58 protein-coding genes and 1 riboswitch (1 of these 59 running past the window's edge) are annotated in these 57671 nt (G+C 47.1%); of the genes, 26 read left to right on the top strand and 32 right to left on the bottom strand.

Features of this window, described 5'->3' with window-relative positions; translation table 11 throughout:
- The 11 genes from DXB58_RS28125 to DXB58_RS09440 all read left to right on the top strand — a co-directional run.
- The coding region (locus DXB58_RS28125) for a hypothetical protein (protein ID WP_233527268.1) at window positions 1–207 on the top strand (207 nt) is incomplete at its 5' end.
- Complete coding sequence (locus DXB58_RS09395; protein ID WP_233527269.1) at window positions 155–1828, top strand: RHS repeat protein; 1674 nt, start codon at window positions 155–157, stop codon at window positions 1826–1828. The genes DXB58_RS28125 and DXB58_RS09395, both read left to right, overlap by 53 nt.
- Before the next feature lie 75 nt (window positions 1829–1903).
- Entirely contained in the window at window positions 1904–2521 is a 618-nt protein-coding gene (locus DXB58_RS09400; protein ID WP_004295710.1) for a superoxide dismutase, read from the top strand.
- 150 nt (window positions 2522–2671) lie between these two features.
- A complete protein-coding gene (locus DXB58_RS09405) occupies window positions 2672–4654 on the top strand; it encodes a HAMP domain-containing sensor histidine kinase (RefSeq protein ID WP_183042735.1) in 1983 nt (660 codons plus the stop codon).
- 55 nt (window positions 4655–4709) lie between these two features.
- A riboswitch (TPP riboswitch) is annotated at window positions 4710–4803 on the top strand.
- Window positions 4804–4863: 60 nt separating this feature from the next.
- Window positions 4864–5064: a sulfur carrier protein ThiS gene (gene thiS / locus DXB58_RS09410; protein ID WP_004303537.1), complete on the top strand. Its 201-nt coding sequence runs from the start codon at window positions 4864–4866 to the stop codon at window positions 5062–5064.
- Between the two features lie 4 nt (window positions 5065–5068).
- Window positions 5069–5686, top strand: coding sequence for a thiamine phosphate synthase (locus tag DXB58_RS09415; protein ID WP_117935691.1), 618 nt, complete (start codon window positions 5069–5071; stop codon window positions 5684–5686).
- Between the two features lie 159 nt (window positions 5687–5845).
- Entirely contained in the window at window positions 5846–6619 is a 774-nt protein-coding gene (locus DXB58_RS09420) for a thiazole synthase (RefSeq protein ID WP_004295706.1), read from the top strand.
- Between the two features lie 13 nt (window positions 6620–6632).
- Window positions 6633–8330, top strand: a complete 1698-nt coding sequence (thiC, locus tag DXB58_RS09425) for a phosphomethylpyrimidine synthase ThiC (protein ID WP_122136654.1) — start codon at window positions 6633–6635, stop codon at window positions 8328–8330.
- A 97-nt stretch (window positions 8331–8427) separates the two neighbouring features.
- Window positions 8428–9552 carry a 2-iminoacetate synthase ThiH gene (gene thiH / locus DXB58_RS09430; RefSeq protein WP_122136655.1) on the top strand — a complete coding sequence of 375 codons (1125 nt, stop codon included), beginning with the start codon at window positions 8428–8430 and terminating at the stop codon, window positions 9550–9552.
- Between the two features lie 4 nt (window positions 9553–9556).
- A complete protein-coding gene (locus tag DXB58_RS09435; RefSeq protein WP_122136656.1) occupies window positions 9557–10249 on the top strand; it encodes a HesA/MoeB/ThiF family protein in 693 nt (230 codons plus the stop codon).
- Window positions 10250–10311: 62 nt separating this feature from the next.
- Window positions 10312–10920 (top strand): thiamine phosphate synthase, encoded by a 609-nt coding sequence (locus DXB58_RS09440; protein WP_004295702.1) that lies wholly within the window; start codon window positions 10312–10314, stop codon window positions 10918–10920.
- A 136-nt stretch (window positions 10921–11056) separates the two neighbouring features.
- Here DXB58_RS09440 and DXB58_RS09445 read toward each other — a convergent pair whose 3' ends face one another.
- The 3 genes from DXB58_RS09445 to ppdK all read right to left on the bottom strand — a co-directional run bounded on the left by DXB58_RS09445 (window position 11057) and on the right by ppdK (window position 15304).
- Window positions 11057–11629 (bottom strand): porin family protein, encoded by a 573-nt coding sequence (locus DXB58_RS09445; RefSeq protein ID WP_004295701.1) that lies wholly within the window; start codon window positions 11627–11629, stop codon window positions 11057–11059.
- Between the two features lie 194 nt (window positions 11630–11823).
- Complete coding sequence (locus DXB58_RS09450) at window positions 11824–12339, bottom strand: outer membrane beta-barrel protein (protein ID WP_074557033.1); 516 nt, start codon at window positions 12337–12339, stop codon at window positions 11824–11826.
- A gap of 244 nt (window positions 12340–12583) precedes the next feature.
- The gene (gene ppdK, locus DXB58_RS09455) at window positions 12584–15304 is read right to left on the bottom strand and encodes a pyruvate, phosphate dikinase (protein ID WP_122136657.1); all 2721 of its coding nucleotides are present in this window, start codon (window positions 15302–15304) and stop codon (window positions 12584–12586) included.
- 247 nt (window positions 15305–15551) lie between these two features.
- Between ppdK and rlmD the strand changes: the two genes are divergently transcribed.
- A complete protein-coding gene (gene rlmD / locus DXB58_RS09465; RefSeq protein WP_255421153.1) occupies window positions 15552–16922 on the top strand; it encodes a 23S rRNA (uracil(1939)-C(5))-methyltransferase RlmD in 1371 nt (456 codons plus the stop codon).
- A gap of 36 nt (window positions 16923–16958) precedes the next feature.
- Window positions 16959–17879, top strand: a complete 921-nt coding sequence (locus DXB58_RS09470) for an RluA family pseudouridine synthase (protein WP_122136658.1) — start codon at window positions 16959–16961, stop codon at window positions 17877–17879.
- A gap of 70 nt (window positions 17880–17949) precedes the next feature.
- On the opposite strand, the gene DXB58_RS09475 is transcribed toward DXB58_RS09470, so the two are convergent.
- Window positions 17950–18363 (bottom strand): hypothetical protein, encoded by a 414-nt coding sequence (locus DXB58_RS09475; RefSeq protein ID WP_004295611.1) that lies wholly within the window; start codon window positions 18361–18363, stop codon window positions 17950–17952.
- A 212-nt stretch (window positions 18364–18575) separates the two neighbouring features.
- Complete coding sequence (locus DXB58_RS28415) at window positions 18576–18788, bottom strand: hypothetical protein (protein WP_007567577.1); 213 nt, start codon at window positions 18786–18788, stop codon at window positions 18576–18578.
- Between the two features lie 106 nt (window positions 18789–18894).
- Here DXB58_RS28415 and DXB58_RS28420 point away from each other — a divergent pair, with 106 nt between their 5' ends.
- The 9 genes from DXB58_RS28420 (at window position 18895) to DXB58_RS09530 (ending at window position 22812) form a co-directional block, all read left to right on the top strand.
- The gene (locus DXB58_RS28420) at window positions 18895–19305 is read left to right on the top strand and encodes a hypothetical protein (protein ID WP_004291538.1); all 411 of its coding nucleotides are present in this window, start codon (window positions 18895–18897) and stop codon (window positions 19303–19305) included.
- 161 nt (window positions 19306–19466) lie between these two features.
- Complete coding sequence (locus tag DXB58_RS09495; RefSeq protein WP_004291535.1) at window positions 19467–19682, top strand: hypothetical protein; 216 nt, start codon at window positions 19467–19469, stop codon at window positions 19680–19682.
- A gap of 11 nt (window positions 19683–19693) precedes the next feature.
- Entirely contained in the window at window positions 19694–19915 is a 222-nt protein-coding gene (locus tag DXB58_RS09500; RefSeq protein ID WP_004291534.1) for a hypothetical protein, read from the top strand.
- Window positions 19916–19928: 13 nt separating this feature from the next.
- On the top strand, window positions 19929–20345 hold the full coding sequence (locus DXB58_RS09505) for a PcfK-like family protein (RefSeq protein ID WP_004291533.1): 417 nt from the start codon (window positions 19929–19931) through the stop codon (window positions 20343–20345).
- Window positions 20342–21673 (top strand): PcfJ domain-containing protein, encoded by a 1332-nt coding sequence (locus DXB58_RS09510; RefSeq protein WP_004291532.1) that lies wholly within the window; start codon window positions 20342–20344, stop codon window positions 21671–21673. Before DXB58_RS09505 ends, DXB58_RS09510 begins: the two co-directional genes overlap by 4 nt.
- A gap of 24 nt (window positions 21674–21697) precedes the next feature.
- Window positions 21698–21955 carry a hypothetical protein gene (locus DXB58_RS09515; RefSeq protein WP_004291531.1) on the top strand — a complete coding sequence of 86 codons (258 nt, stop codon included), beginning with the start codon at window positions 21698–21700 and terminating at the stop codon, window positions 21953–21955.
- Between the two features lie 19 nt (window positions 21956–21974).
- A complete protein-coding gene (locus tag DXB58_RS09520) occupies window positions 21975–22208 on the top strand; it encodes a DUF3873 domain-containing protein (RefSeq protein WP_004304291.1) in 234 nt (77 codons plus the stop codon).
- The gene (locus tag DXB58_RS09525; protein ID WP_005783104.1) at window positions 22148–22450 is read left to right on the top strand and encodes a hypothetical protein; all 303 of its coding nucleotides are present in this window, start codon (window positions 22148–22150) and stop codon (window positions 22448–22450) included. The genes DXB58_RS09520 and DXB58_RS09525 overlap by 61 nt, the downstream gene beginning before the upstream one ends.
- A 53-nt stretch (window positions 22451–22503) precedes the next feature.
- Window positions 22504–22812 (top strand): hypothetical protein, encoded by a 309-nt coding sequence (locus tag DXB58_RS09530; RefSeq protein ID WP_004304290.1) that lies wholly within the window; start codon window positions 22504–22506, stop codon window positions 22810–22812.
- Between the two features lie 33 nt (window positions 22813–22845).
- Here DXB58_RS09530 and DXB58_RS28425 read toward each other — a convergent pair whose 3' ends face one another.
- The 19 genes from DXB58_RS28425 to DXB58_RS09620 form a co-directional block, all read right to left on the bottom strand.
- Window positions 22846–23235, bottom strand: coding sequence for a hypothetical protein (locus DXB58_RS28425; protein ID WP_004291527.1), 390 nt, complete (start codon window positions 23233–23235; stop codon window positions 22846–22848).
- 64 nt (window positions 23236–23299) lie between these two features.
- Entirely contained in the window at window positions 23300–23827 is a 528-nt protein-coding gene (locus tag DXB58_RS09540; RefSeq protein WP_004291526.1) for a hypothetical protein, read from the bottom strand.
- Entirely contained in the window at window positions 23824–24327 is a 504-nt protein-coding gene (locus DXB58_RS09545; RefSeq protein WP_004291525.1) for a DUF3872 domain-containing protein, read from the bottom strand. Before DXB58_RS09545 ends, DXB58_RS09540 begins: the two co-directional genes overlap by 4 nt.
- Window positions 24324–25226: a toprim domain-containing protein gene (locus tag DXB58_RS09550; protein WP_004291524.1), complete on the bottom strand. Its 903-nt coding sequence runs from the start codon at window positions 25224–25226 to the stop codon at window positions 24324–24326. Before DXB58_RS09550 ends, DXB58_RS09545 begins: the two co-directional genes overlap by 4 nt.
- 7 nt (window positions 25227–25233) lie before the next feature.
- Window positions 25234–25809, bottom strand: a complete 576-nt coding sequence (locus DXB58_RS09555; RefSeq protein WP_004291523.1) for a conjugal transfer protein TraO — start codon at window positions 25807–25809, stop codon at window positions 25234–25236.
- Between the two features lie 2 nt (window positions 25810–25811).
- The gene (gene traN / locus DXB58_RS09560) at window positions 25812–26798 is read right to left on the bottom strand and encodes a conjugative transposon protein TraN (RefSeq protein ID WP_004291522.1); all 987 of its coding nucleotides are present in this window, start codon (window positions 26796–26798) and stop codon (window positions 25812–25814) included.
- A gap of 34 nt (window positions 26799–26832) precedes the next feature.
- A complete protein-coding gene (gene traM / locus DXB58_RS09565; RefSeq protein WP_004291521.1) occupies window positions 26833–28185 on the bottom strand; it encodes a conjugative transposon protein TraM in 1353 nt (450 codons plus the stop codon).
- On the bottom strand, window positions 28166–28474 hold the full coding sequence (locus DXB58_RS27915) for a TraL conjugative transposon family protein (RefSeq protein WP_004291520.1): 309 nt from the start codon (window positions 28472–28474) through the stop codon (window positions 28166–28168). The genes traM and DXB58_RS27915 overlap by 20 nt, the downstream gene beginning before the upstream one ends.
- Before the next feature lie 6 nt (window positions 28475–28480).
- A complete protein-coding gene (traK, locus tag DXB58_RS09570) occupies window positions 28481–29104 on the bottom strand; it encodes a conjugative transposon protein TraK (RefSeq protein WP_004291519.1) in 624 nt (207 codons plus the stop codon).
- Between the two features lie 31 nt (window positions 29105–29135).
- Complete coding sequence (gene traJ / locus DXB58_RS09575) at window positions 29136–30140, bottom strand: conjugative transposon protein TraJ (RefSeq protein ID WP_004291518.1); 1005 nt, start codon at window positions 30138–30140, stop codon at window positions 29136–29138.
- 3 nt (window positions 30141–30143) lie between these two features.
- Complete coding sequence (locus DXB58_RS09580) at window positions 30144–30773, bottom strand: DUF4141 domain-containing protein (RefSeq protein ID WP_004304283.1); 630 nt, start codon at window positions 30771–30773, stop codon at window positions 30144–30146.
- 23 nt (window positions 30774–30796) lie between these two features.
- Window positions 30797–31177, bottom strand: coding sequence for a DUF3876 domain-containing protein (locus DXB58_RS09585; RefSeq protein WP_004291516.1), 381 nt, complete (start codon window positions 31175–31177; stop codon window positions 30797–30799).
- Between the two features lie 40 nt (window positions 31178–31217).
- Window positions 31218–33722, bottom strand: a complete 2505-nt coding sequence (locus DXB58_RS09590; RefSeq protein ID WP_004291515.1) for a TraG family conjugative transposon ATPase — start codon at window positions 33720–33722, stop codon at window positions 31218–31220.
- Window positions 33719–34051, bottom strand: a complete 333-nt coding sequence (locus tag DXB58_RS09595) for a DUF4133 domain-containing protein (RefSeq protein ID WP_004291514.1) — start codon at window positions 34049–34051, stop codon at window positions 33719–33721. The genes DXB58_RS09590 and DXB58_RS09595 overlap by 4 nt, the downstream gene beginning before the upstream one ends.
- Window positions 34052–34061: 10 nt before the next feature.
- Window positions 34062–34379 carry a DUF4134 domain-containing protein gene (locus tag DXB58_RS09600; RefSeq protein WP_002560983.1) on the bottom strand — a complete coding sequence of 106 codons (318 nt, stop codon included), beginning with the start codon at window positions 34377–34379 and terminating at the stop codon, window positions 34062–34064.
- 201 nt (window positions 34380–34580) lie between these two features.
- Window positions 34581–35309, bottom strand: coding sequence for a hypothetical protein (locus tag DXB58_RS09605; protein WP_004304280.1), 729 nt, complete (start codon window positions 35307–35309; stop codon window positions 34581–34583).
- A 16-nt stretch (window positions 35310–35325) separates the two neighbouring features.
- Window positions 35326–35679 (bottom strand): DUF3408 domain-containing protein, encoded by a 354-nt coding sequence (locus DXB58_RS09610; RefSeq protein ID WP_004291505.1) that lies wholly within the window; start codon window positions 35677–35679, stop codon window positions 35326–35328.
- 2 nt (window positions 35680–35681) lie between these two features.
- The gene (locus DXB58_RS09615) at window positions 35682–36122 is read right to left on the bottom strand and encodes a DUF3408 domain-containing protein (protein WP_004291503.1); all 441 of its coding nucleotides are present in this window, start codon (window positions 36120–36122) and stop codon (window positions 35682–35684) included.
- 2 nt (window positions 36123–36124) lie between these two features.
- Complete coding sequence (locus DXB58_RS09620; protein ID WP_005783105.1) at window positions 36125–37051, bottom strand: ParA family protein; 927 nt, start codon at window positions 37049–37051, stop codon at window positions 36125–36127.
- On the opposite strand from DXB58_RS09620, the gene DXB58_RS28130 reads away from it, so the two are divergent.
- From DXB58_RS28130 to mobC, 4 genes are all read left to right on the top strand, one after another.
- Window positions 37050–37214, top strand: a complete 165-nt coding sequence (locus tag DXB58_RS28130) for a hypothetical protein (RefSeq protein ID WP_196029218.1) — start codon at window positions 37050–37052, stop codon at window positions 37212–37214. The genes DXB58_RS09620 and DXB58_RS28130 overlap by 2 nt on opposite strands.
- Window positions 37215–37595: 381 nt before the next feature.
- Complete coding sequence (gene mobA / locus DXB58_RS09635; protein ID WP_004291488.1) at window positions 37596–38024, top strand: conjugal transfer protein MobA; 429 nt, start codon at window positions 37596–37598, stop codon at window positions 38022–38024.
- Window positions 38003–39250 (top strand): conjugal transfer protein MobB, encoded by a 1248-nt coding sequence (mobB, locus tag DXB58_RS09640; RefSeq protein WP_004291483.1) that lies wholly within the window; start codon window positions 38003–38005, stop codon window positions 39248–39250. Before mobA ends, mobB begins: the two co-directional genes overlap by 22 nt.
- Window positions 39251–39280: 30 nt before the next feature.
- Complete coding sequence (mobC, locus tag DXB58_RS09645) at window positions 39281–41299, top strand: conjugal transfer protein MobC (protein WP_004291482.1); 2019 nt, start codon at window positions 39281–39283, stop codon at window positions 41297–41299.
- 131 nt (window positions 41300–41430) lie between these two features.
- Here mobC and DXB58_RS09650 read toward each other — a convergent pair whose 3' ends face one another.
- From DXB58_RS09650 to DXB58_RS09685, 8 genes are all read right to left on the bottom strand, one after another.
- Window positions 41431–44685, bottom strand: coding sequence for a P-loop NTPase fold protein (locus DXB58_RS09650; RefSeq protein ID WP_004291481.1), 3255 nt, complete (start codon window positions 44683–44685; stop codon window positions 41431–41433).
- Between the two features lie 16 nt (window positions 44686–44701).
- Window positions 44702–45832 carry an ATP-binding protein gene (locus tag DXB58_RS09655; protein WP_004291480.1) on the bottom strand — a complete coding sequence of 377 codons (1131 nt, stop codon included), beginning with the start codon at window positions 45830–45832 and terminating at the stop codon, window positions 44702–44704.
- Between the two features lie 301 nt (window positions 45833–46133).
- Window positions 46134–46739 carry an RteC domain-containing protein gene (locus DXB58_RS09660; RefSeq protein ID WP_004304269.1) on the bottom strand — a complete coding sequence of 202 codons (606 nt, stop codon included), beginning with the start codon at window positions 46737–46739 and terminating at the stop codon, window positions 46134–46136.
- 238 nt (window positions 46740–46977) lie between these two features.
- On the bottom strand, window positions 46978–47400 hold the full coding sequence (locus DXB58_RS09665; RefSeq protein WP_004291474.1) for a dihydrofolate reductase family protein: 423 nt from the start codon (window positions 47398–47400) through the stop codon (window positions 46978–46980).
- 279 nt (window positions 47401–47679) lie between these two features.
- Entirely contained in the window at window positions 47680–49002 is a 1323-nt protein-coding gene (locus DXB58_RS09670) for a sigma-54 dependent transcriptional regulator (RefSeq protein ID WP_004291471.1), read from the bottom strand.
- Window positions 48995–51313 carry an ATP-binding protein gene (locus tag DXB58_RS09675; RefSeq protein ID WP_004291467.1) on the bottom strand — a complete coding sequence of 773 codons (2319 nt, stop codon included), beginning with the start codon at window positions 51311–51313 and terminating at the stop codon, window positions 48995–48997. Before DXB58_RS09675 ends, DXB58_RS09670 begins: the two co-directional genes overlap by 8 nt.
- Complete coding sequence (gene tet(Q), locus DXB58_RS09680) at window positions 51313–53238, bottom strand: tetracycline resistance ribosomal protection protein Tet(Q) (protein WP_004291466.1); 1926 nt, start codon at window positions 53236–53238, stop codon at window positions 51313–51315. Before tet(Q) ends, DXB58_RS09675 begins: the two co-directional genes overlap by 1 nt.
- Before the next feature lie 657 nt (window positions 53239–53895).
- On the bottom strand, window positions 53896–57671 hold the 3' portion of the coding sequence (locus tag DXB58_RS09685) for an N-6 DNA methylase (protein ID WP_004291462.1). It continues 2041 nt past the right edge of the window; the window shows 3776 of its 5817 coding nt (coding positions 2042–5817); the start codon falls outside the window, past its right edge — the gene reads right to left on this strand; its stop codon occupies window positions 53896–53898.

Raw genomic sequence — 57671 nt, forward strand, 5'->3', positions numbered from 1 at the left:
ACCGGTGAAATAAAAAAGAGATTACCACCAAATTTGACGAAGAACCGAATTTTCATCACTAACTATTTTAACCTAACACCAAAAAGCAATGAAAAGAAGTATATTTTTATCGATTATTTTGAGTTTGTTTCTGGTCGCCTGCATTCCACAGGCAATGGCACAAAAGCAGAGTCGCCTGGAAAAGCTGCTAAGGTATCTGAACGATAATGACGCCGACAAATGGCAGAAAAACCGTGATAAGATAGATGACGAGACACAAACCTATTATGCCGAGGAACTGGCATTATTGGATGTGCTCAACGGATTGTGGAACGAGCAAAGCGAACAGGCTGCCATCAACTATTTCGGATGCTACGAAAGGGCAACGAAAGCTTATTTTCCCAATATCTGTGAAGAAGAGAAAATACAACTTTCCAACGTACAAAACAAAGCAGAACTGGCCGTTATCTCCATTCTGGAAGCTTCGAAAGATCAAATTCCTTTTAGCAAGACGTTGATGGACAGTATCCGGTCAAGCGGTTATCCGGGAGATTCTGCCATCTTGCAAAAGGTGCGGGACATCCGTGAAATGGCTTTACTGGAAGGTATGCTGAAAACACCTACGCTGAATATTTATCAAACGTACATCACGGAATATCCGAACGGCAAATTTATCTCTCAAATCAACACTGCGGAAAACAAACGGCTTTACCAGATTGTAAAGAGTAATCCGACATCAGCGAATTTCAAGGCATTTTTTGATAACGCCAACATGCAGAAATTCTTCACGGATAAAGATACGCGTCCATTCCTTCCGGAAGTCCGTGCGTTATACGATGATTTTCTGTTTCAAGGGATCGACAGCCTCCGGGAGAAAGGAAACGCAACAGACATTCGGCAGATTATTGACGAGTATAAGCAATCACCTTACCTGACTTCCACAGCACGTACTCATCTGGATGACCTTGAATATCTTAGTGAAAAAGCTGATTTTGAGCTTTTAAAAGCTGCCATTGTCAATTCCGAATCTTTGAGTATGCTGCAGGATTTTCTTTGCACACACAGGTATAAGGAATTTCGTGACCAGGCCAATGCACTACGGACACCGTTTATTCTGCAAACAATCATATCCACTCCTACTTCCGTGAAATACTATAATGGAGGACGATTGATTAAGTCTGCGGAAAATGACAGTACGGGAAATACCTCGACCACTTATTCGTATGACGATAAGGGGCAGCTCATTTCTACATTGTCGCTTACCGTAAAGAACGGTCAGCTAAGCAATGAAATACAAACGAACAGATTATACGATCCGCAAGGTCACTGCATCTTTGAAGTGCAAACGAGTCCGAAAACCAAAACGGATCTATACCGGCGGACACGCCGTATCGGCACGGACGGAAGTATCGAGAGTGATTCGCTCAAGTATACAGATGGAAGAGTCATCATAAGTTCCTATAATAAACAGGGGTTATTGACCGAAACCAAAGAGTATAATAAGAATGGAGAACTTCAGGCGTACACCGCAAACAAATATGATGATAAAGGCAGATTGATTTCATCCCAACATCAAAATCTGCTTTTTGCTAATTCTTCGGATCAGATTATTTCACAAAAAGATGCTTATGAATACGATAAATACGGTTATCTGACACAGATCGTTTACCAACGGATTTTAGGCAATAACCAGAAAACATCGGGATGCCTGATCTGCCTGTACGATAAATACGGAAACCAGATCGATAGCAATTCTTATTATGAATATGATAATACGGGCCAATGGATCTGCCGGACCGACCGCGAGCATCCGAAAGAAGTGGAACGTATACAGTACATTTACAAATAAAGTAAGATGCTGTGAACATTTTGCAAAGGGCTTCTGTTATTATAGTATAACAAGCCAATTAAAACTTGTAACATTATGAATACTATATTAATGTCTTTAATTATGATGACCATGACTTACGAAATGCCTAAACTTCCTTACGCTAACAATGCGTTGGAACCTGTAATCAGTCAGCAAACAATAGATTTCCATTACGGAAAGCATCTACAAACGTATGTAAATAATCTGAATAGCCTCGTGCCCGGAACAGAATATGAAGGTAAAACGGTAGAAGAAATCGTTGCAGCCGCACCGGATGGAGCTATATTCAATAACGCCGGACAAGTATTGAACCACAACCTGTACTTCCTGCAATTTGCCCCGAAACCTTCGAAGAAGGAACCGGCCGGTAAACTGGGAGAAGCTATCAAACGTGACTTTGGCAGCTTTGAAAACTTCAAGAAAGAATTCAATGCAGCAGCAGTCGGATTGTTTGGTTCAGGATGGGCTTGGCTATCCGTAGATAAAGACGGTAAACTGAAAATCACTAAAGAGGGGAACGGCAGCAATCCAGTACGTGCCGGTTTGAAACCACTTCTCGGATTTGACGTTTGGGAACACTCCTATTATCTGGATTACCAGAACCGCCGTGCCGACCACGTAAACGCCCTGTGGGATATCATCGACTGGGATGTGGTTGAAAAAAGAATGTAATTAAATTTACAAGCTAAACTATACTTATGGAAAAGGTCGTTGTGTTTTTCACAGCGACCTTTTCTACAGATTAAAAAGAACAGACTTTTATTGTATATCAGATGCATTAGTTGTATTTTTGCAACTAATAAAACAACATAACAAACAATTATGATACTGTATAAAAGAAAAAAAATACGATTTATTGTCTCCATTGCTGTACTCCTTTTCCTCCCCCTTTTCGGCAATGCTGCCACCACAGAAGAATCTGAGGAAGAAATTCTGTTTATCACCTCTTATAATTCTGACACTAAATATACCTACGATAACATCAGCACATTTGTAGAAACCTACACCCAATTGGGAGGAAGATATTCGACCATGGTAGAAAATATGAATGCAACAGACTTAACGCAGGCGCATCAATGGAAAAAAACATTAACTGATATTCTGGACAAACATCCGAAAGCCAAATTAGTTATTCTCCTGGGTGGTGAAGCATGGAGCAGTTTTCTTCATCTCGAAGATGAAAAGTACAAGCAGCTTCCTGTTTTCTGTGCAATGGCATCACGCAACGGTATCCGTATTCCGGAGGATTCGACCGACATCCGAAGCTATAATCCTGAAAGCATCAACTTAATGGAACGCATGAAGGAATACAACGTAAGATATTGTAGCACATACGAATATGATATCAAAAAAGACATTGAAATGATACAGAATTTCTATCCGGAAACAGAACACCTTGTATTTGTATCGGATAACACATACAACGGACTTGCCGAACTGGCATGGTTCAAGAAAAACCTGCAACATTTTCCACAGTTGTCTATCACCTACGTCGATGGCCGCATCCATACACTCGATATGGCTGCCAGTCAATTGCGCAATCTTCCCAGAAACACAGTCATGTTGCTTGGCATCTGGAGAATCGATAACCGGGGTATTACTTACATGAATAACTCCGTTTATGCTTTTTCCAAAGCCAATCCTCTCCTGCCTATGTTCAGCATGACTTCCACTGCAATAGGTTACTGGGCTATCGGAGGATATGTCCCGCAATATGAAGGAGTGGGACAAAGCATGGGAGAATATGCCTACCGCTTTTTAGACCAGAAGGAAACTGATATCAGCAGTATCAATATCTTACCCAACAGATATAAATTTGATGCGAAGAAACTAAAGGAATGGGGATTTGAAAACAAGAAGTTACCTGTTAACTCAATGGTAATCAATCAGCCCATCCCGTTCTTTGTGGCCTATAAGACAGAAGTGCAATTCATCCTGATTATATTTCTCGTATTAGTAGGAAGTCTAATGATTTCGCTGTATTACTATTACCGGACTAAAATCCTGAAGAATCACCTTGAAAGAACTACGAAACAACTACGGGAAGATAAAAAGAAGCTGGAAGAGTCTGAAGTCGAATTGCGTGATGCTAAAGAGCGCGCCGAAGAAGCTAATCAGCTGAAAAGTGCCTTTGTTTCGAATATGAGCCACGAGATACGGACTCCGCTAAATGCTATTGTCGGTTTCTCCAGCCTGATTATCGGTTCGGTAGAGCAGAATAACGAACTGAAAGAATACGCAGATATTGTCCAGACCAACTCTAATCTGCTGCTCCAACTGATTAGTGATGTACTGGATATATCACGCCTGGAATCAGGAAAGCTGCAATTCAAATATGAATGGTGTGAGCTGGTGAACCATTGCCAGAATATGATTACCCTGACCAACCGAAACAAGACAATGGATGTAGACATCAAACTGCAAATGCCTAAAGAGCCTTACATGCTCTACACAGATCCCTTGCGCCTGCAACAGATTATTATCAATCTGCTGAACAACGCCTTGAAATTCACTCCTGCCGGAGGAAGCATTACGCTGGATTATGAAGTGGACGAAGAAAAGCAATGTATGCTGTTCTCGGTAACTGATACCGGCACCGGAATCCCCGAAGATAAACAGGAGCTGGTATTCCAACGTTTCGAAAAGCTGAATGAGTTCGTACAGGGTACAGGATTGGGACTGGCTATCTGCAAACTGACCATCCAATATATGGGAGGTGATATCTGGATTGACAAGAATTACAAAAATGGTGCCCGATTTATCTTTTCTCATCCTATCAAAAAACAGGAATCAACAGAAAAATGAAAAAAAATCGACTGATTTAGTGTTTTTCTGTTTCTTTTTCACTTACTTTGCCCCCGTAAAGACAAAGGGGTGCCCCATGAGGGGCTGAGATTATACCCTAGGAACCTGAGGCAGTTAGTACTGACGTAGGGATTGTGTTTCTTCTTATCGCCTTTCCATTCAAGCACGCTCTTTGTATTTACTTTCAACTTATTTATTCTGATAGGACAATGAAAGTACAAGTGAACAACAAAGAGGTGGAAATTACTCCCGACTCTACCCTTACACAACTGACAGCACAGCTCGAACTTCCGGTTCAAGGCATTGCTATCGCCGTAAACAACAAAATGATTCCCCGTACCGAATGGGAGGGTTTCATATTGCATGAGAACGATAACCTGGTGATTATCAAAGCTGCTTGCGGAGGATAAGGGAATGGTCAGTCTACAATTTATCACGCATCAGACCGAACGGTACTCGTACCTCGAATCGGCACGTATGGCACTCGAAGGCGGGTGCAAATGGATCCAACTACGCATGAAAGAGGCTCCTCTCGAAGAAGTGGAGGCAGTAGCCCTGCAACTGAAACCGCTTTGTAAAGAGCACGAAGCAATCCTGGTTCTGGACGATCACGTTGAACTGGCGCGAAAGCTGGAAGTGGACGGTGTGCATCTGGGCAAAAAGGATATGCCTATCGACCAGGCCCGCCAAATTCTTGGAGAGGCTTTCATTATCGGCGGCACTGCAAATACATTCGAAGATGTTGTACAGCACTATCGTGCCGGTGCCGATTATCTTGGCATCGGTCCTTTCCGGTTTACTACCACCAAAAAGAATTTAAGCCCTGTACTGGGATTGGAAGGCTATTCCTCCATCCTTTCACAGATGAAAGAGGCGAATATCGAAATCCCCGTAGTAGCGATTGGAGGAATCACTTATGAGGATATTCCTGCCATACTTCACACAGGAGTAAACGGGATAGCTCTATCGGGAACCATTCTCGGAGCGGATAATCCGGTAGAAGAGACACGTAGAATCATTGAAAGTGATTAATGGAAATTTATAGAAACGCAGATTAACGCAAATTTTCGCAGATTATTAGAGGGCTACGCTATGTTGGAGAACTTAATTTTTTGCGAAAATTTGCGTTAATCTGCGTTTCTATAATTGTCTGCAAAATTAGCATTTAAATAATCAACTAAAATATAGAGAATGGAAAAGTTAGTAATTGCGGGACGCGAATTTAACTCCCGTCTTTTCCTGGGAACAGGAAAATTCAATTCCAATGAAGTAATGGAACAAGCTATTCTGGCTTCAGGCACGGAAATGGTTACTGTTGCCATGAAACGAATCGACATGGACAACAAAGAGGATGACATGCTGAAACATATTATTCATCCGAATATTCAGCTATTGCCCAATACTTCCGGTGTACGTAATGCAGAAGAGGCTGTTTTTGCAGCACAACTGGCTCGCGAAGCCTTTGGAACAAATTGGCTGAAACTGGAAATTCACCCGGACCCACGCTATCTGCTCCCTGACTCTATCGAGACACTGAAAGCTACGGAAGAACTGGTAAAACTGGGTTTTATCGTATTGCCTTATTGTCAGGCTGACCCTGTACTCTGCAAACGTCTGGAAGAAGCGGGCGCAGCTACTGTTATGCCGCTCGGTGCACCAATCGGTACCAATAAAGGATTGCAGACCAAAGAATTCCTGCAAATCATTATCGAACAGGCAGGTATCCCGGTAGTCGTAGATGCAGGCATCGGTGCACCCAGTCATGCTGCCGAAGCAATGGAACTGGGAGCTTCCGCTGTATTAGTTAATACCGCAATAGCCGTTGCCGGAAATCCGGTAGAAATGGCAAAAGCATTCAAAGCGGCTACAGAAGCCGGAAGACAGGCTTACGAAGCAGGATTAGGGTTACAAGCCGTCGACTTCGTGGCAGAAGCAAGTTCACCTCTAACGGCTTTTCTTGATTAAAAACGAATAAACTATGGAACAAAAAGTAAAATTCCCCCGCTCGCAGAAAATCTATTTACCCGGTAAACTTTATCCGAATATCCGTGTAGCGATGCGGAAAGTGGAACAAGTGCCCAGTGTCAGCTTTGAAGGCGAAGAAAAGATAGCAACACCGAACCCGGAGATATATGTATATGATACCAGCGGACCGTTCAGCGATGCAGATATGAGCATTGATCTTAAAAAAGGACTGCCCCGTATGCGTGAAGAATGGATTGTAGGCCGTGGTGATGTGGAACAACTTCCCGAAATTACTTCGGAATACGGACAAATGAGAAGAGACGATAAAAGTCTCGATCACTTACGTTTCGAGCACATCGCTCTGCCCTATCGCGCTAAAAAAGGAGAAGCAATCACTCAAATGGCATACGCCAAAAGAGGGATTATCACCCCTGAAATGGAATATGTGGCAATCCGCGAGAACATGAACTGCGAGGAATTGGGAATTAAGACCCACATTACTCCAGAATTTGTCCGTCAGGAGATTGCAGAGGGACGTGCTGTATTACCGGCCAATATCAACCACCCGGAAGCTGAACCGATGATTATCGGACGCAACTTCCTTGTGAAAATCAATACGAATATCGGAAATTCAGCTACTACCTCAAGCATAGATGAAGAAGTGGAGAAAGCATTGTGGAGCTGCAAATGGGGTGGCGATACCTTGATGGATCTTTCCACAGGAGAAAATATCCATGAAACACGCGAATGGATTATCCGTAATTGTCCCGTACCCGTCGGCACGGTTCCTATTTATCAGGCACTTGAAAAGGTGAACGGCATAGTGGAAGACCTCACCTGGGAAATCTACCGGGATACATTGATTGAACAATGCGAACAAGGTGTAGATTACTTCACCATTCATGCAGGGATCCGCCGCCATAATGTTCATCTTGCCGATAAGCGGTTGTGCGGTATTGTCAGCCGTGGAGGAAGCATAATGAGTAAATGGTGTCTCGTACACGATCAGGAAAGTTTCTTATACGATCACTTTGATGATATTTGTGATATCCTGGCACAATATGATGTAGCCGTTTCTTTAGGCGACGGACTTCGTCCGGGTTCCATCTACGATGCGAACGATGAAGCACAGTTTGCCGAACTGGACACCATGGGAGAATTAGTGCTTCGTGCCTGGGATAAGAATGTTCAGGCATTTATTGAAGGCCCCGGACACGTTCCGATGCATAAAATCAAAGAGAACATGGAACGTCAGATTGAAAAATGCCATGACGCCCCATTCTATACACTCGGCCCGTTGGTGACGGATATTGCTCCCGGATACGACCATATCACTTCTGCTATCGGTGCCGCACAAATCGGATGGCTGGGTACGGCTATGCTTTGTTATGTCACTCCGAAAGAACACCTTGCCTTACCCGACAAAGAGGATGTACGCGTAGGAGTCATTACCTACAAGATAGCCGCTCATGCCGCTGACCTGGCAAAAGGACACCCGGGTGCACAGGTACGGGACAACGCATTGAGTAAAGCTCGCTATGAGTTCCGCTGGAAAGATCAGTTCGACCTGTCTCTCGACCCGGAACGGGCGCAGACCTATTTCCGTGCAGGACATCATATCGATGGAGAATATTGTACGATGTGCGGACCTAATTTCTGTGCAATGAGACTGTCACGCGATTTAAAGAAAAGCGCTAAAACCAACAAATAATGAGTGGGGAGAAACAGAAAGTCAGCCCACTGACCGAACCTGCCCTCCCCTCATTTCAATTTTCAATTTTTAATTTTCAATTCTCAATTTAATAAGAATGTTCTCCGACGAATTAGAAAAAATATCCTGGGAAGAGACGACAAAAGCCATCTATTCCAAAACAGATGCCGACGTACGCCGTGCATTGGGTAAAAAAGAGCATCTGGATGTCAACGACTTTATGGCGCTGATTTCACCTGCCGCCACTCCTTATCTGGAAGTGATGGCACGCCTTAGTCAGAAATATACGATGGAACGGTTCGGTAAGACTATCTCCATGTTCGTACCGCTCTACCTGACTAATTCATGTACCAACTCCTGTGTCTATTGCGGTTTCCACATCAGCAATCCGCTGAAGAGAACGATACTGACAGAGGAAGAGATTGTCAACGAATACAAAGCCATCAAACGACTGGCTCCTTTTGAAAATCTACTGCTCGTAACCGGTGAAAACCCGGCCGCAGCAGGTGTTCCCTACATTGCCCGGGCGCTGGATTTGGCAAAACCTTATTTCAGCAACCTGCAAATTGAAGTAATGCCCCTTAAAGCAGAAGAATATCAGGAACTGACTAATCATGGTCTGAATGGAGTGATCTGTTTTCAAGAGACTTACCATAAAGCAAATTACAAGACATATCATCCGAGAGGCATGAAGTCTAAATTCGAATGGCGTGTAGATGGCTTCGACCGCATGGGACAGGCAGGTGTACATAAGATTGGTATGGGTGTCCTGATCGGTCTGGAAGAATGGCGGACAGACGTAACGATGATGGCTTATCACCTGCGTTATCTGCAGAAGCATTACTGGAAAACAAAATACAGCGTAAATTTCCCGCGCATGCGTCCGTCTGAAAATGGCGGATTCCAACCGAATGTAGTCATGAACGACCGGGAACTGGCTCAACTTACATTCGCTATGCGAATCTTCGACCACGACGTAGATATCTCCTATTCCACCCGTGAAAGTGCAGAAATCCGAAATCACATGGCAACGCTCGGTGTTACAACCATGAGTGCGGAGAGTAAAACTGAACCGGGAGGATATTACAGTTATCCTCAAACCCTGGAACAATTTCACGTAAGTGACGAGCGAAAGGCGGTTGAAGTGGAACGTGACTTGAAGAAACTGGGGCGCGAACCGGTTTGGAAAGATTGGGATCAGTCTTTTGATTTTAAAAGATAGGCAGATGCGGTACGATAGACAAATCATACTTCCCGAAATCGGAGAAGAAGGTCAGAAGAAACTGCAGGAAGCCAAAGTGCTTATTGTAGGTGTGGGAGGGCTAGGCTCTCCCATCGCTCTCTACCTGGCAGGCGCCGGTGTGGGATGTCTCGGACTGGTAGATGACGATTTGGTAAGCATCACTAACCTGCAACGACAAGTTCTCTATTCCGAAAAAGAATTGGGTAAACCGAAAGCTATCTGTGCAGCGGAACGGCTCTCCGCTCTCAACAACGAGATCAGAATACATCCCTACTCTACCCGGTTGACGAAAGAAAATGCTTATCATATCATTCAGGAATATGATATAGTAGTCGACGGCTGTGATAACTTTGCCACCCGCTACCTGATTAACGATATCTGCATTGAACAGAAAAAGCCATACGTATATGGTGCTATCTGCGGCTTTGAAGGACAGGTTTCTGTATTCAACTATGGAAATCAGAAAAAGAACTACCGGGATCTTTATCCCGACGAAGAAGAAATGCAACGAATGCCTCCTCCGCCCAAAGGTGTGATGGGGGTTACTCCTGCCATTGTAGGAAGCGTTGAAGCTACGGAAGTGCTGAAAATAATCTGTGATTTTGGAGATGCTTTAGCCGGCGAACTATGGACTATCGACCTGCGGACATGGCAATCTAACAAATTTTCACTATAAAGGTTGGTTTCTGACATAGTTAATTAGTAACTTTGCTAAGCAATCCAATTTTAACAAAAGAAATGAAACTAATTGTAGTTACCACCCCTACCTTCTTCGTCGAAGAAGATAAGATTATTACCGCTCTTTTCGAAGAGGGGCTGGATGTCCTACATCTTAGGAAGCCGGAAACTCCGGCTATGTATTCGGAACGGCTATTGACACTTATTCCGGATAAATATCACCGCCGTATCGTCACGCATGAACATTTCTATCTGAAAGAAGAATTTAATCTGATGGGTATCCACCTGAATGCACGTAATCCCAAAGAGCCGCATGATTATTATGGTCACATCAGCTGTTCGTGCCATTCAGTGGAGGAGGTAAAAAACAGAAAGCATTTTTACGACTATGTTTTTATGAGTCCTATTTATGACAGTATCTCTAAAGTGAATTACTATTCAACATATACTGCCGAAGAATTGCGTGAAGCACAAAGAGCCAAAATTATCGATTCGAAAGTGATGGCATTGGGAGGTATCAATGAAGATAATTTGCTGGAGATTAAAGATTTCGGTTTCGGAGGAGCCGTCGTATTAGGAGATCTTTGGAACAAATTCGACGCCTGTCAGGATCAGAACTATTTAGCCGTAATCGAGCACTTTAAAAAGTTGAAAAAGCTATCAGATTAATAAAAAGCCGATAGTAAACTGACTGTGCATTCCTATTGTATATCCAATAAAGGAAATGACTTTCTCAATCATAAAATAAAAAAGCCGCTGCGAATTGTCTTCTGCAACGGCTTTCTGTATTTTCGGTGTTTTCTTATCAGAACTTATATCCTACGATAATAGAGAAATTCATGTTTTTAGGATTGCCAACTTTTTCCACATCAACCAGACCAAATTGACCATCCAAGCCTGCAATGATTCTACCAAATTCCAATGCAACTCCTACACCAAGACCTGCATCAAAACGCTTCAAAGCATCATCACCAAAAGTATCGACTTTACGTTCCGTATCATTACCTAAGTCAAACTTTGTTTTACCGGCAATACCACAAGCAAAATAAGGACCTGCATTCACCACCAGATTAGTATTATCTGCTACATTAAAACGTGCAGCAGCCATTACTGGCAATTCCAAATACATTGCATTAATGCTATTGCCATCTTTCTTTGCACCTTTACTAGTTAAGAATAATGAAGGTTGCAGTGACCATGTATCAGTAAAAGCATATTCAAAACCTCCACCAAGTTTGAATCCAACCTTTGCATTCAGATCAAGATCACCGGTGTAATTACTAAAGTTCATACCTACTTTGGCATTCCAACCTGTAATTTGAGAGAAACCTGCCACTGAAATCAGTGCAAATAAAACAAACAAAACACTCTTCTTCATAATTTTAAAGTTTTAAATTAATACTAAAGGTTTTTAGTAACCTCCTTGTTTAACAATACAAATGTATAATTGTAATTCGTATTAAACAACTTTTTCGTTAATAAGTGCGTAAAGTATAGAGATTATACATAAAAAAAGGGAATTCCCTATTTTTGAGAACTCCCTTTCCTATTTGTTGAATTGTTTTCTTCTTATTAGAATGCGTAATGGAAACCAATTGAAAGATCTTCACTGGTAAGTTCAAGACCAAAAGAATCTCCTAGCGTATTTATATTTCTACGATATCCCAGGAAACCATACTTGGCAATGAAAGAGAAGTGATCGTTCAATTTAACAGCAATACCCGGTCTAAGTCCCACTTGTCCGGCTTTAGTAGTGTCTCCGTCTTTAACCTTCACGAAGCCGAGAGCAGCAGTTCCGTCCAAGAATAGGCGAACCGCACCGGTTTCACAGTAAGTCCAACGAATGTATGGAGCAACAATAACTGAATTCTTTGTTAATCCTCCATTATAATTATGTGAATAATCCAATTCAGCACCCAATGCCCATGTCTCATTAAAGTTATATCCAACTTCCGGAGCAACTTTAAAAGAAGTAGTGTTGCCTGTGCTGTTACGCCAAACGTTCAAAGATCCGCCTACGTAAATGTCTTGTGCTTTTACAGCGATAGTTGCTAACATTACAACTACCAATAATAAACCCTTTTTCATTTTCTTTGTTTTTTAAAATTAAACGTTAGACCCCAATTCGGTCGATTTCTGGGGTGCAAATGTAAAGCTGTTTTTATGATTAAACAAACATTTAGTTAGTTTTTTATAATAAATACCAAATAAATATTGGGTGGTAAACGGACATCAATACCCAACAGGCATAAAATAAAATAGACTGCAAATACTTTCACAAGTATTTACAGTCTATTTATCAGATAGTTAAGTACCTAACCAGCGTATTTGACTATCCTTCTATTGCTGCTTGCGCCGCCGCCAATCTGGCAATCGGCACTCTGAATGGAGAACAACTAACGTAGTTCAAACCTACCCGGTGACAGAACTTCACTGAAGAAGGCTCACCACCATGTTCACCACAAATACCACATTTCAGATCCGGACGGATAGCACGGCCCTTTTCTGTAGCCATACGTACCAACTGTCCCACGCCATTCTGGTCGAGAACCTGGAACGGGTCTACTTTCAAAATCTTCTTTTCCAGATAAACAGGAAGGAAAGAAGCTATATCATCACGAGAATAACCGAAAGTCATCTGCGTTAAGTCATTTGTACCGAATGAGAAGAACTCGGCAGAAGAAGCGATACGGTCGGCAGTCAAAGCGGCACGCGGAATTTCGATCATTGTACCCACTTTGAAGTCAATGCTATCTCCTACTTCCTCAAACAACTTCTTAGCTTCCGCACGGATTACATTTTCCTGCTCCTTGAATTCATACAAGATACCAGTTAGTGGAACCATGATTTCCGGATGAGTTTCCACTCCTTCTTTCTTCAATTCGAGTGCAGCACCCAAAATGGCACGTGTCTGCATCTGTGTAATTTCAGGATAAGTATTTCCCAGACGGCAACCACGGTGACCCAACATCGGGTTATGCTCACACAATGATTCTACACGTTGCTGGATATATTGCAGGCTCACACCCATAGTATCTGCCATTTCCTGCTGTCCCTTCAGATCGTGAGGAACGAACTCATGCAAAGGAGGATCGAGCAAACGAACAGTTACCGGGCAACCAGCCATTGCTTTAAAGATGCCCTTAAAGTCTTCCTGTTGGTATGGAAGAATCTTAGCCAATGCTTTACGACGTCCTTCTGCATTTTCCGCCAGAATCATTTCACGCATTGCCTTGATCTTTTCACCTTCGAAGAACATGTGTTCCGTACGGCAAAGACCAATACCTACTGCACCGAAGTTACGAGCCACTTCCGCATCATGAGGAGTATCCGCATTTGTACGTACCTGCAGACGAGTATACTTATCAGCCAGCGTCATTAATTCGGCAAAGTCACCGGAAAGTTCTGCAGCCTGTGTTTCTACCTTACCATTATATACCACACCTGTACTTCCGTTCAGAGAGATATAATCGCCTTCTTTCAACACAACACCGTCAATTTCTACGGTACGGTTTTTATAATCGATATTCAATGCACCTGCACCCGATACACAGCATTTACCCATACCACGAGCCACAACAGCAGCGTGAGAAGTCATACCGCCACGAGCCGTAAGAATACCTTCGGCAACTGCCATACCGGCCAAGTCTTCCGGAGAAGTTTCGATACGAACCATTACCACACGTTTACCGGCAGCATGCCATTCAGCAGCGTCGTCAGCAAAGAACACAACCTGACCGGTTGCAGCACCCGGAGAAGCCGGAAGACCGCGAGTCAACACTTTGGCTTTCTTCAAAGCATCCTTATCGAATACAGGGTGAAGCAATTCATCGAGTTTATTCGGTTCCACGCGCATCAAAGCAGTCTTTTCGTCAATCATGCCTTGACGGAGCAAGTCCATAGCAATCTTCACCATGGCAGCACCTGTACGTTTACCGTTACGTGTCTGAAGGAACCAGAGTTTACCTTCCTGTACGGTGAACTCCATGTCCTGCATATCTTTATAATGATTTTCCAATTTTGTCTGGAGTGCATCCAGTTCCTTGTAGATTTCCGGCATTGCCTCTTCCATGGAAGGGAATTTAGCTGCACGAACATCTTCAGTCACACCAGCCAATACAGCCCAACGTTGAGAACCGATCTTAGTGATCTGCTGCGGAGTACGGATACCTGCAACTACGTCTTCACCTTGTGCGTTAATCAGGTATTCACCATTGAAAAGGTCTTCACCCGTACCGGCATCACGTGAAAAACAAACACCAGTAGCCGAAGTTTCACCCATATTACCGAACACCATAGCCTGTACATTGACAGCTGTACCCCATTCATCAGGTATACTTTCCATCTTACGGTAAAGGATGGCGCGTTCATTCATCCATGAATCAAATACGGCACAGATAGCTCCCCAAAGTTGTTCGTATGCACAAGTCGGGAAATCTTTTCCGGTCTGTTCTTTTACAGCAGCTTTAAATTTCTTTACGAGCTCCTGCAAGTCTTCCACTTTCAACTCGTTATCCAGTTCTACCCCTTTCGTTTTCTTCACCTCTTCGATGATAGCTTCGAACGGGTCGATATCTTCTTTATTGGTAGGCTTCATACCCAGCACTACGTCACCGTACATCTGTACAAAACGACGGTAAGAGTCCCATGCAAAGCGTGCATTACCTGTCTTACGGATAATACCTTCTACCACTTCGTCATTCAATCCCAAGTTCAGAATCGTATCCATCATACCCGGCATAGATGCGCGCGCACCAGAACGTACAGACACCAACAAAGGATTTTCAACGTCACCGAATTTAGATTTCATCAACGCCTCCACGTGAGTGATCGCTTTTACCACTTCATCTTTCAGCAGCTCAACCACTTTATCACGTCCTAACGTATTGTATTCCGTACAAACATCTGTAGTTATTGTGAATCCGGGAGGGACAGGAATTCCGATTAAATTCATTTCTGCAAGGTTGGCTCCCTTACCACCGAGCAAATTCTTCATGTCAGCCTTTCCTTCTGCCTGACCATTACCAAAGGTATAAACTCTTTTTTTATCCATAATATTGTGTTTAAAGTTACATTATGATTTTTTTCTCTTCGCAAATCTAAGGATATTTCGCAAACTTGAAAACTTTTTGCGAAAAAACTTTCTATCAAAATGCAATTTCGACATTACAATCCGGAATATTTCTGTATACCCGAATTTTTTCCAAAAAAAATACCTACTTTTGCAAAGTAATTATTAGACTGGTGTAAAAGTGGCAAGAAAGAAAAAAGAGCTTCCCTTATTGGAGAAGGTAACAATCATGGATGTGGCTGCCGAAGGAAAAGCCATCGCAAAAGTAAACGACCTGGTGATTTTTGTTCCCTATGTAGTGCCGGGTGATGTCGTAGACCTGCAAATCAAGCGTAAAAAGAATAAATATGCCGAAGCTGAAGCGGTGAAGTTTCACGAGCTGTCGCCCAATCGCGCTGTTCCTTTCTGCCAACACTATGGCGTATGCGGTGGCTGCAAGTGGCAAGTGCTCCCCTATTCGGAGCAAATCAGATATAAGCAAAAGCAAGTGGAAGATAATTTGAGACGTATCGGAAAGATCGAACTTCCCGAAATTTCTCCGATTCTCGGTTCTGACAAGACGGAATTCTACAGGAACAAACTGGAATTCACCTTCTCAAATAAACGCTGGTTGACAAACGAAGAAGTTCGTCAGGATGTGAAGTATGACCAGATGAATGCGGTGGGTTTCCACATTCCGGGAGCCTTTGACAAGGTGCTGGCTATTGAGAAATGCTGGTTACAGGATGATATATCCAACCGTATCCGCAACGCTGTACGTGACTACGCTTACGAACACGATTACTCTTTCATCAATCTGCGTACACAGGAAGGTATGCTGCGGAATATGATTGTACGCACCTCTTCAACTGGCGAACTGATGGTGATCGTTATTTGCAAGATTACGGAAGATCACGAAATGGAACTGTTCAAGCAGTTACTCCAGTTCGTAGCGGACTCTTTCCCTGAAATCACTTCTCTTCTATACATTATTAATAATAAGTGCAATGACACAATCAATGATTTGGATGTGCATGTATTTAAAGGGAAAGATCACATCTTTGAAGAAATGGAGGGACTGCGTTTCAAAGTGGGTCCGAAATCATTCTATCAGACCAACTCGGAACAGGCTTATAACTTATATAAAGTAACCCGTGAATTTGCCGGATTAACAGGTAACGAACTGGTATATGACCTCTATACAGGAACAGGAACAATCGCCAACTTCGTATCACGCCAGGCTCGCCAAGTAATCGGTATCGAATATGTGCCGGAAGCTATCGAAGACGCAAAGGTAAATGCAGAAATCAATGATATCAAGAATGCATTGTTTTATGCCGGTGATATGAAGGATATGCTAACGCAGGATTTCATCAATCAGCATGGACGTCCGGATGTAATCATCACTGACCCTCCCCGTGCCGGTATGCACCAGGATGTAGTTGATGTCATTTTGTTTGCGGAACCGAAACGGATTGTGTATGTAAGTTGTAATCCTGCTACTCAAGCACGGGATTTGCAATTACTCGATGAGAAATACAAGGTGAAAGCCATTCAACCGGTAGATATGTTCCCTCACACCCACCACGTAGAAAATGTGGTGTTGCTGGAACTTCGATAATCCGTGGTGATAATAGAATTTCAAAAGAAAAAAGAAATGGAAAAAAGACCTAGAAAAACTCCTGCTGAAAAAGCACGTGCTCAATATACTAATTATGCAGTGAAAGAACCCATGGAACTAATGGAGTTCCTGGCTGCCAAGATGCCGGACGCAAGTCGTACGAAATTAAAATCATTGCTAAGCAAACGGGTTGTATTTGTTGACAATGTAATCACTACACAATTCAACTTCCCATTGGAACCAGGCATGAAAGTACAAATCAGCAAAGAGAAAGGAAAGAAAGAATTTAATAACAGACTGCTGAAAATCGTGTATGAGGATGCCTATATCATTGTTGTCGAGAAGATGCAAGGACTTTTATCAGTCAATACGGATCGCCAGAAAGAGCGCACGGCCTACACGATACTTAACGAATATGTACAACGCTCCGGACGTCAATTCCGTGTGTTTATCGTTCACCGCCTGGACAGGGATACTTCCGGCCTGATGATGTTTGCCAAAAACGAAAAAACACAGCAGATCCTACGTGACAACTGGCATGATATAGTAACTGACCGCCGATATGTAGCTGTGGTGGAAGGAAATATGGAAAAAGATTATGATACGGTTGTTTCCTGGCTGACTGATAAGACACTTTATGTAAGCTCCAGTGAATACGATGACGGTGGTTCAAAGTCTATTACCCACTATAAGACGATCAAACGTGCCAACGGATATTCTCTTTTGGAACTCGATCTGGAAACCGGCCGGAAAAATCAGATTCGTGTACACATGCAGGATTTAGGTCATCCTATTATCGGCGATGGAAGATATGGAAGAGAAGATTCTCCCAACCCTATCGGACGACTGGCACTCCATGCTTTCAAACTTTGTTTCTATCATCCGGTAACGGGAGATTTGATGGAGTTCGAGACGCCTTATCCGGCGGAGTTTAAGAAGTTGTTTCTGAAAAAATAAATTCCTATATTTAAAAATAAAGCCAGAATCATAATCGACTCTGGCTTTATTTTTAATCTTCATTATTATTTTATTGACGCCTCATATAAAATGGCTGTCCATCTATTCTATCTCTAAAATCCTGCCAATTATTATACCATGTTCCACTAAATGTCCTGCCGGTAGCTTCTGCACCCCAAATATAGGCATAAGTGCGGTCACCGTAGAAAAATAATTCCATTGAATTATATCCTCCATCAATCCATCTCCACTCAAAAACCAGATAATTTGGATCACCAGCAGAACCAATCGTTCCTTGATTTCTCGCATTAAATGTCATGAGCGTACCTCTTCCCCAGGTATATGCCCCGAAATCAATTTCTTCATTAGTATACCACTCGCCAGGCAGATTAAATTCTGTCTCTTCTTCACTCTCACACGAAGTAAAGCCAACCAATAAAGTCAGCATCATTAAGATACCTGCATATCTTTTTATCATTTTCATAATTCTCTAGTTTATTGCGTTTATTAATACAAAATTAGCATTTTATATTTACTATACATCACAAGCCACAAGTTTTTTGTACCTTTGCCATACGAAGTTACGAAAAGAGTGTAATTTATTGGAAATGAGCGTAGGTTAATTGCTCTTGATAGTAATAGGTTACGATTTAGTTAGTTATCTACTGCATTATCCTTCTGCGCGTTGCGTAACCTTCAAAGAACTCTTCGTATGCAAAAGTAGCTATTTAATTCGAGATTTTGATATAAACTCCCGTTTTTTATCCCCTCATTCATAAGAATTTTCCGTAAAAGCGGTATTGTCCGTCGGCACACCATTGCCCAAAACGAGTTTGGAACAAACGTGTGCCGACTACCGCATAGCTGGAGAAAAGGGCATTGCCTCACGCCTAAACGATGTTTAGACAGATGAAGCAATGCCCCTTTCTTTTGCGCCTATGCCAAGAGGTGCTTTTACGGGTTTTCAAATGATTTTTCTTTTTTCGCTGTCTCTTTTGCCGGAAGCGGAAAGTGAATGCAGAGTGTGTCAGCCTGCCCCATGAATGAAACAGGCGCCCACACACAGCCGGACAAACCGGGAAGAATGATTGTTGCCACCCGGCTGAACAAGTTCCGTCGGATCGGAAACAATCATACTTCCTTTGTTGTGGTTTGCCCTTTTCACGCTTCCGGTGATGTCTTTTTCCTTTTGGTGATTCTTTTTTTTACGGATTTTCCCCTGAAGTTTTTTTCTACACAATCTGCCTCTGTTTTCGTTTACCTCCATTTTGCGCCTTTCAGTAAGCCGCATCAGTCAGTCATTTTCGTTCTGGGCGCAAAGGTAATTCCGGGATTGGACGGGAAAGCAAGGTCAAGCCTCCTGTTTTCGGTAAAAATCTCCAGCCCTGCGGGTAGTATTTTGACCGAAAAACCTTGCATTCCCTAATCCCTACCTTTTCAAGCACCCGAAACGAAAACGACCGATGCGACAGAAAGACGCATAAAAAAAATGTCGGATAAACGAGAGGCAGATAAGATAGTTTGAAACTCAACTCCCTCAGCTCTTGAATCCGCATTAAAAACAAAAAAATCAAAAACAGCGAAGATATGACGGCAACGGCAAATTTCAGACAAATGGCGCAACACATCGGGTTGGCGATATGCGGCTTGATGATGCGCACCGCCTTCGGGGTGTTCGGCATCCTTTGGGGCATCATCAGAGAGATTGTAAACGGAGTGTTCCGAGTGGCGATAGGTGTAATCGTGGCTATCCTTTCCACCATTGCCTTCTTTGGCTTCATCCTTTGGTTATTCACCCTTTAACCCTTACCGACATGGCAAAAAGAAACAGCAAGACGGCAGCGCAGCAGTGCAGATATTACGAGGTGGACAACATCTTCGTGTATATGGTGGAAACGTACATCAACGGCAATTTTGAAACTTTCCGAAGATTGTACCACGAACTGAACAAGGACGCACGGAGGGATTTCATGGACTTCCTTCTCAGCGAGGTAGAGCCGACCTATTGGAGAGAGATACTGAAACAGATAATCTAAAAATGACAGCGATATGAAAGGAACAGACCATTTCAAGAGAACGATATATATGTACTTGGAACAGCGTGCGGAGGAAGATGCGCTATTTGCAAAGAAGTACCGCAACCCTGCCAAGAACATGGACGAGTGCGTGACCCACATTCTGAACTATGTGCAGAAAAGCGGTTGCAACGGTTTCACGGACGGAGAGATATTCGGGCAAGCCATCCACTACTATGAGGAAAACGAGATAGAGGTGGGCAAACCGATGGACTGCCAAGTGGTTGTGAACCACGTTGTGAAACTCACGGCAGAGGAAAAGGCGGAGGCACGTCAGAACGCTGTCCGCAAATACCAAGAGGAGGAACTCCGCAAGTTGCAGAACCGCCACAGACCGTCAGCGAGAAAAGAAAACCAACCCCAACCCTCATTATTTGATTTAGGCTTATGAAACCGAAGACCAAGATACAGAAAGAGGTGGCAAGACTTTCCGCCAACCTTCGCCCCATATCAGCGACACAAATAGATTGGGCATACCGCCACTGCGTTGAGCATATCGGCTACCGCACCAAGAAAGGGAACATCACCTGTTCCGACTGCGGTCACGAGTGGCACAGCGACAGCGGACTATGCGACACCCTTGAAGGCTGCACCTGCCCCAAATGCCATGCCGAACTCAAAGTGCAGGACACACGCAGACGCATCTACAAGGAAACGCAGAATTTCAGCGTGATAACCACCTGCAAAGGGTATCAGGTAATCCGCGTGGCGCAGGTCAGATGCGAGAGCAGGAAAGGCGAACCGATGCGTTTCTACTGCCACGAGGTCGTGCAGCGTTGGATTTCACCCGACGGCAAGGTTACGGACATGGCGTTGCTCCGTGGCTTCCTTTTCTGCTATTGCGATGTGTGGGCATTAGGCAGCGATATGGAGGTAAGACCGCACAACAGCCTATACGATGATGTGGTGGCAAGAAGCTGTGCATATCCAAAGATGAGGATATTGCCCCAACTCAGACGTAACGGCTTCAAGGGCGATTTCCACGGCATCTCCCCCGTGCGTCTTTTCAAAGCCTTGCTTTCAGACCCAAGAATTGAAACCCTTATGAAAGGCGGTGAGATTGAGGTCATGAAACACTTTCTTTTCAATACCCGTACTGCCGATGAATGTTGGGCATCATATCTGATTGCCAAGCGTCACAAGTATCAGATAGACAACCTCTCAATGTGGTGCGACTATCTGCGTATGCTCAAAAAACTCGGTCAAGACCTCCGTAACCCGAAGAACATCTGTCCCGAAGATTTCATGGCGGCACACGACAACGCAACCCGAAAAATTGAAGCCATACACGAGAAGGAAAGAGCCGCAGAGCAACGCCGTTGGGAGATTGAAAGGCGTGAGCGTGAGCAACAGCGACAACTCCAACGAAAGAAAGATGCGGAGGATTTCATCGCCAACAAATCCAAATTCTTCGGCTTGGTAATCACGGACGAGGAAATAATCGTCAAGGTGCTTGAAAGCATAGACGAGTATTATAACGAGGGCAAGACGCAGGGCATCTGCGTGTTTGGCAGTGGATACTACAAGAAAGCCGACACCCTCATACTATCGGCAAGGATTGGCGATGAGATTATTGAAACCGTAGAGGTGGACTTGCGAACCCTCGAAGTGGTGCAGTGCCACGGCAAGCACAACCAGGACACCGAATATCACGAGCGCATCATAGACCTTGTGAACAAGAACGCCAACCTTATCCGTGAGCGGATGAAAGCGGCATAGCATAACCCCTAAAACAACATTGATATGGAAGTAAGAATTGAAAGTATGATTTGTGTGTGGGATGATGCAATCCCCACGATGTTCCTTGAATTTGTGAACCTCCTCACTCTCACAACGAGTGAGGGGGAATTGAGAAAGAGCGTAAAGGAGTTTGCCGAGAAGCACGAACTTGACAAGTTTTTCCTTTACGGCTTCGGCTCACACCATTTCTACCTGCACCAACGCTACACAAGCAACCCCGAAATGGTGATGAAGAACAGAGTTCTGTCAGTACATTTTTAACCATCTAAAAAGCAACATTATGACAACACGAATGACCATCAACGGAGTAAGCACCTGCGCGGAAGCAGGTACGGAGAAATACGAGCGTTTCCAATCGGGTATCGGAAGACGCAGGCGGACACTTGTGCAGTACGACTACCGCCACCCCATAGACAGAGAATTGTTCTCTTGTGTCAAACCCACGTTGGACGAGTGCCGAGCCGCACGGGACAAGTGGCTGAACGCAAAGAAGGGAAAGGAGGACAGACTATGAACACGACCTATCAAACGCTGATAGTCAAGTTCAGCGAACCTATCACGGCATTGGACGGTATCTTTGACGATACCGGAGCGTGGGGAACGGACACCCTCAAGGGGTGGATAGATGATTACGAAAGCACACGTTTCACCGCCACCGACAGCCATACGGCAGTCATCACGAGCGAGTACAATATGGAATGTGTGAAAGAGTGGCTACAACGGCAGACCCCCATTTCCGAAATGCGAGAATTTTGAACGGGATGGCGGTGTCCGCACCGCCAATACTTAAAACCCTAAAAACAAAAGATATGATAGCCAAGACGATATTACAGCAGATAGGCGGAAAACGCTTCACCGCCATGACAGGTAGCCGTGATTTCATAGATATGGGCAACGGCTTACGGATGAGCCTTGCAAGGAACAAAACAAGTGCCAACCGCCTTGACATCATCTATGACGAAGGGGCAGACCTCTACAATATGCGCTTCTACCGCAGGACGTTCAGCAAAAAGACCTTTGAGTGCAAGACAAAGGACATTGCCGTACACGAGGGTATCTATTTTGATATGCTGGAGGAAATGTTCACGATGGTGACGGGACTTTACACACGCTTTTGAGTGGCGGGGCGGCGAGAGCCGCCCTACTTTCTTTCAGTGAGCATGATGGCGGACAAAGAAAGTAGCAAAGAAACCTTTGTCCAATCTGCGATAACTAAAAAATCCGCAAGTAAAACTTGCGGAGGCTATATATTGGGTCGTTATTTTTTGGTGGAGGGGAATGATAATCTCGAACCGTTGAACTACACATTTCTGCTTCGTCTCCATTTCCCCCAACGATTTGATACGTTCAATCATTTTTGTTGTTCCTTTCTGAATTTTCCTAAATACTTTCTTCATAATTTCGCTATACTTTTTATGGTTAATAACTATGTTTTGTATTGCTCTCACAACACTTACAACTTGAAGTGTTATTTGGAAACCGATAGGCAAAAATGGCTCAACGATGTCAATTAACGAGAAAATCCTACGATAATCTATCAAGTGATAGAGCAAAAGACGTGCCAAGTTAAATATGGCACGTCTTTTGCCAGTTTTGTCAGTCCTTTTATGGGATATACAACAGCGCAAACTCCGCCTTTCTCCGTTTGAGCAGCATGGCGTGGCGTTTTCCTTTGTAGTTGCAGAAGGCTATATACTCACGGTAGATGTTCCTGTCACCAGCTTCCAGCTTCTTGATTAAGGTGCTTTTGGGGATTGTTTTGCTGCCTAACAGCTTCGCCGGTCCCACATTGTAAGCTAACGTGCCAAGCAAAATCGAATCAACCCCGAATTTACGGAACATGGCGACAAATTTGCGCAGGTCTTTCCGCAAAAGTTCATCCGCATCCCGTTTTGTCATGGTTCGTGCCGAATACTTCTCGTTTGGCAAAAGTTTGTGACCCCAACCGACGTATGGGTAGTGTTTTTCTGAGTGCCAGCCTTCAAAGTAGCGGCAGCATAAAAAAGCACGTTCCATAAGCGGCAGTCGGTAGATTGCCGCCTGCCCGTCCGTTCCCTCTTGGCGGCTGATCTGCGCGGACACAGAACAGACCGTCAGAAGTGAACAGAGCATTGTCATGAATACACGCATCATTTCAACAAGGGGCTGAAGTTGCCGATGGGAACGATGGTAAGATCGTCGTCCTTTACATTCCTGTTGTTGAAGTCAAATTCCAGTTCGTAGGAGTTGCTAAAGTTATCCTCCACCACCACGATGAAATTATGCGCCTCATCACCCGCCGCCGTGTAGTACAGGCGGAATTTTTCGTTCTCCAGCAGGTAGCGGTCGTTAGGCAGGAAGGTGATGCCGTTATCCATTTTGAGCGAGCCTTCCCCCTCGAACTGGAAATAGCGGATGGTATAGAGCGTACCCGAAAAGTCGCCCTCCTTTTTCAGTTCACAGCGGATTTCCACTGTCTGCCCCTTTACTACCTTGTTCGGCACGGGCATGACCTCCACCGTGAAGGGATAGGACTGCTGGATGTCCATGTCATCGTCACATGACACGAGGGTGAATGACATGGCGGCTATCAGGCATAACGCCACTGCCTTGAATATTGATGTTCTCTTGTTTCTGTTGTTCAGTATGTTCATTGTTCTTCGATTTTTAGATGGTTGTTTTTCTGTTTTTTCGTTGTCAGTTGCAGGTACTCGTTCAAGTCCTTGCAACCGTCATAGAGGGAGGAACGGTCGGTGACACGTTCCCCGTATCGCATGGTAAGTGCGGCAAGCGTCCGCCGTCCGGCTTCGTCACGGTCGAGGAAGCAGCCGATGCGCCCGTATCCGTCCAGCAATCCCGCCGCCTTCTCCACGTTGGCGACTGAGTTCAGCACAAGACAGTCAGCGTTACCGGTTACACCAAGCGTCACGGCAGAGAGAAAGTCCATGAAGCCCTCGAACACGAGGCACTCGTCAGCCGGGATGTCATTCGCCTTTACCAGTGATACAGACTTCGGAGGTATGCAACCCTTGAAATATCGGCTTCTGACTTCATAGCCACCTGCCATGTTCGGAAAGCCAACGGCAAAATACCGTTTCCCACGCACACCGTAGTTCAAGCGGCAGCAGTGACGGGATGCGATGGCGTAAGGGATGCCCCGTTCCTCTAAATACTCCGTCAGCAGTGAGCGGAGCAGCGGAGCGACCTCCACATCCTCAAAAACGGATTCGGTCGGCTTCGAGAGATAGACGGGCTTTTCCCATCCGGCAACCGTCATATTGGCGGCTTCCGCTATGAACTTCGCTTGCTTCATGAAGTCATCGCTTTGCAGAAACTCCCCGGCAAGCGTGAAGATGTCGCCGCCCTTGCCCAAACCGAAGTCGTACCAGAGCTGTTTCGCCACGTTCACACGGAAAGAGGATGTGCGCTCGCCCCTGTACGGGGCAAGATACCACAGCTCGTTACCGCTCCTTCTGACAGGCTCATGCCCCAGCCGTGCGAGAAAATCCGCAAGCGGCATCCTTCTGACAGCATCTATTTCCGTCCTTTCCATGCCCGTGTCAGTTGATGATGAACTTGATACCGACCCCGAACTGCGTGTGGAACTTCCGTGTGTCGCCACCCCAAAGGCAACGCTCCCGCAGGTTGGCAAGCAGGGCGATACGGTCTGCCACGTAACACTCCACATCGAGCGTCAGCGCACCGCCGTAGATGAAGGCGTCCCGGTCGTGCAGCGTGGAGCCGTCATGCAGCACCTTCTTCCCCCAATTTACCGCCTCATATCCGGCGAGAGCCGAAGCCCCGGCATAGACGAAAACAATCTTTCGGGCGTCCGACAGTATCTTGAAGTAATAGCCGCCCTCCGCCGTGAACTGCGCCACGGGTATCTTGGTGTCCTTGTAGGGATTGTTCTTCAACAGGTATTCGCCACCGAACACCCACTTGTTCCCCTTCTTCGTGTAGGTGGAGAGAGCCGCCCCGAAGCTGTACCCGCCGTCCTTGCCGCCGAGATTGAAGCCGTCCGCCATGTCCGCCCTCACCTCGATGCCCTGCATCTTCGGCAGACACCGCTGGGCGTGCGCCTGCCCTGTAAAAAGGGCAAGCGACGCGATGATTATTGCGATGTACTTTCTCATGGTCAGCGTACTTGAAGTTCGTTGATGGTACCCGCGCGTACCAAATCCTCGTTCTCAATCACGAAGGACTGGTGACGGCCGCCGTTCTTCTCGTTCAATTCCACCACGAGGCACTTGTCATCGGGGATGGTGAACTTCGCCATCGTGAAGACCGTGCGCTCGCTCTTTTTGCCCGGCACGAGGGTGGCGTAGTTCTGCGCGCGGAGCGGCAGAATAATCTGCTCCTGCACGGCAGTACGCTTCGCAACCTTCTTGTCCACGATTTTCCAAGTGATGTAGTCCACATCGAAAGGCACGTTGCTCTGGTTCTTTATCTCCGTGTGGAAATAAAGCAAGCCGTTGTGCGTGTAGATGCCTTTCAACAGGTATTGGATGCCGAAACGCTTGCAGCCGATATGCTTCACCTCGCGCTTGTTCTGTTTGTGGATGGACTTCATGATAAGGCGCACCAGCATCGGGCTTTCGCTGCCCAGCTCTTTCAGATAGATTTCCTGCGCGTTGTTCGGGCGGTTCACCGTGCTGCCGTCATGGATGAAGTCGCACATCTCCACGTTGAGCAACAGCGGTTCGGCGGCGTACTTCACGTTGAAGGTGTAGAAACTGCCGTCCTCCGTGATGACGGACATATTCGTTTCGTTGGGAAAATTCCTTACGGTAGCCTTCACACGGATGATGTTCTCCGCTCCGTCGGCTTTCCCGGCAATCAGGTCGGGCGAGCCTAAATCGACATAGCGCACCTCCGCCGGAAAAATGACGTGGACGGTCTTGTCGTAGGTCACTTCCAGACCGTGCGGCGGTATCATGCGGTCGAAGGTCAGCTTGCGTGACAGCCCGTGATATAGGTCGCCGTCCGCCTCCTTCTGCGGATAGACCTCCTTCGTCAAGGTCGGTTGTTCACTTCCGTTGGTCGTTTCAACGGTTACATTCTCCTGCGCGTTGGCAGTTATGATGCCCATAGCGAGGGCAAACATGATGATTACTTTTCTCATTACTTTTGGATTTTAGTGGTAATTTTTATTGTTTTCAATATTTTTCTTGGTAAAGCATGACCCTGTACCCGGCTTTCAGATGCACCTTGACGGTTCGCATCTTTTTGGCGATGTACTGGCTCGTGCCTTGTATCAGCCCCTTGCCCAAGTCGGAGGCGAGCTGCGCCCCGGCATTGGTGGAGATGTTGATGCTGCTTCCCAGCGAGCCGCCCATGTTGGCGGCGACCTCCCGGACGGCGTTCATCTCCATCGAGTTCGGGATGAAGATGCCGGGCTGTCCGTCCGTGTCATAGACCGCAAGCTCCACGGGGATAATCGTGCCGTCGTATTCCAGCGAGGTAATCTCGATGTCGAGCCGCTCACCCTGTATCTTGCCCGTGCCGACCACCACCGCACCCCGGGGTATTGTCCTGCCTGCCACCGCCATAGGCTCCAGCAGGCGCAGCCTTACCGTCTGCCCGTCCGTCACGCTCTGCGCCCCATGCACGCACGCCGGTATGGTGTTCCTGTCCAATACCTCCGCCGTGCCGACAGCCGTGTTGAAACCCCGGTTGCGTTCCTGCGATAAGGCGGCGACAAACTCCGCGTTACTCATAGGCTGTGAGAGTGAAGAAACTACTTGATGCTCCACCTGTCTGATAGGCATTGCCTTGTTCTTCTTCCCTTTCTGCACGGTAGTTGGCTCTGCCCTCTGTTCCGCCGATGGCTGTCCTCCGTTCTGACCGCCCATGTACTTTGCCGCCAGCTCGTAGGACTTCTCCATAAGAGCCACCTGCTCGTCCATAGAGGAAGCCTTGCCCCTCTCGCTTTCCAGTTCCGACTCCAGCGATGCGATGCGCTCCAACAATTCGTCCATCTCCGCATTGTCGTTTTTCGGCTGGTCGTAGAAGTTTCCGAGCGTGGCGTTCAGGTCACGGTAGGCGGCTGCGGAGGACTGGATGGTCTGCGGCGTGGCTGGCTTTGCCCTTTCTTCCTTGCCGCCCGGATTGGCGAGGTCGAAGTCCACTCCGTTCTCCGTTCCCGCTATCTCGCGGTCGAACATGTCGCCCAGCTGCCCGATGGCACGGTTGCGGCTCTCCTGACGCTCTTCCATCTCCCCATGCTCGTAGGCTTTCAGCTTGTCGCCGATAATCTGCCGGTTCGCCTTGTCAGCGTCGGGCATCTCGGTGTTGTATCCGTCCGTTCCCGGCGGTTGCTCCTTGCCGGAGGACGGGGCGAATATCAGCCACATCGCCCCGATGAACACCAACACCATAGCGGGCAGCACGATCATCTTCTGCCGTTTCAGCCGTTGCGCCTCTGTCAGCGGTTCGCGCTCCTTTTTCGGTTTCCCCGTTTCGGGAGCAGCTTTGTTCTCTTTCGTCGGTTCATTCTTTGTCTGTTCCATATAAATAAGGTGTTAAGTGATTGCCTGTTTCCGCCGGGGTCGGCAGTTCCACCCGTCCGGCGTGTCCCGTTTCCATATGTGAGCCGTCGTTCCTGCCGATGTCATAGACGGCTCTGCCGAAGGTGTAAAGGGCAAGCACCGCGAAGGCGGCGAACATCCCCAGCACGATGCGGCGGCGTGTTTCCGGCGGCAAGCCGTCCAGATACCCTTTGAGACTTGCCGCCAAGCGTTTCCGTTTGTCGTGGAGTTTCCAATACATGCCCCACATTGATTTTCTGATACTTTTCATGTCCTGTTACCGTTTGATAGTCTGTAAATCCTTGTTCTCAATGATGGTGAAACCCTCGATGGTAAAACCGTTCGGGTTGTCATCCGACCGCGATGCGTTCAGCAGGCGGCAGGTGGTCACGAGGCTGCGCTCGGTGACGTTGCTCTGCCGGATGATTTTCTGTGTGGCGTAGGTCACGGCACGGTAGGGATAGGCGTTGAAGTCGCACACCACGCTGTCCACCTTCAGCACTTGGTTGATGTTCCCGGCGATGATGCGGTTGTAGTACCCCTTCTCCGCGAAGTCCGAATAATAGTGGTACACGCTCTTGTCCGCCAGCAGCAAGGCACGTTTCACGTTGTGTTCAATCGCGCTTTTTTCAGGTGATAGCGTGAAGAACATCTCGTGGAAACGGCGCACATGTTCCCGTGCCTCCGCCGGGCGGTTCTGCGACAAATCCTGAGACAAGGCGAGCATCAGGCTCTTGCCGTTGTCCAGCACATAGATTTTCTCCCGTTGCTTCTCTGCGAAACGGTAGGAGTTCCACACGCTCCACACCGTCACCACGGCGCACAGCGAGAGGAAGACGATACCGAACAGGCGTATCTGCCTGAACGACGATTCGATGTTTCTAAGTGATTTGAATTCCATTTATATTTTCCAATTTATGATTGCACATTGATTATTTCAGCAATTTGCCGACACGTCCGACTGCGTTTCCTGCGGCTGCACCCGCCACGCTGCCCGCCATGCTTCCGGCTCGTCCCGCCATCTGGTTCACGTTGCGACCGTAACCGCCCATGCCTCCGGCTTGGATAATCCAGCCCGCAACGGTGGGAATGGTAAAGTAGCCGATGATGCCGATGCAGAGGAATACGATATACACCCCGTCGCTCGAATCCAGCGAGAAGTTCGGGTCTGCCTGCATCCGCTCGATGTCGTTTTGCAGCATCAGAACCTGTATCTTCGCCAGTATGGTGCTGAACATGTCCGATACCGGTAGCCACAGATAGACCTGTATATAGCGGCATATCCACTGCGTGAGCGTGTTTTGGAAACCGTCCCATACCGACAGGGCGAAGGCTATCGGACCGAGAATCGCCAGCACCACGAGAAAGAAGGTGCGGACGGTGTCTATCACGAGGGCGGCGGCTTGGAACAGCAGTTCGAGTATCTCGCGGAAGAAGTCGCGGATGCTCTTCTTCATGTTGTACATTCCCCGGTCGATATACATTCCCGCCATCGTCACCATGTCGGAGGGCGACCAGCCGAGTTCCTCCAGTTGCTTGTCAAATTCCTCGTTGGACACGAGGTAGGCGGTTTCGGGGTTGCGTACCATCGCCTCGTATTCCAGTTTGTCCTTCTGCTCCCGGTATCGGTTCATGTCCAGCGTTTCCGCCTCCAGCATCTTTGCCGTGCCCTGTACGACGGGTGAGAGGATGCTGTTTATCGTGCCCAGCACCACAGTCGGGAAGAACATGATGCACAGACCGATGGCAAAAGGACGGAGCATCGGGAATACGTCTATCGGTTCAGCTCTCGCCAGCGACTGCCATACCCGGTAGGCGACGTAGAACAGCGCACCCAGCCCGGCGATGCCTTTCGCCACACCAGCCATGTCCCCACACAGCGGCATCATCTGCTCATAAAGTGAACGTAAAATCTGATGAAGGTTGTCGAACTTCATAGGCTACCAGTATCTTTCGTTCATGTTCCCGTACAGCCCCATGATGCGGTCGAGGTCGTTCTTCTTTTTCGCACGCAGGTAACTCACGGAGATGTTCTTGTTCGTGTAGTAGCTCACGAGGTTGCGGTAACGCTTCATCTTCGAGTGGCAGCGTTCCACCACGTCCATGCGCTCCTTGTCGGTCATGGAGAGCGTGGTGATGTTCACCACGTTCCTGAGTTCCGTCAACACTTCGTTGCTTTCCTCCAGCAGTTTCGTGTAGCCGAAAGCGATTGCGGAAAGCTCTTCGGGTCTGAAATTCCCGTCACGGAGCATCCGTTGGAAACTGTTCACATAGATGTCTGTGATGTCGCCCACCATCAGGATGGTCTGCTGCACCTTGCGGGCGTCCTTGACCAGATTGTTCACCGATTTGAGGGCATCGTAATACTTCTTGCCCTGCTGATAGATTTTCACCGTCTCCTGAAAGTTGCTCACCATGTTCGTGGCGGTCTTGGAGGTATGGATGATGTTTTTGGAGGCATTGATGATGCCCTGCGCTAGATTGCCCGGATCGCTTACGACCCACTGTGCGCTTGCCCTGCCCGCGAAAAGCAGGCACAGGCAGATAATCATTGTTATTCTTGTTCTCATGTTACTTTGGATTTTAGTGGTTGTTATTCTTCGGTCGGATGTCCCGGCTGCGGCTTCACCCGCACATAGTCCCCGTTTGGCGAGAAAGTCAGCACATCCGTGGCCTCGTTGTAGGACACGTCGATGCGGAAGCCGGTGTTCATGAACAGGTTGCCGTTCTCCTCCTGCAAGAGATAGGTTTCCGGCTTGAGCTTGCGGCGCAGACCGCTACGACGGAACACCGTCACTTTGTAGGCTTCGCCCTCCTTGTAGATAAGCACGTCAGGTTTTCCCTCCACGCTCTCCCAGTTCCCGCACAGCATGTCGCGGCGGTTGTCGGCCACGTCGCAGGATTGCAGCATCATGACCGCCAATCCGATAAGGCACTTGCTGACTTGCAGCATTTTCACTTTTGGTAAATTCATACGCGTTTTTCTTTTTTGGTTGATACATTCTGTTTTTTAGTTATTCCTTGTTTCTCCGCCTTTCGGCAAGCTGCCGGATGGCGGCTTCGATGTCGTCGCCCAGCTTCTCCGCCAGACGGTAAACCTCCACTTTTTCCGTTTCCTCGGTGGTGTACGCCAGATACTCTTCCGCGCTGACCTCCGTGGCATAGACCGCCGACTGCGTGCCGCCCAAGCCTATCCACACCTCCTTGTAGAGCCGTGAAGGGTTGTTCGCCATGTTGATGGAGAGTATCTGCGACTTCTCCTTTTCCGTCAGTCCGAGCAACGCCTGTATCTGGTCGAACTTGTTCATATATTTCCTTTGGTCAAGCAGGATTTTACAATCCGAGTTGTTGATAATGCTCTCTTTGACCACCGGAGAACTGATAATGTCGTCCACCTCCTGCGTCACCACGATTGCCTCGCCGTAATATTTTCTGACCGTCTTATACATATAGCGCAGATATTCAGCCATGTTCGCCGATGAGAGGGCCTTCCAAGCCTCTTCCACGATAAGCTGTTTCCGCACGCCTTTCAGCCGCCGCATCTTGTTGATGAAGGCTTCCATGATGATGATGGTCACGACGGGGAACAGTTCGCGGTTTTCTTTAATCGAATCTATCTCGAAGACGATGAACCGCTTGCCGAGCAGGTCGATGTTCTCCGTGGAGTTGAGCAGGAAATCGTAACGCCCGCCCCGGTAATACTGCCGCATGGTGGTGAGCATGTTGTCGATGTTGAAGTCGGACTTCTCCACCTTGATGTCACGCTGTGCCAGTTCCTTGCGGTAGTCGTCACGCATATACTCGTAGAAGGTGTTGAACGACGGCACGATGCTACGGTCGGATTGGATGCGCTCAATATAGGCACTCACGGCACTGCCCAGCTCGCCGCTCTCCGTCTTTGTCACCTTGTCGTCCTCCGACTTCCAGAGCGTCAGCAACAGGGTCTTGATGCTGTCCTTCTTCTCCACGTCGAAGATGTAATCGTCGGTGTAGAACGGGTTGAAGCTGATGGGCTTATCTTCCGTGTAGGTGAAATACACACCGTCCGCTCCGCCTGTCTTGCGTCGGATCATGCCGCACAAGCCCTGATAGGAGTTTCCCGTGTCCACCAATACCACATGTGCGCCTTGCTCATAATATTGGCGCACGAGGTGGTTCATGAAGAAAGACTTGCCGCTGCCCGAAGGACCCAGCACGAACTTGTTGCGGTTGGTCGTGATACCTCGCTTCATGGGCAGGTCGGAGATGTCAAGGTGCAGCGGTTTTCCCGTGAGCCTGTCCACCATCTTGATGCCGAAGGGCGAGAGCGAGCTGCGGTAGTTGGTTTCCTCTGTGAACAGGCACACCGCCTGTTCGATGAAGGTGTGGAAACTCTCTTCCGCCGGGAAGTCCGCCGCATTGCCGGGTATCGCCGCCCAGTATAGTGTCGGGCAGTCGATGGTGTTGTGGCGCGGCACGCATTCCATGCTTGCCAACTGGCTGCCCACGTCGTTCTTGATATGCTTCAGTTCCTCCGCATCGTCGCTCCACGCCATGACGTTGAAGTGTGCCCGTACCGAGGTCAGTCCGTAGGAATGGGCTTCGTTCAGGTATTGGTCTATCCACTCGCGGTTGATGCTGTTGCTCCTTGAATAGCGAGATAGCGACTGCATGTTACGGGCGGACTTCTCGAACTTCTGCAAGGTTTCCTCACTGTTGTCTATCAGCACATACTGGTTGTAGATATGGTTGCAGGAGAGCAGAAGCCCCACCGGGGAGGCGAATGACAGTCGGCAGTCACTCCGGTCGGTGGAGAGCTTCTCGTAACGGGTGTCGGTAGCCACCTTGCCCGGCAGGTCTTCCGCGTCGGAGAGGGTGTGCAGACACAGGCGGTTGTCGCCGATGCGCATCTCCCTTGCCGAAAGCTCGATGTCCTGCAAGGTGGTGTCACCTTCCGGCATGAGCGAGAAGTAGCGTTCAATAAGTCCCGTCTTTCCCTCAGTACCCACAATCTCATCGGTGGAGAGGCGGCGCAGCCTGACAAGCCCGCTGTCGTTCATGATGCGCTCGAACTGTTCGCAGGCTTCCAAGAACTTGGTCGTGGTTTCCCTGTCCAGCTCCTTCGGGATGATATGTCCCCGGCACAGCGTGCTGAAATTGCTCTGCATCCGGTTACGCTCCTTTGTTGTCTTGGTCAGGTAGAGGTAGCAGGTGTGTTTCAGGTACGGACGCTCGTTGAAGTGACGCTCGAAAGAGCGGCTTAAAAAGCTCATGTCGTCCTTCTGAAGCTCCGGTTTGTAGCGTTCCTTGATGAACCAGTCCTGTTTGTGGACGACGGAGTAGTCCGGCAGCACCTTGATAGCCTTGCACCAGCAACTGTGTATCGCCTCGTACTCCGCACCCGTCACGGTGTAAAGTTCCGGTAGTTCCACCTCGAAAGCCACCGTGATGTCGGCGTCCTTTGAGATGATGCAGCCATGCTCCACCGCTAAAAGTGGGAACCTGTTTTCCAGTGTTGTCATTTTCGATGTATTCCTCATTGTCTTTCTTCCTTTCGTTGTCGTTTGAACAGACGGGTTATCCGCCGCCGGTTGATAAGGTATCGGGGATGGCTCCGTGCCGCTCCTAATTTCATCAGCCCGTGTTCACCGTACCGGGCGTTCAGCGCGAAGGTCTGCCATACAAGGAGGGAGGACGATGCCGCGCCGAAGCCGATACATATCCACTGGTCGATACCGACCATGTAGAGGATGACGAACAGGACGAAGAGAGCCAGCAGACCTCCGCAGAAGATGAAGAGGTACTGTGCCTTCAAGCCCTTGAACTCTACCGGACGGCCGATACCCTTGTTGATTGGGTATTCAGCCATACATTATTTATTAAAGGAAGAATGAGCGCAGGATGGTGGCGGCAACAATCAGGAAGATGCACGCGCCGAACCACGAGGCGGCTGTCTTGCTGGTGTCGGGGTCGCCCGATGAAAACTTGCCGTACACTTTTACGCCCCCGATAAGCCCGACGACTGCACCGATGGCGTATATCAGTTTAGTTCCGGGGTCGAAATAAGAACTCACCATAGAGGTGGCTTCGTTGATGCCCGCGATGCCGTTTCCCTGCGCGAAAGCGGAGGCGGTTGCGGCGATGACAAGTGCCGCGGAGAGGATTGCTTTTCTGTTTTTCAAGATGTTCTTGTTCATAAACTGTTCTTGTTTTTTGCCGTCAAAAGGGTGGATGGTCCTTTGTCGGGCGGTTGATACTTTGTTTCTTTACTTTGGTTTTAGTGGATGCCCGTTTGTTTCCACGGACGTGGGCGTGTCCGTTGCGGATGGGGATGCGCCTTGCGTTTCCTCGCCGCGTGGGTTGATGTCATTCTTTCATGTTCATTTCTTTTATTGTTGTCATACATAGTTGCGAATGTCGAACTCCTCGATGTTGTCCGGCACGACGAACTCCTTTTCAGATTTCTTCAGCCGAATCTCGATAAGCCCCTTGATGCGGATGCCTATCTCCGAAGAGCCTTCCATCATTTTCTCGTACAACTCCGTGCCCTCCATGTCGGTGAACACCTTAGCCGCCTTTTCACGTTCCGCCTGTGTCGCGTCCGGGTTTTTGGCGGTCTTGCAGGCGTCGTCAATCTCGTCAAAGCTGCTGCCCGAAGCCCGTGGCGTGTCCGAGGCGTCCTCTTCCGGTTCGTCGTCCCCGTATCCCAGTTCCTCCGGCGGTATGCTCGTGAAGGTCTCATCGAGTTTTTCCTCCGGGACTTGTGCCGGGCGGGATGCGTTTCCCGTTTTTCCGTCGTCAAAAGTAGCCTCTTCCTCCGACAGCTCAATGCCTTTTTCAATAGTGGCGGCTTCTTGCGTCGGTATGGCAGCGGTTGTCCGGGTGGATGCCATCCTGAAACGGCTCTTGCCGATGATGTCCGCCTTTTCCGCAGGGACTTCCTCGTGTGCCGCTATGCGTTTAGCCTCATTCCCGTCCAGTGACCGCCATAATCCGACAATGCCCTTGAAGAAGCGGACAATCCGCGTGTCCATGATGCGCTCGTAAAGGAGCAGGAACAGGAACCAGAGGTTGCAGCCGACCGATACCGCCAGCAGAATGTCTGTCATGCTGATTGTGTAATTCATATCCTTCCGTTTTTGGTTAGAATACTGAATTGTAATTTCGGGCATAAAGGCTCTTTATCGCATCTTCGCACTGGTTGAAGTGGTGCGTCAGCACATGGTCGATGTAAGCGGACAGCGTAAGCCGGTCATGCCCGATTACACGGGTGATACGCATGATACGCTCGTGGTACTCCGGGCGCACATACGCCATCTTCCCCTCACGTGCCTTTACTTCCGGGTCGCGGATGAACAGGCGTTCATAGTCCTTCTCACTGCATTTGCCGCTTACCGGGACAGGCGACAGTATTTCCACACTCGCCTGCACTTGGGTAAACATACCTCCGCAGTCTTGCTGTGGTCTTTTTTCATTCGGTGTCATTTCTTTTTCCATTTTCAAATCAGATCTTCACGTTGTTTCTTGTACAGTTCGTTGATTCTCTCCTTGTGCTGTTCCAGATGCTGGCGCAGCACGGTATCCACATATCCGCCTACTGAGATTTCCCCTCCGGCGATGTCGTTCACGATTCTGAGGATCTTGCCGTGGACGTCACGGCTGATATAGACACATTGGCGGGTCTTTATCTCGTTGCGGCGCAGGAATAGCTCGTTGTAGTCCTCGTCCTGCCTTTTCCGGCGTCCACTTTCCCTCTGCGCTTTTTCCCGTGTTACGGGTTGCACAGGAGATGGTTCCGGTGCGGCGGTGTCCTCTTCGGTCGGTGCAGCTGCGGGTACTTCCTGTGCGGGGCGCAGTGTCCCGTCCTGTGTGCGCCGCCCGATGGAGGCTAACAGCAGTTCCTCGTCGATGCCTTCCGTGTTCACTTTCCTGCTGCCCATGCTCACTGCGGTCTGATGATGTCGCTTATCTCTTCGGAAAACTCCCGGATGCCACTCCCTTTCAGCAGTGCCGTGTCCATCGGGAAGATGGTGGAGCGGAAAACGCTCTTGCGCTCTTCCGAAAGGTCACGGCGGAACTTCTTGCTGTCGGGCAAGCGGGTGGAAAGTACCGGAAAGCCCATTTCGGCTATCACTTCCTCGTAGATGCCGTACAAGTCGTTCCTCTCCCTGCCGTCCACCATCGTCCAGAACAGATGCAGCCCCTTTGTTTTCGCCTGTCCGGTAGTCATCAGCCTGTCGCGGAACATCGTGACGAATTTCAGGGTACTCTCCACGACAAAGCGGTCGGCACTCAGCGGAGTGAAAATGTAGTCCATCTGCGAGAGCGTCTTTATCACGCCGTTGCTTCGGAGTGTGCCGGGCATGTCGAAGAACACCACGTCGGGTTTCACGTCCTCAGTGGCAATCATCCTCTCGGCATCGTCGAGGGCGTTCACCGCATTGCTTTTGACGATGGTGTAGGCGTTCTTTTTGATCCGGCGGAAATGGTCGCAAGCGAGAGCCTTGAAGTAGGTGCTGCTGTCGATAAGCCCCATTTCGTGTTCGCGCAGCCCGTGGATGCTGTGCTGCGGGTCGTCGCAGTCCACGACGGCGACATTGTAGCCTTTCACGTTGTGCAGGTAGCTGGCGGCAAGTGCCGTGACAGTGGATTTGCCGATGCCACCTTTCTGTGTTGCGAATGCAACGAAGATTTCCTTACTCATAGTTCCATTTATTTTAATTGTTGATGATTTGTTTTTCTGTTTCCATACGGATTTGGCTGTCGCACCATCCGCTTCCGTGACTACACACGCAGGCGGGTCGTCGCGTATCCGGTTCTGTGGTGAAGCGGTGCGTCGGACAAATGGTGATTGACGACATTGCGTCATGAAGTCATTGAATCCATACGTCACCGAATTGTCGGAGAACCGGGTTTCCGACGGTTCGGGTATCCGTTTCGGCAAGTATCCGAAGAAGCGGATTTCCGGGTATTTGAATGTTCCGTTTATCATATCTTCAAATCGTTCGTTTCTTGAATCATGCTGCAAATAAACAAGTATATTTTGGAACCTGTATCACTTCTCCGGCAAGTGGCGGCACGTTGCGCCGGTTGGCAGTCATTGACCGGGTCAAGCATCTGTCCGATACCGCTTTAAGGGCGTAACTTTGCACCCGGACAGCAGGGTTCGCCGATGACGCGCGGCCCGGAGTCCTGAAAGGTATTTTCCCAATCCGTCCCCTGACGGATTTTTATGTTCACCTGAACATAGCAAGATGTCTTTTCAGCCGCTCAAAATATTTTGAGCAGCCACGAAAAGCACTTGCCCTTGCAGGGGGCGGGCTTTCCCTCCGAAGTCGGGAAGCCTTTCAGAACTGCGGTGCTGTAATCCGAAGCGGCGGCTTATGCCGTCAATCCGCTAAATCCAAAGTAATATGAAAGAGAAAAGGAAAAGCAAATCAGGGAGAAATCCCAAACTTGATCCGGCGGTGTACCGGTACACCGTCCGTTTCAACGAGGAGGAACACAACCGTTTCCTCGCCATGTTCGGAAAATCGGGTGTCTATGCACGGTCTGTTTTCCTCAAAGCGCACTTCTTCGGGCAACCGTTCAAGGTGCTGAAGGTGGACAAGACGTTGGTGGACTATTACACCAAACTGTCGGATTTTCATGCACAATTCCGTGCCGTGGGTACGAATTACAACCAAGTCGTGAAGGAACTGAGGCTGCATTTTTCAGAGAAAAAGGCGATGGCGTTGCTCTACAAATTAGAGCAACACACCGTCGAACTCGTGAAACTGAGCCGCCGGATTGTGGAACTTTCAAGGGAAATGGAGGCAAAATGGTCGCAAAAATCAGTGTAGGAAGTTCGTTGTACGGCGCGATTGCCTACAACGGGGAGAAGATTAACGAGGCGCAGGGGCGGCTTCTCACCACCAACCGCATCTACAATGACGGTTCGGGAACGGTGGACATAGGCAAGGCGATGGAGGGTTTTCTCACCTTCCTGCCACCGCAGATGAAGATCGAGAAGCCGGTGGTGCATATCTCTCTCAACCCGCACCCGGAGGATGTGCTGACCGATATTGAGTTGCAGAATATCGCCCGCGAGTATCTGGAAAAACTCGGTTTCGGAAACCAGCCTTATCTTGTATTCAAGCACGAGGACATCGACCGCCACCACCTGCACATCGTGACGGTCAACGTGGACGAGAACGGGAAAAGGCTCAACCGGGATTTTCTCTACCGCCGCAGCGACCGTATCCGCAGGGAACTGGAACAGAAGTACGGATTGCATCCGGCAGAACGTAAAAATCAGAGATTGGATAATCCGTTGCGCAAGGTGGCCGCATCGGCAGGTGATGTGAAGAAGCAGGTAGGCAACACCGTGAAGGCTCTGAATGGGCAGTACCGTTTCCAGACGATGGGCGAATACCGTGCGCTCCTTTCCTTATATAATATGACGGTGGAGGAAGCGAGGGGCAACGTGCGCGGACGGGAGTATCACGGGCTGGTCTATTCCGTCACGGACGACAAGGGTAACAAGGTGGGCAACCCGTTCAAATCCTCGCTTTTCGGGAAGTCCGCAGGCTATGAAGCCGTACAGAAGAAGTTTGTCCGTTCCAAATCGGAAATCAAGGATAGGAAACTGGCAGACATGACGAAACGCACCGTCCTTTCCGTGCTGCAAGGCACTTATGACAAGGACAAATTTGTATCCCAACTCAAAGAGAAGGGCATCGACACCGTACTGCGCTACACAGAGGAAGGGCGCATCTATGGGGCTACCTTCATCGACCACCGCACGGGATGCGTGCTGAACGGTTCGCGCATGGGTAAGGAGCTTTCGGCGAATGCCTTGCAGGAACACTTCACCCTGCCATACGCCGGACAACCGCCGATACCGCTATCCATCCCTGTGGATGCTGCGGACAAGGCACACGGGCAGACCGCCTACGACAGTGAAGATATATCGGGCGGTATGGGCTTGCTCACTCCCGAAGGTCCGGCGGTAGATGCCGAGGAAGAGGCTTTCATCCGGGCGATGAAGCGCAAAAAGAAGAAAAAACGCAAGGGCTTGGGTATGTAATCAGAGTATCAACAATTAAAAAATCAATGTATGTCACAACAAGAAGACGATTTGAGGGCATTGGCGAAAATCATGGATTTTCTGCGTGCCGTGAGTATCATTTTAGTGGTCATGAACGTGTACTGGTTCTGCTACGAAGCCATCCGGCTGTGGGGCGTGAACATCGGCGTGGTGGACAAAATCCTTCTGAACTTCGACCGCACGGCGGGGCTGTTCCATTCCATTCTCTACACGAAGCTGTTTTCCGTCCTTTTGCTTGCCTTGTCCTGTCTGGGTACGAAGGGTGTCAAGGGTGAGAAAATCACTTGGGGGAGAATCTGGACAGCATTTGCCGTCGGGTTCGTGCTGTTTTTCCTGAACTGGTGGTTGCTGCCCCTGCCGCTGCCGCTTGAAGCGGTGACGGGACTGTATGTCCTTACCATTGGAACGGGCTATGTCTGCCTGTTGATGGGTGGTCTGTGGATGAGCCGCCTGTTGAAACACAATTTGATGGAGGATGTTTTCAACAACGAGAACGAGAGTTTCATGCAGGAAACGAGGCTTATCGAAAGCGAGTATTCGGTCAATCTGCCGACACGTTTCTATTACAGGAAACGCTGGAACAACGGTTGGATCAATGTAGTTAATCCCTTCCGTGCGTCCATCGTGTTGGGTACGCCGGGCAGCGGCAAGTCCTATGCCGTGGTAAACAATTTTATCAAGCAACAGATTGAAAAGGGCTTTAGTCAATACATCTACGATTTCAAGTATCCCGACCTATCTACTATTGCCTACAACCATTTGCTGAACCACCCGGACGGCTACAAGGTAAAGCCGAAGTTCTATGTGATCAACTTCGACGACCCGCGACGCTCTCATCGGTGCAATCCCATTCACCCGGATTTTATGGAAGATATTACGGATGCCTATGAGAGTGCCTACACAATAATGCTCAACCTCAATAAAACGTGGGTGCAAAAGCAGGGCGACTTCTTCGTGGAGTCACCTATCATTCTGTTTGCCAGTATTATCTGGTATCTCAAAATCTATCAGAACGGGAAGTTTTGCACGTTTCCCCATGCTATCGAGTTTCTGAACCGCCGTTACGAGGATATATTTCCGATACTGACCTCTTATCCGGAGCTGGAGAACTACCTTTCGCCGTTCATGGATGCGTGGCTTGGAGGGGCTGCGGAGCAGCTCATGGGTCAGATAGCGTCGGCAAAAATCCCGCTTTCGAGGATGATTTCACCGCAGCTCTACTGGGTGATGTCAGACAGCGAGTTTACGCTGGACATCAACAATCCCGAAGAGCCGAAAATCCTCTGCGTGGGTAACAATCCCGACCGTCAGAATATCTACGGTGCGGCACTCGGTCTGTATAATTCCCGTATCGTGAAGCTCATCAACAAGAAGGGGATGCTGAAGTCATCGGTCATCATCGACGAGTTGCCCACAATATACTTCAAAGGGTTGGACAATCTTATAGCTACCGCCCGAAGCAACAAGGTTGCCGTGTGTCTGGGCTTTCAGGATTTCAGCCAGTTAGTGCGTGACTACGGGGACAAAGAGGCGAAAGTGGTGATGAACACTGTCGGCAATATTTTCTCCGGTCAGGTGGTGGGGGAAACAGCCAAGACGCTCTCCGAGCGGTTCGGTAAGGTGTTGCAGAAACGGCAGTCCATCTCCATCAACCGGCAGGATGTTTCCACCTCCATCAACACGCAGATGGACGCGCTCATTCCACCGAGTAAGATTTCCGGGCTTACGCAGGGAATGTTTGTCGGTTCTGTATCCGACAACTTCAACGAGCGTATCGAGCAGAAGATTTTTCATTGCGAGATTGTGGTGGATGCCGAAAAGGTGAAACGGGAAGAAAGTGCCTACAAGAAAATTCCCGTCATTACAAACTTCACGGACGAGGACGGCAACGACCGCATGAAGGAAACGGTGCAGGCGAACTACCGGCGCATCAAGGAAGAGGTGAAGCAGATTGTGCAGGAGGAACTGGAGCGTATCAAAAACGATCCGGTGCTGTGTAAACTGCTACCAGATAATGAGACTGTCTAACAAGTCCCCAAAATTGAAAATTATCCCTATCGAAGTTTGAAGTGACCCCCAAAAGTTGGATACAATTTTTTTGGGGGGCACTTCAGTTCTGACGGGTAAAATCGTAAAATTCGGACTTGTTAGACAAATACTTACGCGGTTTCAACCTCAGGTACTGAATCTATCGAATTGACAAATTTAACCAATTGCGGATCTGAATCTTTTTGTATGAGGTTTCGGAGACTCTTTTTCAATTCATAAGCATCATCCCCTGCTGTATTTATTAAATCCATATAAAAATCTTTGTTTTGCAGAATCAATGAACGGCATGCCCCATCGGAAATTACAGGTTTCACTATTTTATCAATAACGTCTCCAGCTTGACTTTTCAAATTACCATGCGATCTAAGCCATGTTTCGAAAAATTGAAACTTTATTGCATTGATAGTCTTTTTACCGATGCAGAAATCATTTCTTATATCGGTAACTGTCGATTTAATTTTTCGTTTATCCAATCTTTCAACTATATTCTTGAAACAATTAGGGAAAGGATTCAAACTTTGAGTTCCAGAAGCAATATCCATCAGAATCTTTTTGCCAAATTCAGTCAAGTTATCTGGCAAGGATTTGATTTTAGCCAGTAAATGTTTTATTGCGACAAACCAATAATATGATGTATGTGCTGTTCTTTGGGCGTATAATGTATCAACACTTATTTCAGACAACGCTTCGAACGCTATTTTATTGATATGATCGGTCAGGACATTGCTTATTTTAGTGGTCAAATCGTAAAAAGATGCGTCAGGAATTACATCTTTAATATTGTTCTTAGTGATATACTTATCCAAATCGGTATTCCACTCTGCTAAATGCTCGATAAATACCTCATCCGTTACACCTATTCTGTTCTTAATATCTTCAAATTGGGGCAATATGTCTGAGAGCAATAATTTATAGCCAAGTTTATGATTTACCATGTATTGTAGTGTTTCATTTAATAGCGGTATATTCCATCCCACACTATTTACTAATAAGTCTCCATGATCCACATAATAGTCCATGAGTTCTGCAACATATTTTATATCTCCACCCTCTATTAAGGAAACGGAATGACCATGTGCCAATTGCATGGCGACTAAATCGTAATATCCAGACTCTTTAATGTTTCGGCCATCAGTTTCTAATTCAGAATGCAACTGATTTATGTAGGTTGAATCTAACGTTACAGGTAAAGGTCTTTCTTCGTCAGATGCCAATAAACGATAGGTTGTAAATATAGCCCCTATATTATCTTTATTTACATTCTGTTCATCAATGCAATTCGTGATCGCTTGCAAAAGCGTTGGAAACGTATAGGTAGAATTATCTTTTAACGTTTTTACAATATCTGCATGGTCGAAATTATCGGGTAGTAAGTTTGCCAAATAATTATCGAGCGCCTCCGAATTTGTTGCTACTTGATAATATTTATATGCTTTAGTTGTCGCGTTATCCCGATAGGCAGCATCTGTTGCATTTGCAGCTTGAATATAATCGATAAATGTATTTGGCTTGACTGTTTTTGCTTCAATCAATGACGTAAAATCGCACGCCAACTTATTTTGCGCAATAAACCTGTCTATTGCATCTAACGTTTTGAAATAGTCGCCGCCATTGAAGTCATTGAACCGAACTATCTTCTTATATAATTGAGCAATCACATGGTTTTGGCTTTCCGTGTCTAAATGCAACAGCAGTTCTTGGTATTCGACAGGGAACACCTGCTTCTCTATGGATTCTTTTAATTTCAATTGTGCTATTCTTTGCCATACACGCAGAATAACATCGCTCTTTCGAGTTAATTTATGCAAACAATGTATAATCTTATCGATAAGCGCATTGTCCATACATTGTATAACTTCTTCTAATACAGTGTCAAATTGTTTATTAGTCTCTGCATATTGATTTATGTCGTGGTCTTCTTCTCCGTTGATGCAGCCTTCAATATATTTTTTCAATGGAATTTGTCGAGCATCTTCAACATCGACACCATATACCAAAGCTGCAATTTCGCGTTGTGTTTGCAGATCATTGTTAATTATTGTTTGAATGCCATTCAGATAGTCGCCGGACAATATTTGTTCTACTGGATTTGCCAGAATATCCGTCTTCTTCAAACAGAACAATGCTATGTTTATCATCAAAATTTCGTTACACCACTCTTGTTTAAGAGCGACCATCTCATTGATATATGATATAATTTCCCTAACATTGGCATTAGGATTTACCAATCTGAATATCCGATTTATAGTTTCTTTCGCTTCATTTTCTGTTTCTCCAAATGCTTCAACAAACAGTTTGTTGAATATACTTCGATAGTCGGTAATAACAGGAGGAGCAACACGATAAACAATAGGGAAAGTTTTATTGATAAAATACTTGGTCAGTTGTTTCGTTTGTTCGTCGGTCTCATCTCCGAATGCACAAGCTAAATGTGTTTCATCGAAAGGAATAACAGCCCAAACATTTTCAAAACCGCTATCGGCGAAGAACGTATGGATAGAAGACCATAATTCTTTTACTTTTTCAGCGGGGAGACGATCCATGTTGTCAAAAACAAGGACTAATTTACGTTGTCCTTTTTCCTTGATAAAATCAGAAATGTCTTGCATCCATGTTTTGAACTCGTAAACCGTTGGTTCGTCTTCGCTCAAAGTCTCATAGCAAACGTCCTTTTCGACTTTATCTTGATAAATAGCTAACATATAACTCCATCCATATTTATGATCTTTGCTATATGCCCATTTCCAAACGCACAATGCAATAAGAACTGGCAGTGCAGCTATGATAATAGACAATAAAGAAAACCACCATGTTGTGGGTGTAGGTTTTACTGCATACGCAATAAATGTAAATATCGGAGTTAAAACTGCAACCAAAAATGCCGCAACCATACCATTACTGATAAGGGGATATTTTTCGGTTACGGTCTCCGTTTTACGGGCTAATAAATATTTCAGCTTTTCAGACCATGATACGGTTTTCGTACCTCCACCTTTGACTTTTATTGTTGCATTTCCAGATAGGATACCATCATCAATAAGTTTGCTTGTAAGCAATTCCAATATAGAGCGGCGTTGCAAGTCCTCTTGATGTCCCCATGCGTCATACTCAAAAAAGTAATAGTCGTCTGATAATTCACGTTCCAACATTTTAACCACGTTGGATTTTCCAGATCCCCAAATACCTTCGATGCCGATAATTCGAGGTAAAGTACATTCCTCATCCAATGAATCATTCTGACAAAAATGGCGAGCAATAGTTTTTGCCAACCTTTCTTGCGAACCTCCATCGAATTTGTCAATACCACACGGTTTATTTTGGATAAACCGCGGATATTGCTGTTTGGATTGTAGTTTTGTTTCCATATACGTAATTTATTGATTATACGAACTCCAAATAATTCTCCCGATTTACCACATGAAACTCGGCATAGGGATAGGCTTCTTGGAAGGCTTTCGGTGCGGCCGGCATTTTATTTCCCCACTTGAACTCCAAGGCGGTAAGACTGTCGGCACTCTCCTCAATCAGGTCGATTTCCTGTTTGTCGTAGGTGCGCCAGAAATAGAACTCCCTGTGCAGTCCCTCATTGAAGTTCGCTTTGCGCCGCTCTCCGATGATGTAGTTCTCCCACAGCGCACCGACATCCTGCCGAATGGCCAGCGGTGAGAAAGCCCCGATAATGGCATTGCGAATGCCGTTGTCGTAGAAGTACCACTTGCCAGCTTTTGTAACCTCCTTGCGTAGGTTACGCGAATAAGCCCCCAGACGATAGATAACGAAGACCTTTTCCAATAGGTCGAGGTATTTTTCAACGGTCGTCTTGCTCATGCCGAGTTGTTTACCTAACTCTTCGTAAGAAACTTCGCTGCCCAACTGAAAAGCTATCAATCGCAGTAGATCGCGCATCTTGCTCGAATTTTTTAAGCCGTCAATTGCTAAGATATCTTTAAGCAGGTATGCACCGACAATATCACGTAGGTAGTCTGTTTTACGTTCATAGTTCTCCATCATTACTACTTCGGGATAGGAACCGTAAATCAAGCGCGCTTCGAGGTTCTGGCGGGTTTCAAGTGCCGTTTCCGTCTGTGCGATTTCCCGTTGCGAGAATGGTGTAAGGAGAAATTGCGTACTGCGGCCGACCAACGGTTCACCAGTCTTATTCAGCAAATCGAATGACGAAGAACCACTTGCCAAGACACTTATTCCCGGTATTTCATCAACTATCAACTTCAGAATACTACCGATTTGTGGTATGTTCTGTGCCTCATCAATAGCCAGCAAATCAATACCATCCAATAAATGCCGATAATTGGCTATTGAGCGATTCTCCAATAGTGCTAATGTGTCGTAGTCTTCGCCGTTGAGCATCATCGTCCTACCTGAATAGTTGTCCACAATTTTACGCATCATTACCGTTTTACCAACACGGCGAGCACCAAAAATCAGTACTGCTTTATTGGGCGCGATTCGTGCTGTAATCTTCTCTTGAAGTATTCTATTTACTGTTTCCATACCTTATAAAATATAATGCAAAGATAATCATATTTTTTTAATTGGCGAATTTTACAAAAAAAACGGGCTATTAAATGGCGATTTTTACAACCACAATCTTATGGAAGTTGTTTCATTGTTTTTAGTAATGATATATGTTCATACTATGATGACTCAATAATTTACCAGACATACGTTTCTGAAATTTGTCCTTATAGGAATGAAAAACTCACATATATTGTGCTAATTAATATATAATTAAATGAAAATAAAAAGACAGGATACGAGTATTCCTGTCTTCTCATATGTAATGGATATTTTTTTATTTTCTCATCCGCTCCAACTCCTCATCACGCAACATTCTCTCGTTCAGTTTTTCCTGCATCCTGTCAATGAAATAGGTGCGGCTTTCGTTCTTCCGGCGTTTGATATCAGTGTAGAAGCGGTAGCAGTCTTTAGAATCAACCCCGAATATCTTATAGAGAAGTGGGGCGAGCTGTTTGAGCGGCATATTGCCGTTGTTGATGCAGCCCATCACGTCTATGCCGTAGATAAGTTCCACGAGGTCGATGGCATTGCCCGTCCATTGAAGAAGGCTGGCGGTGGTTTCTGTTGCGTTGTTGGCGGATATTAGTGGTGGCACTTGGGGCGTGGCAAGGAATTTCTGCATCTTTCTTACGAAAGACAGAGCCTTGCTGACGTAGGCGGCAATCTCTCTTTTTTCTTCTGACAGATTACGTACGGGATGGTGCTGCAACTCGATTTCGATGTAGGCAAGCGCGATGACGGTAAGGTTCATGTCCATGCCGCCGTTGCACAGTTCGATCACTTGGGTGGCGAAAGCCGTGTATGCCGTTTCCATATTGCAGTCGCCGGCTTCGTTTATCAGGCGGAAAAAGTCGGTTTCCGCCAGCAAGAAATAATTCATGGTTCTGTCAATTTTGAAAATTACACTTTGTTTTCTGCGTGCGCACATGAATATAATTGGCAAAAAACGCGGCAGAAAATAAAAAATCCAACACTCAATTTTACAAAGTGCTGGATTTCAGAGGTATAAAATTCAGTATTTTTTCACAAGGACAAATTATCTCCGACTTAAATTGTTTGTAATCGGAACATTTATTCTATTCCTGAAAATAGAAATGTATGCTTGCCGCACATTTTGGCTATCTTGCTTTTTTATCAAGGATATAGATAATGCGACATACACCGTTGGGATAGCTTTTCAAAGAGGAAAGCGTCCAGTGTTGCTCTGGCAGAGCCGACTTAAAAAAATGTCGTCCGCTTCCGGATATGAAAGGAACGGTGTATAGTATGATTTCATCCACAGCGTGCATCCGCAGCAGTCCGTTTATATAGTCTGCCGTGTCCGGTGTGGCTTCCGCGAGGTAACGGATGTTTGTGCAGTCTTTTCTCCATTCGTGCAGCATTGAAATGGAATAGTCCGGTGTCACACGGTAAAAGGCTTTCTTCCTGATTTCATCAAGACCGCAACGGTCAAGGCACAAATCCTGATGTGCTTTATCATATAACTCTGAAGAAAGACATCCGTCCATCGTCAGTACGGCGAGAATCTGAACTTTACCCATAATCGTTTCCTTTCGTTAGGCAAGGGTAAAAAAGTAGCGTGCAATTCACACTACCTTCAAGCGATGGCTCTGGTAAAGCCTTTACGGAGAGTACGTGAATGCACGCTATGCGTAAGCATAGCATAAGCATCACGCAATCGTCTCCGTAGTTCCAATTTACCAGATTTTCGCTTGAAACGCCTTGCGGTCTTATCCTATATGTTGGCGGCGAAAAGCTCCTGCCAATCGCCGTTTTTCTCAAATGTTATGCAAAGATAGCCAAATTCAGTGAATTACGGGCTATGATTGCTTGAATTTATATTTAAGTCCATACTCTTCAAGTTTGCTGTATAGTGTTGTCCTGCCTATGCCGAGCAGTTCTGCGGCGACACTCCGGTTGCCGTTTGCCTGTTTCAACGCACGCAATATCCGCTCCTTATCCTCCGCGTCATTGCGCAAGGCGAAGCTGACAGTAGAGGTCGGTTTCGTCACGGCAAGTTCCAGATGCTCTTTCATGACAACACCTTCCTGCGCCTGCAATACAGCACCCATAACTTTCTGCCGAAGTTCCCGCACGTTGCCCGGCCATGCGTGTGTCAGCAACGCTTTACGTGCTTCGGAACTGAACCCGCTCACGCTACACTCCAGCTCTCTGTTTGCCATATCACGGAAGAACTCTGCCAGCGGCATAATGTCTTCTTGACAGTCACGCAACGGAGGAACGGTTATCCCGAAGTCGTGCAGGCGGTACAGAAGATCCTGCCGAAAACGCTTTTCATTCACCGATACCTCCAAATCTTCATTGGTAGCAGCGATGATGCGGACATTGAAATTCCGGTCTGCCTTGTCTCCGACCGGGCGATACCGCCTCTCCTGTATGGCACGGAGCAACATCTGTTGGGTTTCCAACGCGAGGTTTCCTACCTCGTCCAGAAACAACGTGCCGCCTTCCGCCTCATGGAAATATCCTTTCTTGGCATTGTCCGCACCTGTAAATGCACCTTTGACGTGTCCGAAGAAAGCCGACGGTGCAAGCTCTTTGGAGAGTGAACCGCAGTCCACCGCCACAAATGGCTTGCCTGCACGTTTGCTCTTGTCATGCAACAGGTGGGCAATATGCTCCTTGCCCGTGCCGTTCTCACCAAATATCATCACGCTCATATCGGTGGCGGCTACCAGCCTTATGCGGTGCATGATTTTCTGAAAGGCGGAACCTTCACGGGCGAATATAGGCATACGGCGTTGTCCTGCCTGACGTTCTTTCAGTATGGAACGGATCAGGGGGACAAGTTTATCCTCCACAAGCTGTTTGGGAATATAGTCTATCGAGCCGAGTTTCATGCTTTCCACGGCGGTATTAACTTCGGCGTAGTCGGTCATAATGATGAAGGGCTGCATCTTTCCCTCCTTTCGCATCCAGCACAAAAGGTCTATGCCACTGCCGTCAGGCAGACGCAGGTCGGCAACCACGATATCATTATCTGTTGCCTGTTGCAGATGTTTCTTCGCGGTTGAGAGGTGGTAAGCCTTCATATTGCGGTAGCCCTCCCGTGACAGCATATTGCAGACATATTCGCAATACACGATGTTGTCTTCCACCACAATTATTTTTGTCTTATTCATCTTCGTATTTTCTCCTTTCCTCTTCTGCCAACCGTATTATTTCCACTCCCTTATCCAGCACGGCAGTCACGGCATGGCTTAACGCTTCACCATCCGGGAGAGCATCGCCACGAAGCAATCCGTAAAGTACATTCAGCGGTTGGTCGGCACGGAGCACCTCCCACGAACTGCGCAGGTGGTGGATCAGGGAATCCAGCTTTTGCAGGTCTTTTTCTTTTGCTGCATCCCGTACCGCCTGCATTTCCTTTTCTGTTTCAGTTATCAACTTTTCCAGCATGACGGCTTCATTGCCATAGGACAATAAGGCGGAAAAGTCCGGTTTCCCGTCCGGTGTCGCTTTTATGGCACACCTGTCGGAAACCTCCATCAGTTCCGATATGGAGAACGGTTTGAACAGGCATCCGGCAAAGCCTTTTGCCAATAGTTCCCCTTTGTTACAACTGCCCGAAGCGGTTGCCACAACCACCGGGATTGTTGGTGAATTGCCCACGTTGGACGAACGCAACAGTTCCAGCAATTCGAAACCGTTTATATCGGGCATATTCAAGTCTGTCAGCAACAGGCTGTATTCTTTCTGGCGTATCATTTCCATCAGTGCCGCAGCATCGGTGCAAGTGTCGCAGTGTATTCCTTCTTGGGAATACATCTCTTTCAGCATCAGAAGTAATACCTCATCATTGTCAATGGCGACAACATCATGGAATTTATTGTTATGATAAACAGGTGTATTGCTTGTATATCCAAGCTGTTCTTCAGCTTCCTGCATAGAAATTTCAACTGTGAAACGACTGCCTTTCCCTTTCTTGCTGTCTAAACGGATTGTTCCGCCAAGCATCGACACAATATTACGCATTATGGCAAGCCCAAGCCCGAAACCCTCCTTTGCGGCGGCATTTGATAGACGTTCAAACGCACCGAACGCTTGTTTCTGTTCCTCTTCTGTCATGCCTGTACCTGTATCTTCAACGACCAGTGTCAGAACTCCATTATCATATTCAGTAATCAAAGAAACACCGCCTTCTTCTGTGAACTTGACAGCGTTTGACAGCAGGTTATTCCCGATTTGTATTATTCGCTCTTTGTCGGTCAATACAATGGCATCGTGTCCAGTCTTCACGGACAAGGACAGCCCTTTGTTCACGGCAACAGGCATGAACTCCGTTTCAAGTGTGTGCGTGATTGCTGAAATCCGGCAGGGTGACAGACGGGGCTGTTCCTTGCCGTTGTCCAGGCGGAAGAAGTCAAGCAAAGTGTTAAGCATATCCCGCATACGGTCGGAGGATTGCAGTATGTTTTGGATATACTGCCCGGACTTATCCTCACACTGTTCTTTCCGTATCAGTCCGGCATAGCCTGTTATTGCTGTCAGCGGTGTGCGCAGTTCATGGGTGATAGTATGTACCGCCTTCTTCCTTGACGTTATCAGTGCCTCGTTCCGTTGTACGGATTGTTCCAGTTGCCTTATCAAATCAGTTGTCTTGTGCTTGTATTGTTTAATGCTTTTTGCATCACGATGTATGATGATGTAGGAAATTAACAACAATAGAAGAACGAATCCCATTAAACCGCCTACTTGCATAAATGACTTTTCACGCATGGCAACTATTTCGTTTTCCCGGCTTTGCAGTTCGGTTTGTACCTTTTCTTCTATTTGGCAAATCAATTCTTGCAGTTGTCTGTTAAGTTCTGCATTACGAGCTGCAAGGCTGTCGGCTTGTTCCGACAATTGGCGATCCTGCACTTTCTGTTCGCTGATTACGTTTCTATTGACCGAATGAAGGATAGTGGTTGATACTGCTGGAGTTACTTCCTTTTTTTTGCCGAATATGCCTAAGAAACCTTTTCGTTTTGGCTTTTTGGACTGTTCCTGCACACTTTTCTGTACAATAACCGGAATTTGATTGGCTATCTTCTTGTTAATAGATTGTTGTTCATCCATTAACCGGACTATCTGGAACATCTGTCGTTCCTTATCCTCTAAAAGACTGCGCACACTATCGATGCGCTCTGCTGGATAGGTGGCCTTGAAACGGCAGAGCATACTGTCCATTGCCATACGCCGTGCATGGTAATGCTCGATATCTTTATCGTTCCATTCCAGTATTGTTTCACCCAATAGAGAAAATTTTATCATTTGAATATTGATATTGTTTATTTCTTTTCGGAGCTCGTCTATTTTTTTATTGCCAAGTTCTAATGCTTCTATCTCCTGCCATTCATAGAGGCTATTATATGCCATACATCCGATAAGAATGGAGATAAGTATATATCCCAACCGTATTGCCTTATAGAAATTTCCTGACCGCTCCATTATTTTAATGACATTGATTTTTGGAACATGAATAAAAGTTTATCTTTTTCGTTCATGCGGATATTATCAGAATAACCGTCTTTTGTTATTTGATACCCACATGGCTTAACCATAAAAATGCCTAAGCCCTTAGTGTACGAACTTACTTCTGAGGCATAGTCTTTACTTGTATTTAATGGAACTTTCCCTTTAATATGACACCACTCATTATTACAACTGATGTCTTCAATCTCAGACATCAGTTTTTGCAAATCTGTAATAGCTTTGGAACTCGCTACTTGGGGTATCTGCAACTCAAAACAGAGCATCGGTTCGAGAATGTCCACACCTGACTGTTGCAAAGCCAGCCTGAAGACATAAGGGGTCAGCTGTCTGAAATCAGCAGGTGTACTTACCGGGCTATAATACTCGGCTTGAGTAAAAGTTACTTTCAGATCTGTCACTTCCCATCCATGTAAACCAGATTGGCAAGACATACGAATCCCTTCAAAAACGGCATTTTGAAAAGAATGGTTCAGATAACCATAGGAGATGTCACTTTCGATTTGCAACCCTGCCCCTAACGGTAAGGGTTCAAGAGTCAGCCCTATTGTGGCCCAGTAAGGGTTGGGTGGTACTTCGATCTGAATAATCTTATTGACCTTTTTTATAGGTCGTTCTTTGTAGATAGTCTTGATCTCATCAAAATGGACCTTTACGGAAAATCGTTCTTCCAGCAATGTCTGTATGATTTCCTTTTGGGTCAAACCATATAACGAGATTTCCAATTCATCACTATATGAGTTTATGGAAAAGGACAAAGACGGGTCTTCAATCCACAATGTATTCAGAGCGGATATCACCTTGCTTCTCTCTTCGGGCTTATTTGGCCGGACGGAGGATTTGAGAGCGGGATGCTGATGAGATAATCCTTGAATCAAACAAGGTTTAGCACCTAAATAATCTCCGATTCGAAAATCTTCTATATCTTCTACAATCGCGATATCATTGGCACCCACTTCATCAACATTTATCTCTCTGCCCTGATAAATAGTCTTTAGATTTTTAATCTTGATGAATTTTTCCGAATCGTTGATTCTTACAACGTCTCGAAGTCTCAGACTTCCGTCAATTATTTTAAGAAAACTTCTTTTATGCCCTTTGGGGTCATGCTCTATCTTATAGAGATAAGCTGAAAGTCTGTTTGAGACTGATGCCGGAGGAAGTATAAAAGAAGAAATGGCGTCCAACAACTCATTGATACCGATATTGAACATTGCTGATCCATGTAGCACCGGATAGACTTTGGCTTTTGCCACAAGAGCGATTATCGTATTCCAATAATCAGCCGGTGAAATTTCGCTATCCGCCAAATATCGTTCTAATATATCGTCGTCATGGTTGCATACAAATTCTTTGTATTCTTCCTTTATATATGTTTGGGAGCAAACCGGATAAACCGATCCATCGACAACAGTTTGCATAAACAGGACATCTTGCGACAGATTTGTTTTTATATCCATATACAAACGCTCCAAATTCACACCGGCACGGTCAATCTTATTGATAAATATAATTGTCGGGATTTGCAGCTTTTGTAAAGTACTGAACAGCAACTTTGTCTGCGCTTGTATGCCTTCCTTTGCGGATAAGATGAGGACTGCTCCATCAAGCATTTTGAATGTCCGCTCCACTTCCGCAATAAAATCCATGTGTCCCGGAGTGTCAATGATATTGCATTTCACTCCATTCCAGATAATAGATGTCGTAGAAGCCCGGACAGTAATTCCTCTACGTTTCTCTATATCCATAGAGTCCGTTATGGTGTCACCATTATCCACACGGCCGCACTTTTCCGTTGCTCCACTGGCAAACAGCAGATTCTCGGTTACGGAAGTTTTTCCTGCATCAATGTGAGCAAGAATTCCTAAATTTATAATATTCATTTGGATTAAGCAATAATATACTACAGTAGATGCATTGTCGAAACGCACCTTTTAATACCTCCTCGTAGCATATGAGAACTACAGGATTACTAACTCGTATTAATATGTATATTATTACTGCCGCATAACGATTACAAAATTACACAAAAAAATATATCTAACAAAAGTGGGAGGATTTTTTAACTTTTTACCATAGACATTTTATTAGGGAAGCGTAGGTTCAACTGGCAAGTACAAATAAGTAGAAATGTTTGAACAACACCGTTTTAGGAAGTTGAAAAATCAAGTTTCTCTCTCGGTATAGCGTTTATTTTGGCCAATATCTTCTTTAGTTTAGCATTTGTGTATTTCCCATTCGTGTTCTATTTAGCTCCTTATTATGAGTATGTAGCAAGTTACTTATCAAATTCAGCCTCTTTGAGGGTCAAATATGGTTTTGCAAATGGTGACTGACAAGACATAAACAAGGTCAGCAGGAATTTTTTACATAAATGGACATGAATGTATATAACCTAAAATAAGAATAAATTTTAATAAGGGCTGCCCAAAAAGAAAAAAATGCAGTTGCCATCCTATAGATACTTGCAGAAAGGATAAAATTTACTTTTAGACCTTTTGGGATAGCCCTTATTAATACTTCAGATAAAATTCCTTAGGTTATATTTTCAATCCTTTGGACCGGGTTTCCTCCTTGGCATACAGTCCCGGACGCCCGATTATGACATGGTTGGCAACGATACTATCCGCCGGACTGCGTATCTGCGGCGGTGCATTTTCGGGATATTGCGCCTGCCTGTTCCTCACATCTTCCGCTTCCGGCTTGAGCTGTTGCCCTTCATTCTCCTTTTCTGCGACTTCGGGCGTGGGTGGCGCAAGCTCCAGCTGAATTTTTCGGTCAAGGGCGGCAAGTTCGGACTTCAACTGCTTCAGCTCGTCCTCCTTCTTCCACACCTTACCCGCTATCTCCTGTAACTGCGGTATCTCCATCTCCAGCACCTCGTTCTTCGCCTTGTACTGGTCGATGATGGAGGGTATCCTCTCCATCGCGTTGAGGAAGTTGCGGGCGGCGGCCAACGGGTCAGCCATCGCCAGATGCCCGTTGTTGTAGGTGTACTTGTAGTTCCCCTCGACCACGAAGCGGTTGTCGGTGAACTCCAATCCCTCTTTGAGTATCCTTTCGCTCACCACCTTTATCGGAAAACCGTAAAGTTCACCGACCTGCGTGTACAACCCTCCGGTCGTGGCATTCTTGGCTATCTCCTGCAAACGCTTTCCGATGACCTTCTCATCGGCGGAATCCACTCCGTCCACCTTTATTATATTAAGGCGGTTGCCCTCCTTGTCGGTCTGCACCACCGACAGGAAGCGGTTCCAGTCCTCCGTCATGGCATCTATGAAAGCCGTGTTGTTGCGCAACTCGCCGGTCTTTGACTCCAGCTTGAACTCCGAATCACGCTTGCCCTTGTTGAACGACTTGCGTTCCCCTTCGAGCGATGCGATCCGCTTTTCCAGTTTCGCCTTGTCCAACAGGTCGGTATTGCCGGAGAGCAACGCCATGTATTCCGAGAAATTCATGCCCGATTTTTCGTCCATTGCCCCCTCGTCGATGGTACGCGCACCCATCGCACCGCTTTTGAGCTGGCTTATGAAAGTCTGCTTGCAGTGCAGGAGGTTGAACTTGTAGCTGTCCAGTGACTTCTCCACCGCGTAGATGATTACATCCACGTTGTTCCCGGCGAAATGTTTGGCAATCTCATTACCTGCCCTAACTCCGCGTCCGTCACGCTGTTGCAAGTCGGACGGTCGCCACGGCGTATCGAGATGATGGATAGCCACACACCGTTTCTGGGCGTTCACACCCGTTCCGAGCATAGAGGTAGAGCCGAACAGCACACGCACCGTCCCGGCGTTCATGGCGTCTATCACCGCCTTCCGCGCCTTGTCGGTCTTGCACTCCTGAATGAAGCGCACCTCGCTTGGCGGTATACCGTAGTCCTCCGTCAGTTTGCGCTTGATTTCCGAATAGACGTTCCACCCGTCGCCCGGCTGGTATGTCCCCAAATCAGAGAAAACGAACTGCGTGCCTTTCTGGGCGTCGTATTTTTGATAATACTCCGCGATCATCTTGGCACAGTGACTCGCTTTGTTGTCGGGATGATCTTCGTAATTCGGGTCTATCATGCGCATGTCGAGTGCCATTTTCCGGGCATAGTCCGTGGCGATGAGCATCTTCGCCTTTTCTTCCGTTTCCGAAAGCGGCAGCCTGCCCAACAAGGTGGCATCGCCCGTCTTGGCGAACTGCATCAGTTTCTGTATGAAGTCCTCCTGTTCCGGCGTGGGCGGTATATGGTGCAGTATCTCGTTCTTGGCAGGACGGTCAACGCCCACATCCTCCGCCGTGCGGTAGTCCGTGATTTCATTATAGAAGGCGGCAAGCTCCGGCACTTTGATGAAGTAGCGGAAACGCTCCTTCTGGACCACATTGTTCGTCACGTTAAATTCAAAATCCGTCGTCTTCTTGGCAAATATCGCCGCCCAAGCGTCGAAACACCTTATGTCCTGCCGTTCCAGCTCCTTCGGGCGCAGGTACTTGAACAGCAGGTACAATTCAGTCAGTGAGTTGCTGATAGTCGTGCCGGAGAGGAAGGTCGCACCCAAGTCTTTTCCTGTGCGCTCCTGTATGGTGCGTATGGCAAAGAGCATGTTAAGTGCCTTCTGGCTTCCCTCGCTGTTTCCCAATCCCGCCACACGGTCGTGGCGCGTGTTGAAAGTCAGATTCTTGAACTGGTGGCTCTCATCTATGAAGATGTGGTCGATGCCCATCTGCTTGAAATCCACCACGTCGTCCGTGCGTGACTTTATGGCGTGTTCCACCTTCTCCAGCTTCGCTTCAAGGTTGTGCTTGCGCTTCTCCAATCCTTTCAGCATCGCCCGCGACACGTTCTTTCCCTGCTGCCGTAGCACTTCGAGGTTTTCCTCCACCGTGTCAAGCTCTGCTTGCAGGATGCGCTGCTGCAATTCCGGCGACTGCGGTATCTTGCCGAACTGGTCGTGCGACATGATGACGCAATCGTAGTCGTTGTTCTTTATATTATTGAAGAAGCGCACACGGTTGGCGGTCGAAAAGTCCTTCTCCGAAGCGTACAGAATACGTGCGTTGGGATATGCCGCCTGATAGGTGGCTGCAATCTCCGCAACGTTGGCTTTCAGCCCGATAATCATCGGCTTGTGTGCCAAATTCAGACGCTTCATCTCATGCGCGGCGATGCACATTATCAGCGTCTTACCGGTTCCCACCTCGTGGTCGCAAATTCCGCCGCCGTTCTGTTTCAACATCCAGACGCAATCCATCTGTGAGGGATAGACGCTCTTGATACCCCGGCTTGCCAGCCCTTTCAGGTTGAGGTCGGGAAAGGTCTGATGGGAGCCGTCGTAGCGCGGGCGCACGAAACAGTTGAACTTGCGGTTATACATCGTCACAAGCCGCTCCTTGAACTGCGGCGACTGCTCTTCGAGCCATTCGGAGAAGCCGTTTCGTATCTCGTCAATCTTGGCGTTGGCGAGTTGTATTCCCTCGCTGTCGCGCATCTTGATGTCGTTGCCATGCTCGTCCTTGCCGATGGACTTCATCATGTCAGGGCAGGTGTTGTGCAGGGCGTGTTTTAGGAGGTGCATACCGTCATAGTTCCGGTAATACCCCTTCACCAGAAACTCGTCCGTGATTTTCATGGTGCGGTAGCCGCACACCACCGAAAACTCGTCCATGCTTGCGGAATAGGCGATTTTCACCTCCGTGTCGAACAGCCGGCTCATGTAGGCGGCATAGACACCCGTCGGAATCCAGCGTTCCCCGAAATTGAAGTCCAGATCCTCGAAGGCGATGCGCTGCGGCTCGGCATCTTTCAGAGCCTCCAACGCCTGCTTCACCTCCGGCATACGCTCATTTTCGGGATTGTCACCCATCCATGCCTCTATGCGTTCCGCTTTCTCTATGACATTTCCGGCGATGAAACGGTCTTTGATTTCGTAACCGGTCACGAGCGGATTGTAGTAGATGCGCCCTTGCAGGGCAGTGAGCAAATCCTCCGCCGTGCTGTCGGTTATCTCCCGCATATAGTCGAGATTGACCGTACCATATTTGTTGAGCGACGCAGACAGGGCTTCTTCGGGAGAGCCTACGTTGGCATGGCTCTCCACCGCGAAGGAAACAGGATGCTCGAAGATGTCCGCCTTGACGAACTTTCCGTTTTCCATCCGTTCCAGCGAAAGGATGTCGCGCCCGCCCGCATCCATCATCACTAACTTCACGTTCTGCTTGGCGTTGAGGTTGCCGTAGCGCATGACAAACTCATCGTAACAGGTATTCAGATGCTCTCGCCACGGAACATTTGCCTCGCGCCGGAGCGATTCATAACGGTACAGACGCTCGTAGG

The sequence above is a fragment of the Bacteroides sp. OM05-10AA genome (assembly GCF_003439055.1).
Taxonomy (GTDB): domain Bacteria; phylum Bacteroidota; class Bacteroidia; order Bacteroidales; family Bacteroidaceae; genus Bacteroides; species Bacteroides intestinigallinarum.

Bases quoted from the DNA above. Each gene is read 5' to 3' on its own strand.
- DXB58_RS09395 (WP_233527269.1), top strand. From the start codon at position 155: ATGGCACAAAAGCAGAGTCGCCTGGAAAAGCTGCTAAGGTATCTGAAC.
- DXB58_RS09400 (WP_004295710.1), top strand. From the start codon at position 1,904: ATGAATACTATATTAATGTCTTTAATTATGATGACCATGACTTACGAA.
- DXB58_RS09405 (WP_183042735.1), top strand. From the start codon at position 2,672: ATGATACTGTATAAAAGAAAAAAAATACGATTTATTGTCTCCATTGCT.
- thiS (WP_004303537.1), top strand. From the start codon at position 4,864: ATGAAAGTACAAGTGAACAACAAAGAGGTGGAAATTACTCCCGACTCT.
- DXB58_RS09415 (WP_117935691.1), top strand. From the start codon at position 5,069: ATGGTCAGTCTACAATTTATCACGCATCAGACCGAACGGTACTCGTAC.
- DXB58_RS09420 (WP_004295706.1), top strand. From the start codon at position 5,846: ATGGAAAAGTTAGTAATTGCGGGACGCGAATTTAACTCCCGTCTTTTC.
- thiC (WP_122136654.1), top strand. From the start codon at position 6,633: ATGGAACAAAAAGTAAAATTCCCCCGCTCGCAGAAAATCTATTTACCC.
- thiH (WP_122136655.1), top strand. From the start codon at position 8,428: ATGTTCTCCGACGAATTAGAAAAAATATCCTGGGAAGAGACGACAAAA.
- DXB58_RS09435 (WP_122136656.1), top strand. From the start codon at position 9,557: ATGCGGTACGATAGACAAATCATACTTCCCGAAATCGGAGAAGAAGGT.
- DXB58_RS09440 (WP_004295702.1), top strand. From the start codon at position 10,312: ATGAAACTAATTGTAGTTACCACCCCTACCTTCTTCGTCGAAGAAGAT.
- DXB58_RS09445 (WP_004295701.1), bottom strand. From the start codon at position 11,629: ATGAAGAAGAGTGTTTTGTTTGTTTTATTTGCACTGATTTCAGTGGCA.
- DXB58_RS09450 (WP_074557033.1), bottom strand. From the start codon at position 12,339: ATGAAAAAGGGTTTATTATTGGTAGTTGTAATGTTAGCAACTATCGCT.
- ppdK (WP_122136657.1), bottom strand. From the start codon at position 15,304: ATGGATAAAAAAAGAGTTTATACCTTTGGTAATGGTCAGGCAGAAGGA.
- rlmD (WP_255421153.1), top strand. From the start codon at position 15,552: ATGGATGTGGCTGCCGAAGGAAAAGCCATCGCAAAAGTAAACGACCTG.
- DXB58_RS09470 (WP_122136658.1), top strand. From the start codon at position 16,959: ATGGAAAAAAGACCTAGAAAAACTCCTGCTGAAAAAGCACGTGCTCAA.
- DXB58_RS09475 (WP_004295611.1), bottom strand. From the start codon at position 18,363: ATGAAAATGATAAAAAGATATGCAGGTATCTTAATGATGCTGACTTTA.
- DXB58_RS28420 (WP_004291538.1), top strand. From the start codon at position 18,895: ATGCAGAGTGTGTCAGCCTGCCCCATGAATGAAACAGGCGCCCACACA.
- DXB58_RS09495 (WP_004291535.1), top strand. From the start codon at position 19,467: ATGACGGCAACGGCAAATTTCAGACAAATGGCGCAACACATCGGGTTG.
- DXB58_RS09500 (WP_004291534.1), top strand. From the start codon at position 19,694: ATGGCAAAAAGAAACAGCAAGACGGCAGCGCAGCAGTGCAGATATTAC.
- DXB58_RS09505 (WP_004291533.1), top strand. From the start codon at position 19,929: ATGAAAGGAACAGACCATTTCAAGAGAACGATATATATGTACTTGGAA.
- DXB58_RS09510 (WP_004291532.1), top strand. From the start codon at position 20,342: ATGAAACCGAAGACCAAGATACAGAAAGAGGTGGCAAGACTTTCCGCC.
- DXB58_RS09515 (WP_004291531.1), top strand. From the start codon at position 21,698: ATGGAAGTAAGAATTGAAAGTATGATTTGTGTGTGGGATGATGCAATC.
- DXB58_RS09520 (WP_004304291.1), top strand. From the start codon at position 21,975: ATGACAACACGAATGACCATCAACGGAGTAAGCACCTGCGCGGAAGCA.
- DXB58_RS09530 (WP_004304290.1), top strand. From the start codon at position 22,504: ATGATAGCCAAGACGATATTACAGCAGATAGGCGGAAAACGCTTCACC.
- DXB58_RS09540 (WP_004291526.1), bottom strand. From the start codon at position 23,827: ATGATGCGTGTATTCATGACAATGCTCTGTTCACTTCTGACGGTCTGT.
- DXB58_RS09545 (WP_004291525.1), bottom strand. From the start codon at position 24,327: ATGAACATACTGAACAACAGAAACAAGAGAACATCAATATTCAAGGCA.
- DXB58_RS09550 (WP_004291524.1), bottom strand. From the start codon at position 25,226: ATGGAAAGGACGGAAATAGATGCTGTCAGAAGGATGCCGCTTGCGGAT.
- DXB58_RS09555 (WP_004291523.1), bottom strand. From the start codon at position 25,809: ATGAGAAAGTACATCGCAATAATCATCGCGTCGCTTGCCCTTTTTACA.
- traN (WP_004291522.1), bottom strand. From the start codon at position 26,798: ATGAGAAAAGTAATCATCATGTTTGCCCTCGCTATGGGCATCATAACT.
- traM (WP_004291521.1), bottom strand. From the start codon at position 28,185: ATGGAACAGACAAAGAATGAACCGACGAAAGAGAACAAAGCTGCTCCC.
- DXB58_RS27915 (WP_004291520.1), bottom strand. From the start codon at position 28,474: ATGAAAAGTATCAGAAAATCAATGTGGGGCATGTATTGGAAACTCCAC.
- traK (WP_004291519.1), bottom strand. From the start codon at position 29,104: ATGGAATTCAAATCACTTAGAAACATCGAATCGTCGTTCAGGCAGATA.
- traJ (WP_004291518.1), bottom strand. From the start codon at position 30,140: ATGAAGTTCGACAACCTTCATCAGATTTTACGTTCACTTTATGAGCAG.
- DXB58_RS09580 (WP_004304283.1), bottom strand. From the start codon at position 30,773: ATGAGAACAAGAATAACAATGATTATCTGCCTGTGCCTGCTTTTCGCG.
- DXB58_RS09585 (WP_004291516.1), bottom strand. From the start codon at position 31,177: ATGAATTTACCAAAAGTGAAAATGCTGCAAGTCAGCAAGTGCCTTATC.
- DXB58_RS09590 (WP_004291515.1), bottom strand. From the start codon at position 33,722: ATGAGGAATACATCGAAAATGACAACACTGGAAAACAGGTTCCCACTT.
- DXB58_RS09595 (WP_004291514.1), bottom strand. From the start codon at position 34,051: ATGGCTGAATACCCAATCAACAAGGGTATCGGCCGTCCGGTAGAGTTC.
- DXB58_RS09600 (WP_002560983.1), bottom strand. From the start codon at position 34,379: ATGAACAAGAACATCTTGAAAAACAGAAAAGCAATCCTCTCCGCGGCA.
- DXB58_RS09605 (WP_004304280.1), bottom strand. From the start codon at position 35,309: ATGAATTACACAATCAGCATGACAGACATTCTGCTGGCGGTATCGGTC.
- DXB58_RS09610 (WP_004291505.1), bottom strand. From the start codon at position 35,679: ATGGAAAAAGAAATGACACCGAATGAAAAAAGACCACAGCAAGACTGC.
- DXB58_RS09615 (WP_004291503.1), bottom strand. From the start codon at position 36,122: ATGGGCAGCAGGAAAGTGAACACGGAAGGCATCGACGAGGAACTGCTG.
- DXB58_RS28130 (WP_196029218.1), top strand. From the start codon at position 37,050: ATGAAGTCATTGAATCCATACGTCACCGAATTGTCGGAGAACCGGGTT.
- DXB58_RS09620 (WP_005783105.1), bottom strand. From the start codon at position 37,051: ATGACGCAATGTCGTCAATCACCATTTGTCCGACGCACCGCTTCACCA.
- mobA (WP_004291488.1), top strand. From the start codon at position 37,596: ATGAAAGAGAAAAGGAAAAGCAAATCAGGGAGAAATCCCAAACTTGAT.
- mobB (WP_004291483.1), top strand. From the start codon at position 38,003: ATGGTCGCAAAAATCAGTGTAGGAAGTTCGTTGTACGGCGCGATTGCC.
- mobC (WP_004291482.1), top strand. From the start codon at position 39,281: ATGTCACAACAAGAAGACGATTTGAGGGCATTGGCGAAAATCATGGAT.
- DXB58_RS09650 (WP_004291481.1), bottom strand. From the start codon at position 44,685: ATGGAAACAAAACTACAATCCAAACAGCAATATCCGCGGTTTATCCAA.
- DXB58_RS09655 (WP_004291480.1), bottom strand. From the start codon at position 45,832: ATGGAAACAGTAAATAGAATACTTCAAGAGAAGATTACAGCACGAATC.
- DXB58_RS09660 (WP_004304269.1), bottom strand. From the start codon at position 46,739: ATGAATTATTTCTTGCTGGCGGAAACCGACTTTTTCCGCCTGATAAAC.
- DXB58_RS09665 (WP_004291474.1), bottom strand. From the start codon at position 47,400: ATGGGTAAAGTTCAGATTCTCGCCGTACTGACGATGGACGGATGTCTT.
- DXB58_RS09670 (WP_004291471.1), bottom strand. From the start codon at position 49,002: ATGAATAAGACAAAAATAATTGTGGTGGAAGACAACATCGTGTATTGC.
- DXB58_RS09675 (WP_004291467.1), bottom strand. From the start codon at position 51,313: ATGGAGCGGTCAGGAAATTTCTATAAGGCAATACGGTTGGGATATATA.